The organism is Nonlabens tegetincola, from assembly GCF_002954355.1.
Lineage (GTDB): Bacteria > Bacteroidota > Bacteroidia > Flavobacteriales > Flavobacteriaceae > Nonlabens > Nonlabens tegetincola.
In genome coordinates this window covers 519,043-576,713 of sequence record NZ_MQVV01000010.1, presented here as the reverse complement: position 1 = coordinate 576,713, position 57,671 = coordinate 519,043, and the positions used below count along the sequence as shown (strand labels likewise).

General features: G+C 36.1%; 43 protein-coding genes (2 of these 43 only partly in view). 7 read left to right on the top strand and 36 right to left on the bottom strand.

Annotated elements, in window-relative coordinates:
- The 5 genes in view from BST93_RS03105 to BST93_RS03085 are tightly spaced (at most 58 nt apart) and all read right to left on the bottom strand, a layout consistent with a single transcriptional unit that may run on beyond the window.
- Positions 1-207, bottom strand: the start of a protein-coding gene (locus tag BST93_RS03105; RefSeq protein WP_105018034.1) for a TIGR04282 family arsenosugar biosynthesis glycosyltransferase. The gene continues 417 nt to the left of window position 1, outside the view; 207 of the gene's 624 nt are visible here — the first part of the coding sequence; the start codon lies at positions 205-207; its stop codon lies off the left edge, out of view.
- A 52-nt stretch (positions 208-259) separates the two neighbouring features.
- Positions 260-736, bottom strand: a complete 477-nt coding sequence (locus BST93_RS03100; RefSeq protein ID WP_060523730.1) for a hypothetical protein — start codon at positions 734-736, stop codon at positions 260-262.
- A 58-nt stretch (positions 737-794) separates the two neighbouring features.
- Complete coding sequence (gene mgtE, locus BST93_RS03095) at positions 795-2,144, bottom strand: magnesium transporter (RefSeq protein ID WP_060523728.1); 1,350 nt, start codon at positions 2,142-2,144, stop codon at positions 795-797.
- Between the two features lie 58 nt (positions 2,145-2,202).
- Complete coding sequence (gene rsmA, locus BST93_RS03090) at positions 2,203-3,051, bottom strand: 16S rRNA (adenine(1518)-N(6)/adenine(1519)-N(6))-dimethyltransferase RsmA (RefSeq protein ID WP_105018033.1); 849 nt, start codon at positions 3,049-3,051, stop codon at positions 2,203-2,205.
- A 42-nt stretch (positions 3,052-3,093) separates the two neighbouring features.
- On the bottom strand, positions 3,094-5,334 hold the full coding sequence (locus BST93_RS03085; protein ID WP_146104970.1) for a response regulator: 2,241 nt from the start codon (positions 5,332-5,334) through the stop codon (positions 3,094-3,096).
- A 141-nt stretch (positions 5,335-5,475) separates the two neighbouring features.
- Here BST93_RS03085 and BST93_RS03080 point away from each other — a divergent pair, with 141 nt between their 5' ends.
- The 4 genes from BST93_RS03080 (at position 5,476) to BST93_RS03070 (ending at position 8,165) form a co-directional block, all read left to right on the top strand.
- On the top strand, positions 5,476-6,060 hold the full coding sequence (locus tag BST93_RS03080; RefSeq protein WP_105018031.1) for a HupE/UreJ family protein: 585 nt from the start codon (positions 5,476-5,478) through the stop codon (positions 6,058-6,060).
- Positions 6,061-6,154: 94 nt separating this feature from the next.
- Entirely contained in the window at positions 6,155-6,586 is a 432-nt protein-coding gene (locus BST93_RS03075) for a deoxycytidylate deaminase (RefSeq protein ID WP_042279552.1), read from the top strand.
- On the top strand, positions 6,586-7,074 hold the full coding sequence (locus tag BST93_RS14610) for a S41 family peptidase (RefSeq protein WP_308736851.1): 489 nt from the start codon (positions 6,586-6,588) through the stop codon (positions 7,072-7,074). The genes BST93_RS03075 and BST93_RS14610 overlap by 1 nt, the downstream gene beginning before the upstream one ends.
- 11 nt (positions 7,075-7,085) lie before the next feature.
- On the top strand, positions 7,086-8,165 hold the full coding sequence (locus BST93_RS03070) for a S41 family peptidase (RefSeq protein WP_308736850.1): 1,080 nt from the start codon (positions 7,086-7,088) through the stop codon (positions 8,163-8,165).
- On the opposite strand, the gene BST93_RS03065 is transcribed toward BST93_RS03070, so the two are convergent.
- From BST93_RS03065 to rpe, 4 genes are all read right to left on the bottom strand, one after another.
- Positions 8,162-8,359 carry a hypothetical protein gene (locus tag BST93_RS03065; RefSeq protein WP_060523720.1) on the bottom strand — a complete coding sequence of 66 codons (198 nt, stop codon included), beginning with the start codon at positions 8,357-8,359 and terminating at the stop codon, positions 8,162-8,164. The genes BST93_RS03070 and BST93_RS03065 overlap by 4 nt on opposite strands.
- A 6-nt stretch (positions 8,360-8,365) precedes the next feature.
- Positions 8,366-8,953 (bottom strand): MarC family protein, encoded by a 588-nt coding sequence (locus BST93_RS03060; protein ID WP_042279549.1) that lies wholly within the window; start codon positions 8,951-8,953, stop codon positions 8,366-8,368.
- Positions 8,954-9,085: 132 nt separating this feature from the next.
- Positions 9,086-10,051, bottom strand: coding sequence for a YpdA family putative bacillithiol disulfide reductase (locus tag BST93_RS03055; RefSeq protein WP_105018030.1), 966 nt, complete (start codon positions 10,049-10,051; stop codon positions 9,086-9,088).
- Positions 10,052-10,105: 54 nt separating this feature from the next.
- Positions 10,106-10,765, bottom strand: coding sequence for a ribulose-phosphate 3-epimerase (gene rpe, locus BST93_RS03050; RefSeq protein ID WP_105018029.1), 660 nt, complete (start codon positions 10,763-10,765; stop codon positions 10,106-10,108).
- A 340-nt stretch (positions 10,766-11,105) separates the two neighbouring features.
- Between rpe and BST93_RS03045 the strand changes: the two genes are divergently transcribed.
- Positions 11,106-11,675, top strand: a complete 570-nt coding sequence (locus BST93_RS03045; RefSeq protein ID WP_146104969.1) for a hypothetical protein — start codon at positions 11,106-11,108, stop codon at positions 11,673-11,675.
- A gap of 183 nt (positions 11,676-11,858) precedes the next feature.
- On the opposite strand, the gene BST93_RS03040 is transcribed toward BST93_RS03045, so the two are convergent.
- From BST93_RS03040 to BST93_RS02975, 14 genes are all read right to left on the bottom strand, one after another.
- On the bottom strand, positions 11,859-14,126 hold the full coding sequence (locus tag BST93_RS03040) for a polyribonucleotide nucleotidyltransferase (protein ID WP_105018027.1): 2,268 nt from the start codon (positions 14,124-14,126) through the stop codon (positions 11,859-11,861).
- Positions 14,127-14,294: 168 nt separating this feature from the next.
- Positions 14,295-14,564 (bottom strand): 30S ribosomal protein S15, encoded by a 270-nt coding sequence (gene rpsO / locus BST93_RS03035; protein WP_042279545.1) that lies wholly within the window; start codon positions 14,562-14,564, stop codon positions 14,295-14,297.
- Positions 14,565-14,701: 137 nt separating this feature from the next.
- Positions 14,702-16,804, bottom strand: a complete 2,103-nt coding sequence (gene remB / locus BST93_RS03030; protein WP_219843734.1) for a gliding motility outer membrane protein RemB — start codon at positions 16,802-16,804, stop codon at positions 14,702-14,704.
- A 103-nt stretch (positions 16,805-16,907) separates the two neighbouring features.
- Positions 16,908-17,732, bottom strand: coding sequence for an energy transducer TonB (locus BST93_RS03025; RefSeq protein ID WP_105018026.1), 825 nt, complete (start codon positions 17,730-17,732; stop codon positions 16,908-16,910).
- A 164-nt stretch (positions 17,733-17,896) separates the two neighbouring features.
- The gene (locus BST93_RS03020; RefSeq protein WP_060523704.1) at positions 17,897-18,625 is read right to left on the bottom strand and encodes an energy transducer TonB; all 729 of its coding nucleotides are present in this window, start codon (positions 18,623-18,625) and stop codon (positions 17,897-17,899) included.
- A gap of 60 nt (positions 18,626-18,685) precedes the next feature.
- Positions 18,686-19,108 carry a VanZ family protein gene (locus BST93_RS03015; protein WP_146104968.1) on the bottom strand — a complete coding sequence of 141 codons (423 nt, stop codon included), beginning with the start codon at positions 19,106-19,108 and terminating at the stop codon, positions 18,686-18,688.
- Positions 19,108-19,485, bottom strand: a complete 378-nt coding sequence (gene gcvH, locus BST93_RS03010) for a glycine cleavage system protein GcvH (RefSeq protein WP_105018024.1) — start codon at positions 19,483-19,485, stop codon at positions 19,108-19,110. The genes BST93_RS03015 and gcvH overlap by 1 nt, the downstream gene beginning before the upstream one ends.
- 83 nt (positions 19,486-19,568) lie before the next feature.
- Positions 19,569-26,780 carry a T9SS outer membrane translocon Sov/SprA gene (gene sov / locus BST93_RS03005; RefSeq protein WP_105018023.1) on the bottom strand — a complete coding sequence of 2,404 codons (7,212 nt, stop codon included), beginning with the start codon at positions 26,778-26,780 and terminating at the stop codon, positions 19,569-19,571.
- A gap of 24 nt (positions 26,781-26,804) precedes the next feature.
- Positions 26,805-27,386 (bottom strand): Holliday junction branch migration protein RuvA, encoded by a 582-nt coding sequence (gene ruvA / locus BST93_RS03000; protein ID WP_042279540.1) that lies wholly within the window; start codon positions 27,384-27,386, stop codon positions 26,805-26,807.
- A 36-nt stretch (positions 27,387-27,422) separates the two neighbouring features.
- A complete protein-coding gene (locus BST93_RS02995) occupies positions 27,423-29,735 on the bottom strand; it encodes an NADP-dependent malic enzyme (RefSeq protein ID WP_105018022.1) in 2,313 nt (770 codons plus the stop codon).
- A 242-nt stretch (positions 29,736-29,977) separates the two neighbouring features.
- Positions 29,978-30,913, bottom strand: coding sequence for a carbohydrate kinase family protein (locus tag BST93_RS02990; protein ID WP_105018021.1), 936 nt, complete (start codon positions 30,911-30,913; stop codon positions 29,978-29,980).
- Positions 30,913-32,091 carry a glycoside hydrolase 100 family protein gene (locus BST93_RS02985; RefSeq protein ID WP_105018020.1) on the bottom strand — a complete coding sequence of 393 codons (1,179 nt, stop codon included), beginning with the start codon at positions 32,089-32,091 and terminating at the stop codon, positions 30,913-30,915. The genes BST93_RS02990 and BST93_RS02985 overlap by 1 nt, the downstream gene beginning before the upstream one ends.
- Complete coding sequence (locus BST93_RS02980) at positions 32,084-33,388, bottom strand: MFS transporter (RefSeq protein ID WP_105018019.1); 1,305 nt, start codon at positions 33,386-33,388, stop codon at positions 32,084-32,086. Before BST93_RS02980 ends, BST93_RS02985 begins: the two co-directional genes overlap by 8 nt.
- 221 nt (positions 33,389-33,609) lie before the next feature.
- Positions 33,610-36,225: a TonB-dependent receptor gene (locus tag BST93_RS02975; protein WP_105018018.1), complete on the bottom strand. Its 2,616-nt coding sequence runs from the start codon at positions 36,223-36,225 to the stop codon at positions 33,610-33,612.
- A 172-nt stretch (positions 36,226-36,397) separates the two neighbouring features.
- Between BST93_RS02975 and BST93_RS02970 the strand changes: the two genes are divergently transcribed.
- Entirely contained in the window at positions 36,398-37,426 is a 1,029-nt protein-coding gene (locus BST93_RS02970; RefSeq protein WP_105018017.1) for a LacI family DNA-binding transcriptional regulator, read from the top strand.
- 307 nt (positions 37,427-37,733) lie between these two features.
- On the opposite strand, the gene BST93_RS02965 is transcribed toward BST93_RS02970, so the two are convergent.
- The 10 genes from BST93_RS02965 to BST93_RS02920 all read right to left on the bottom strand — a co-directional run bounded on the left by BST93_RS02965 (position 37,734) and on the right by BST93_RS02920 (position 51,717).
- Positions 37,734-39,068 carry a cytochrome P450 gene (locus BST93_RS02965; protein WP_105018016.1) on the bottom strand — a complete coding sequence of 445 codons (1,335 nt, stop codon included), beginning with the start codon at positions 39,066-39,068 and terminating at the stop codon, positions 37,734-37,736.
- A gap of 3 nt (positions 39,069-39,071) precedes the next feature.
- Positions 39,072-40,100, bottom strand: a complete 1,029-nt coding sequence (gene ruvB / locus BST93_RS02960) for a Holliday junction branch migration DNA helicase RuvB (RefSeq protein WP_105018015.1) — start codon at positions 40,098-40,100, stop codon at positions 39,072-39,074.
- Positions 40,101-40,268: 168 nt separating this feature from the next.
- Positions 40,269-42,092, bottom strand: a complete 1,824-nt coding sequence (locus BST93_RS02955) for a cytochrome c oxidase subunit I (protein WP_060523684.1) — start codon at positions 42,090-42,092, stop codon at positions 40,269-40,271.
- A gap of 4 nt (positions 42,093-42,096) precedes the next feature.
- Entirely contained in the window at positions 42,097-43,176 is a 1,080-nt protein-coding gene (locus tag BST93_RS02950) for a cytochrome c oxidase subunit II (RefSeq protein ID WP_042279518.1), read from the bottom strand.
- A 27-nt stretch (positions 43,177-43,203) separates the two neighbouring features.
- Entirely contained in the window at positions 43,204-44,565 is a 1,362-nt protein-coding gene (locus BST93_RS02945; RefSeq protein WP_105018014.1) for a quinol:cytochrome C oxidoreductase, read from the bottom strand.
- A gap of 18 nt (positions 44,566-44,583) precedes the next feature.
- A complete protein-coding gene (locus BST93_RS02940; protein WP_060523680.1) occupies positions 44,584-45,282 on the bottom strand; it encodes a c-type cytochrome in 699 nt (232 codons plus the stop codon).
- Entirely contained in the window at positions 45,282-45,818 is a 537-nt protein-coding gene (locus tag BST93_RS02935; RefSeq protein WP_042279511.1) for a DUF3341 domain-containing protein, read from the bottom strand. The genes BST93_RS02940 and BST93_RS02935 overlap by 1 nt, the downstream gene beginning before the upstream one ends.
- Before the next feature lie 5 nt (positions 45,819-45,823).
- Complete coding sequence (gene nrfD, locus BST93_RS02930) at positions 45,824-47,260, bottom strand: NrfD/PsrC family molybdoenzyme membrane anchor subunit (RefSeq protein WP_042279509.1); 1,437 nt, start codon at positions 47,258-47,260, stop codon at positions 45,824-45,826.
- Between the two features lie 27 nt (positions 47,261-47,287).
- Positions 47,288-50,359: a TAT-variant-translocated molybdopterin oxidoreductase gene (locus BST93_RS02925; RefSeq protein ID WP_105018013.1), complete on the bottom strand. Its 3,072-nt coding sequence runs from the start codon at positions 50,357-50,359 to the stop codon at positions 47,288-47,290.
- A gap of 20 nt (positions 50,360-50,379) precedes the next feature.
- Positions 50,380-51,717, bottom strand: a complete 1,338-nt coding sequence (locus BST93_RS02920; RefSeq protein ID WP_105018012.1) for a c-type cytochrome — start codon at positions 51,715-51,717, stop codon at positions 50,380-50,382.
- Positions 51,718-51,906: 189 nt separating this feature from the next.
- On the opposite strand from BST93_RS02920, the gene BST93_RS02915 reads away from it, so the two are divergent.
- Entirely contained in the window at positions 51,907-52,272 is a 366-nt protein-coding gene (locus BST93_RS02915) for a translation initiation factor IF-2 (protein ID WP_042277213.1), read from the top strand.
- Between the two features lie 150 nt (positions 52,273-52,422).
- Here the strand turns inward: BST93_RS02915 and BST93_RS02910 are convergent, their stop codons facing one another.
- From BST93_RS02910 to BST93_RS02900, 3 genes are all read right to left on the bottom strand, one after another.
- On the bottom strand, positions 52,423-53,787 hold the full coding sequence (locus BST93_RS02910) for an OmpA family protein (protein WP_060523670.1): 1,365 nt from the start codon (positions 53,785-53,787) through the stop codon (positions 52,423-52,425).
- 117 nt (positions 53,788-53,904) lie between these two features.
- A complete protein-coding gene (gene kbl / locus BST93_RS02905; RefSeq protein ID WP_042277207.1) occupies positions 53,905-55,098 on the bottom strand; it encodes a glycine C-acetyltransferase in 1,194 nt (397 codons plus the stop codon).
- Positions 55,099-55,131: 33 nt separating this feature from the next.
- A protein-coding gene (locus BST93_RS02900; protein WP_105018011.1) for a UvrD-helicase domain-containing protein crosses the window boundary here: on the bottom strand, positions 55,132-57,671 show its 3' portion. 601 nt of this gene lie beyond the right edge of the window; 2,540 of the gene's 3,141 nt are visible here — the last part of the coding sequence; the start codon falls outside the window, past its right edge; it ends in the stop codon at positions 55,132-55,134.

Here is a 57,671-nt window from a genome sequence, read left to right as displayed (position 1 = left end):
CCAAATGTCGTTTTCATGAATTTTTTCAGAATACCAGACTTGTTTGACCACTTTCAATGGTTCTGTAATAGTTTTGGTATGGTTGAGTAAAAACTTATAAACTTCTAGAGTAGCTTGATCTCCAATTGTAGCTGCTAGTCTACGTTTACCTTTACCCAATTCTGGATTACGAGTAAAAATAAGTAATGCTGCATTTTGTTCCTTCATCACTACAAGTATAAAGTAATACCGCAATTAAGTATAAAAAACTTTGCTAAAACTAAAGTTCGATCATATTAAGCTCTTGCTCATAATCGAATTGTAAATCTTCATGAAGTGTAGAAATACGCACCTTAATTAAGGTTATTTGCCTAGCCACTAAATCTCTTATCACTTTTGAATTAAAAACTTTAGGAACATTCTCTCTAAGTGCGTATACAAAATGGATCAGTAATTGAACCTCGGTTTCTTTATTTCCAGAATATCTAATGAATTTTTTTACTTCTTTGAGTAGCTTGCGTATGTTCTTTTTACCGTAATAAAGATTTGACGTGTTTACTTCTAGTACCTTTTCATCAATATACGCTTTAATCCTGTCAACGTATCCCTGCTCGTAGTCTGCTTCAAAAAGAATGTAGGTAAGTAGCTCTTTATTTTCTTTTTTAAATCTGGCAAGGCGTTGAATGACTTGTCTCAAATCATCCTCAGACCTGGATTTGAGCTCATCCCTTATTTCTTTGGCACTTGCTGCTTTCATATTTCTAATTGCTAGATGGTGATTACGCTTTCGCGAAAGCGTAATAATAACACTTCAATTATATCCCGATAATAGCTTTGGCAATCATAAAATAGATTAATATTCCAAAAATATCGTTACTAGTGGTTATAAATGGTCCTGTTGCTATTGCTGGGTCAATTCCTTTTTTGTGTAAGGCTAGCGGTACAAATGTCCCTACTAAACCAGCGACTATTATCACTGAAAATAAAGATACTGAAATTGCGATACAGGTTAAAATACTTTGCTGTGTAGCTATGGTATAAGCTAATAACAAAATAGCCAAAATAAAACCATTAAGCATTGCTAGAAGCACTTCTTTAATCAAACGGTTACCAATACTTCCTTTTAAATCGTCATTTGCGATACCTTGTACGATAATCGCGCTAGATTGAACACCTACATTACCAGCCATGGCGGCTATAAGCGGTGTAAAAAAGTAGAGTACTGCATTATTTTCCAGATCTGCCTCAAAACCTTCCATGATTGCAGCGGCTCCTATTCCACCCATTAGTCCTAGTACTAACCATGGTAATCGTGCTTTGGTCAAATCCCAAATACTATCGTTTGCCTCTACATCTTGTGATATACCACTGGCTAGCTGGTAATCCTTTTCAGCCTCTTCTGTAATAAAGTCTACAATATCGTCAATGGTAATACGACCTACTAAACGGTTAAGTTCATCAACCACCGGTATAGCTTCTAGATCATATTTACGCATTAATCGTGCGACCTCTTCACCTGTTGTGTGTACATTGACAAAATCAACTTTTGGTATATACACATCTTTTATAGGGGCATTATCTGGTGCGGTAATCAAATCTTTAAGAGATAATCTTCCCTTTAATTTATTGGCATTATCGACAACATAAATACTATGAACTCTAGTAACATTCTCACCTTGTGCACGCATTTCACTTAAACAGCCAGTCACGCTCCAGTTTTCATTAACCTTAATGAGCTCCTTTGCCATAAGTCCACCTGCACTATTTTCATCGTAGCGCAGTAACTCTACGATATCCTCAGCATGTTGTTCATCCTCGATCTCATTGATAACCTCTTGTGCTACTTCTTCAGAAAGCTCGCTAAGAATATCTGCAGCGTCATCGGTATCCATTTCTTCAAGCTCACCGGCGATTTCTTTAGGTGAAAGGGCATTGATGATGCGCTCTCGTTGGTCCTCATCGAGTTCCATAAGAGCCTCAGAAGTTTTCTCAGAGTCAAGAAGTTTTATGATAAATACGGCCTCATCTAGATTGAGTTCGTCAATAATCTCTGCCACATCGGCAAAGTGCAACTCACTTAACAGCGCACGCAACTCATCTTTATGGTCTTGTTCGATGAGTGAACGTATCTTATCCAAAAACTCAGTGCTAATTGTAAATTGCATAATAATGAGGCTTATAATGCAAATATACCTTAATGAGATTGAGGATTACAAGACCCTTTTACTTGTTGTTTGACAATTGCTCAATCTTTGTAGCCAGTTCTATGAATTGTTGAACAGAAATTTGCTCTGGTCTAAGACTAAAAATTTCTTGTTCACGAATTTCATCAGGTAATTGCAATGATTTTAATGTATTACGCAATGTTTTACGGCGTTGTTGAAAAGCGAGTTTTACCACTCTTCTTAAGGTGCTATAAGAGCATGGCAAACGATCATAATCATCTTTACGTGTCAAGATTAAAACACCACTTTGAACTTTTGGTGGTGGATTAAATACCTCACTACCTACGGTAAATAAATACTGCGCATGATAATAGGCTTGCGATAATACGGATAAAATACCATATGTTTTAGAGCCGTGTTGAGCACACACACGTTCTGCTACTTCCTTTTGAAACATCCCACCAAATTCTATGACTTGATCTCGATTTTCAATAGCTTTAAAAACAATTTGAGTACTTATGTTGTAAGGAAAATTACCAACGATAGCAAAGGGCTTATTACCATAAATTTCATTCAAATCCTTTTTTAAGAAATCGGCCTCAATTACAGCAAAGTTATCTTCATTGACAACTTTGGGATGTTCTAGTCTAAAACTATGTTTAAGATAAACTACAGACTCACTATCCAATTCTAAGGCTGTTACCTTAATACCCTTTCTTATAACATGTTTGGTAAGTACACCTGTTCCAGGACCAATTTCGAGCACCTCATCATATCCATTGTAGCTCAAGACATCAGCTATTCTTATAGCCACTGTTTCATCTTTAAGAAAGTGTTGTCCTAGATGCTTTTTAGCTGTTACCCCTTTATCGATAGCTTTGTTTTTCTTTGTCTTTTTGTAACCCAATTTTTTTTATTCTTGATAATTTAGAAGGAGAGCAAAGGTCGTCTATTTTGAACTACGATAACTTATTATTGTAGTTGCTATCTTATTTTTCAGCTCCTTTATGTCATATGGCTTTATGATTATATCATTCATCCCAGAGGAATAAATACGCTCACGAGCTTCTTCAATTTCAACAGCTGTCAAAGCTATTATAGGCACGTCACTAATTTTTCTAATATTTTGGGTTGCTGTTATACCATCCATAACAGGCATATTAACATCCATTAAAATTAGGTCTACAGGATTGTTTTTATAAAAATCAATTGCCAAAGCTCCATTTTCAACTACAGAACATTGTACACCAACCTTTTCTAGAATTTTCCTAGTTACCATTTGATTGATTTTATTGTCCTCGGCAACTAGGATATTAAGTCCTTTCAATACATTTTCAAGCACGATAGGTGTTGTGCTTCCTTCATGAATGCTTGAAGTAGCAATTTCAAAATCAAGAGAAAAGTAAAATGTAGACCCTTTTCCTTCAACACTGTTTAATTTGATTTCACTACCTGAAAGATCTAGCAAACGCTTCACTATAGGTAATCCTAAACCAGTACCTTGATAAAGATTACTATGAGCATCACCTTGTTTAAACTCTTCAAAAATTTCTTGTTGCCTTTCTTTTGATATACCTGTACCGCTATCTTTAACTTTAAAAGTTATGTGAGCTACTCCATTATTTCTCATTGATTCTAACTCAACAACAATACTTCCATTTTCAGTAAACTTATTAGCATTTCCCAGTAGGTTCATTAATATTTGGGATAATCGTGTAGGGTTACCTTTTACTCGATGAGGTAGGTTGTCAGGTATGATAGAATTTAGAGTGTTGTTATTTTGTCGTTTTAAGTATTCAAAGGTTTTAATAATCTTCTCTACCAAATCACGGATTGAAAAGACCGTTTCTTCATCTTCAATTTTATTATGGTCTATTCTATTAATTTCTAGAACGTTGTTCACCAAAGCTAGGAGATAATCAGCAGAAAACTTTAAAGACTCTAAATCACTAGAGAGCGATGCATCTTTATTATTTTCAGACAGAATCGAACTTAAACCTATTACTCCGTAAAGCGGTGTACGTAATTCATGACTCACAGTTGAGAAAAAGTTATTTTTAACTTCAGCTAGATCTTCTGCCTTTTTCTTTTCGATTAGATAGGCGTGGTTTTTCTTTCTAAGCTGTTTAATTATTCTTTTACGCTTATAAAAATTACTTGCTAGAATTAAAATTATCAAAAGAGCAACCGCTACAAGACCGAAAAGAACATAGTTAAGTATGGTTCTATTTTTTATTTGTTCTTCCTGCAGTTGTTTTTGTAATCGAGTTTTATCTAGTTCACGCTGGTATTCCTCTACCTTATATTTTTGCGCCAGCTTTGCTGTTTCTTGTTCTATGAAATTAGTCTGATTTGTTTTTAATGTTTCAATATACTGATCTTGAATAATGGCAGCCTGTTGAAGTTTATTATTTTCTAATAAACAAACAGAATAAGATTGAAGGAGCATTTCCTTTTCAGATGAATTGTTTTGCCCTTCTGTTATCTTAATACCTTCCAGAAAGTATTTTTCTGCTTCACTAGTCTTTCCATTTTTACAGTAATGAATACCAATAAAATTTTTAACTAATGCTTTATAGTCATCAGAAACACCTTCAGGGAAAATCTCTTTATCCTCAAATTGCAATACGATCTTGCTAAAATCATCCCATCGTTCAACATCAATCAAGTAATCCGCGTAGTTATACATAGCATATTCCAAGCCATTTATATCACCTATGCGTTCATAAATTTCAATAGCTTGTTTATAATAATCTTCGGCCATTTCTAATGTTTTCATTTGTAGAGAATAAACATTAGCTAGATCCACATAGGAATCGGCAGTAGCACCATCGTTATTTAACTGTTTAGAATATTGAGCCGACTTTTTGAAATTTTCGGTAGCACGCACAGTATCTCTTAATTGCAAGTAATCAAACCCTAGATAATTATAGCTACGGCTTATAGCATCTAGATCTTTTGCATGCAACGCATGTCGTAAGGCATATTGATTGAGTTCAAAAGACTTTTTATATTGACCCGTTTTAAAATAATCGGTAGACTTACTTAAAATAGAATCTAATTGATAAGGGGTATAGGTCGTCTTAACCTCATAAATGCTATCAAGCTCTTGACTATTACAAAGAACACACGATAACACACCGATTAAAAGGCTTAAAATAGCACGAGATATTTTAACTTGTTCTAGCAAAATGGCATGGCTGTTTAAAGTAGTCAAAAGATAAGAAAATAAAATTACACACGAATGATAATTCCTACTTAGAATTTTACAGCAAACTGTCTACTTTTTTATAATTAGATTTTATTTTTGACCAAATCCCCAAAAATAATTATGAACGATTTTATACTATATGTTACAGAAGGTTTTGAACATGTTCTAGATCTACGCGCTTATGATCATATTTTATTCATAACCTTGTTAGCAGTTCCTTATTTATTCAATAGCTGGAAAAAATTACTCTGGTTGGTAACCGCATTTACAATAGGACACACTCTATCTCTATTCCTAGTAGCATATGGCGGCGTGAGTGTAAAATCTGCCTATATAGAATTTCTTATTCCAGTTACCATCGCTATCGCAGCTTTATACAACATCTTTACCACTGGTAAAAGACATAGAGACCAGGCACATTGGGTTACCATAATAATTACTTTATTTTTTGGATTAGTACATGGTTTTGGTTTTGCAGGTGAATACAAAATGCTAGCAGCTGGAGCAGACAATGATTTTCTCATGTTATTAGAGTTTGCTCTAGGAATTGAGCTAGCTCAATTAGTGATAGTGCTTATCGTATTGATTTTAAACTTTATATTTACTGGTTTATTTAGGTTTAGTAAAAAGGATTGGGTGCAAATTATAAGCGCCATTATTTTCGGTATTGTAATCCCGATGCTTATTGAAAGATGGATGTGGTAAGCCGATCATGTTTTTTTTTTGCAATAAGCCTTAACATTTTACCGCTTTCGCGAAAGCGTAAACCTATAAACAAAGCCTGCCTAACCAAGTTTGCATGAATAATACTAACAAACAGCACAAATACGACGTTGCTTATTTGAAAATGGCACAGGAATGGGCCAAATTATCCTATTGCAAAAGACGACAAGTAGGAGCTCTTATAGTGAAAGATCGCATGATCATAAGCGACGGATATAATGGAACGCCTAGTGGTTTTGAGAATTTTTGTGAGGATGAAGAAGGATATACAAAATGGTATGTGTTACATGCAGAGGCTAACGCTATTTTAAAAGTAGCAGCATCAACACAAAGTTGTCAAGGTGCAACACTTTATATTACCATGTCACCTTGTAAAGATTGCAGCAAGCTAATTCATCAAAGTGGTATAAAACGTGTAGTGTTTATAGAAGCTTATAAAGATCAAAGCGGAGTAAAATTTTTGGAGCGTGCTGGCGTTACAGTAGAACGAATCACTGAATTAACTTGATGAAAAAAACGTACTTGTACTTACCCATTTTCCTAGGAGTGTTTTTTGCTGCTGGAATTTTATTAGGGCATTATATTAATGATGTTACTAATGGCAGGTATCTAGCAAGTAACAATTCATCCAGGCAAAAATTAAATCGATTAATTGATTTAATAGAAAATAAGTATGTGGACGATATCGATACAGATAGCATTGTTGATGCTACGGTACTGGGTATCATGCAAAATCTAGATCCACATTCAGTTTATATACCTAGTGACCGTGCAGAGGCTGTACACAACGATATGAGAGGTGATTTTGTAGGGATTGGAATCAAATTTTTTGTGAACAACGACACGATATCTGTAACTCAAGTCTTTAAAGATGGACCTAGTGACGAGGCTGGAATACGTAGCGGTGATAAAATTCTTACCGCCGATGGACGCAAATTATATGGAGAAAATGGTACAGATTCCAGTATTCTTAAGGGAAAGACGGTACAAGGATAACACTAGGAGTATTGCGACCAGGAGATCAGGAATTACTTCAAATTCCAGTGACTAGAGGTAAAGTTGCGCTACGTAGTGTAGATGCCGCTTATATGTTAAGCTCAGATTTAGGCTATATTAAAGTCAACCGTTTTGCTGAAAATACAATAGAGGAATTTGATCAAGCTATCGAAACAGTAAAAAAAGCTGGTGCAACATCCTTAGTTTTAGATTTAAGAGACAATCCTGGAGGAATTCTTACTGCGGCGACTCACATAGCCGATGAGTTTTTACAAGAAGATAAACTCATTTTGTTTCAAAAAGATCGCAATAATAAACGAATTGACAGCTATGCCACTGACGATGGTGATTTTGAAGATAGAGAGGTCTACATCCTTATTAATGAAAATAGCGCTAGCGCAAGTGAAATTGTTGCAGGTGCCTTACAAGATAATGATATTGGTATTATTGTAGGTCGTAGAAGTTTTGGTAAAGGTCTAGTACAACAGGAAATGAAGTTAGGTGACGGCAGTTCTGTACGGTTAACAGTGGCTCGTTATTATACTCCTACTGGACGTAGTATTCAACGACCTTATGATATGGGGAAAGAAGCTTATTTTAATGAATACATTAATAGATACCAAAACGGTGAGTTAATCGATGAATCAAATATTGAAGTGAACGATTCATTGAAAAGAATTACTCCAGGCGGCAAAGTCGTTTATGGTGGTGGCGGTATTGTTCCAGACGTTTTTGTTCCTAGTCCAGACGGATACATTCTTCAAACCTTAGATTATTTTGCTAGAACTGGTTTTGCCGATCGTTTTACAAATATGTACTTACAAGAAGACGGCGCCTATTTGTTCAACCTATCCAAACAAGAGTTTTTGGAAGAGTATGAAGTTCCTGAACCTGTCATGGAGAATTTCATACAGTTTGCTCAACTTTATAATACCAGTATAAAATTACCTGGATATAGGAATGAAATTTCTTTGATCATAAAAAGCTCTATTGCCGAACAGCTTTTTGGAACTCAGCTTAAGGTAAAACTGATTAATCAGGAAGATAATATGATTAAAAAGGTTTTACAATTACACGCAAAGTCAAATTAGGCCTTACTTTTTTCTTTAATTTTAAGAGAAGTAAGCATTATCCACATAAGTACTACTACACATAAAGCTGCGATAATACTTATTACGGCAATTTGACTATCTCCATTAAATGGCTGGTTAAAATCTAGTTTAAACACATTAAATAAAGCGCTTGCACCAGCAATGATCATCATTATTTTACAGAATAGCTTCATGATATTTTAAATAAATAGTTCTTTTATATTGGTCGCAAAAAGCTTCACAGCTATCGCTAATAATATAACTCCAAAAATTTTACGTACTACGTTGATACCTTGTTTTCCTATAACCTTTTCAATTCTTCCAGAATTCTTCAGCACTAGATAAACAAAAGCAATATTCAATACAATTGCTACGATAATATTAATCCCACTGTATTCCGATCTCAAAGACAGAACAGATGTTAAAGTACCAGCACCGGCAATGAGAGGAAAGGCTATAGGAATAATTGCTGCTGTTTCAGGAGCATCATCTTTATACAGCTGTATTCCTAATATCATCTCTAATGCAATAAAGAAAATAATGAAAGCACCTGCAACAGCAAATGAATTTACATCAATTCCAATAAGGTTAAGCATGCTCTCTCCTACAAACATAAAAACGATCATTAAGATACCAGCTACTATACTCGCCTTTTCACTTTGAACATGTCCCACCTTGCGACGCAAATCAACAATAATCGGTATACTACCAATTATATCTATTACAGCAAATAAAATCATTGCTGCAGTAAACGTCTCTTTAAAATCAAAAGCTGTTAAAAATTCCATCTCGATTTATTCAAATTTTTTGCAAAAGTACTGTTATTTAAAAGTTGGGCAACCACAATTCCTGTTTAAATAATTCTTAATAAACAGTAAAGAATTTTGACATATTCCAGTTTAGAAATTCTTTATTAGGATTTAACTTTTTTCCATTATATCAGAAATAATCATTTCTGCATGAACCCTACTATTCTCTATGAACCACTTATGTGTTTCCTTCCCGCCGCAAATAACACCTGCGAGGTATATACCAGCTACATTAGTCTCCATTGTTTTAGGATCGTAGCTAGGTATTAAATATTTTCCTGTTAGATCAACACCCAGGCTTTTTAAGAAACTAAAATTGGGTAGATAACCAGTTAGAGCAACAACAAAATCATTTTCTATACTTTTTATAACTCCGTTTTGTTTGAAAAATACTGAATTCGGTGTGATTTTTTCAACTTCAGAATTGTAAAAAACAGTTATAGCTCCTTCTTTGATCCTATTTTCTATATCAGGTTTAACCCAATACTTTACTCGTTCTCCTATGGAGTCTCCTCGGACTAGCATGGTTACCTTACCTCCTTTTCTATAAATTTCAAGAGCTGCATCAACCGCACTATTACTAGCACCAATAACCACCACATTTTGAAAAGCGTACAAGTGAGGATCATTGTAATAATGGGTTACCTTAGGAAGCTCTTCTCCTGGAACTTTTAATAAATTAGGAATATCAAAAAAGCCAGTTGCAATTATCAATTGTCTTGACAAATAGGTTTTCTTTGAAGTATTTACTTCAAAATCAACTTTCTTTTTAACATCGACGACCTCTTCAAATAAATGAATGTCCAGTTGGTTTGAGGTAGCAATTCTTCTATAATATTCTAATGCTTCTTGCTTACTAGGTTTTGCTTCTTTAGAAATAAACGGGATCTCTTCAATCTCAAGCTTTTCACTAGTTGAAAAAAACTGCATGTTAGCAGGATAATTATACAAAGAGTTTACGAGCGGTCCTTTTTCTAGAACTAAATAAGATAACCCTGCCTTCTTTGCTTTTAAGGCACAAGCAATACCTATGGGTCCTGCCCCAATAATAATTATATCATACAATACCTCTTCCATAGCACAAAGATAACGGCTACTTTCAAGGACTATTTACAGAGTAATCTTAAAAAATTACTTCTCTATAATTTTCTTAAGACCTGCGATAGTTTGAGTAGGATTTTCGCTTTTGAATACATAGCTACCAGCTACTAGCACATCGGCACCAGCATCGATTAATTGCTTTGCGTTTTTATCCGTCACGCCACCATCGATTTCAATCAAGGTTTCAGCACCTTTAGCATCAATAATTTTTTTGAGCTGGGTTACTTTATCATAAGTATTTTCAATAAAGCTTTGTCCTCCAAAACCTGGATTCACACTCATCAAACAAACCATATCAATATCCTGAATGGTATCTGTAAGTAAATGAACACTAGTATGTGGATTAAGTGCTACACCAGCTTTCATACCGTGAGATTTTATAAGTTGAAGTGTTCTGTGTAAGTGTGTACACGCCTCATAATGAACGGTAAGGTAATCACAACCTAAATCGGCAAAGGTTTTCACATAACGGTCTGGATCAACGATCATCAAATGTGTATCTATAGTTTTTGTGGCGTGCTTTACGATATCACGTAGCACGGGCATTCCAAAAGAAATATTAGGAACAAAAACACCATCCATGATGTCTATGTGAAACCAGTCTGCGTCACTAGAATTAATCATTTCAACATCACGTTGAAGGTTTGCAAAATCTGCTGCTAGAATAGATGGGGCGATACGTTTGGACATTACTAAGTTTTAAAGGTTATGCAAAGTTAGGGTATTGATTTCGCTTTCGCGAAAGCACAGCACTATAAAATCATTTTGTAATGACCACTCTAAAATTTTAACATAGCTGTTTTCATGTAGAAACAATCTGTTTAAATTTAAAAAGATAAAATTTTAAACCATTTTAACAAAAGATATACAGCAAGTTAAAATGTTGCAAACATATTATTAAGATGCTGCTAAACACTTGCCTGTAACTATTTTTTTTTTTTTGCTTTGAGAAGATTTGCAAATCAAAATTCCCTTTAAACGAGGAAGCCGAAAAGCGATATGAGTAAGCATAATTAATTATTAATATATAATGAAAAAACATTTTAAATTATTACCACTACTCCTTGTGAGTTTTTGTTTAACCTTTAATTCTTGTAGTGATGACGAGCAAGTATTAGAAACAAATTCAGAAGAGCAAAATTTCTTAGAAAAATCTTCAAGTGCTATAGAAACTATTGAAAGTATTGAAGAAGATTTTGGAATTGAGTTAATTGTTGATGAAACTATAGATCCAGAAAATACAATTCATTTTGAAACAGAAAAAGAAATGAGAAGTTTTATTGAAGAACAATTAAATCAAATTCAAAATCCCAGTCCTGTTCAAACAGAAGGATGTGCTAATGGAATATACACTGGTCAGGCGGCATCATCTGGGTTAGCTTCTTTGAATTTTGATGTTTCTGTTAGTGACGGTTGTATTTCAGGTATTAGTGGATATTGGTCTGGCTTTACATTTGGTTTAGGATATACACAAGGTGAATCGAATATGAATTGTAGTTCAGCTACGGTTTGTGGAACAGTTGACTATTTGCTGTTTTTTCAAGGTATCGGTACAGTATGGAAAGAGAGTGTATGTTATTCAATTAGTTTAAATTGTTAATTATGGATTTAAAACTTTTTTCATGGCAGCTATTTCTAATCGCTGTAATCGTTATTGTAGCTGTCCTTGTTTATAGAGCAGTAAGAAAGAATAGAAAGAATAATAACTTATAATTAATATTCATTTTTATAAAAAATGCCTCTCGATTTCTCAAGAGGCATTTTTACATTATAAACTTGTGAATTAATCTTCAGATTTATTCTCGTTGTTGTCATTATCACGACGTGGTCGGTCATCGCGACGTCTGTCGTTACCACGACGGTCATCACGTCTACCACCGCTACGGCGGTCGTTGTTACGCCTATCGTTATTGTTACTGCGACGTGGACGCTCTTCCCAACCTTCTGGCTTAGGCATTAATGCTTTACGAGATACCTTTTGTTTTTTAGTTCTAGGGTCTATTCCTAAATACTTAACATCTAGAACATCTCCTACACTTAAAACAGTTGATGGATCTTCAATACGTTTGTAATCAAATTCACTTACGTGTAATAAGGTTTCCTTTCCAGGAGCAAATTCTACTACCGCACCAAATTCAAGCATCTTAACCACTTTCACCTCGTAAACCGAGCCTACTTCAGGTTCAAAGATGATGTTTTTGATACGCTCAATAGCAGCATTGATTTTATCGCGGTCTGTACCGGCAATTTCGATAACACCCTTATCATCAACCTCTTCAATATTGATAACCGTATCTGTTTCCTTTTGCATTTCCTGGATAATCTTTCCACCAGGTCCGATAACAGCACCTATGTACTTTCCTTCTATCTCCATAGATTCCATCTTAGGAGCGTGTGGCTTCACATCATCAGCTGGAGTAGCAATCGTATCGGTAAGTTTACCTAAAATATGCATACGACCATCACGTGCTTGCATTAAAGCATTGGTAAGGATCTCGTAAGAAAGACCTTTAATCTTAATATCCATCTGGCAAGCAGTGATACCATCTTCTGTACCTGTTACTTTAAAGTCCATATCCCCTAAGTGATCTTCATCACCTAGAATATCAGATAAAACTGCATAATCATCACCATCACTTATCAATCCCATCGCAATACCAGAAACCGGCTTTTTCATTTCAATACCAGCATCCATAATTGCCATAGTACCAGCACAAACAGTTGCCATGGAAGAAGAACCATTAGATTCTAATACTTCACTTACAACACGCACAGTATATGGACAATCCTCTGGAATCATTCCTTTAAGTGCACGTTGAGCAAGGTTACCGTGTCCTATCTCACGACGAGATGTCCCACGTAGTGGACGAGCCTCACCAGTTGAGAATGGCGGGAAATTGTAGTGTAAATAGAAACGCTCTTCACCTTCTTGAGATGCCATGTCTATCACATTTGCGTCACGAGAAGTACCTAAAGTAACAGTTGCTAATGCTTGAGTTTCACCACGTGTAAAAATCGCACTACCATGTGTAGAAGGTAAGTAGTCTATCTCACACCAAATATCACGAATATCAGTAGTTTTACGACCGTCAAGACGCACACCTTCCTTAAGCAACACATCGCGTACTGCTTTTTTGTGGGTTTTATTGAAATATTTAGAAATTAATTTTCCTTTTTCTTCTACCGTTTCTTCATCAAAAGTTTCAAATAAGGCTTCTTTAATTTCACCAAAGGCAGTTGAACGCTCTCGCTTACCGCTACCTTGTTTGGCAATATCATAAACCTTGTCATAAGTAAACTCAGCTACTTTAGCCTCGATTTCAGCATCTTCATCCTCGCCTTCATACTCACGAGTTTCCTTCTTACCACCTACTTGTTCTACTAGTGCTTTTTGAGCCTCGCATTGTTCCTTGATAGCTTCATGTGCTGCTTTAATAGCTGCGATCATTTCTTCTTCTGAGATTTCATCCATTTCTCCTTCAACCATCATCACACTATCGGCACTCGCACCTATCATCATGTCAAGATCACTTTCCTCGAGTTGTTCAAAACTTGGGTTTATGATAAACTCGCCGTCAATACGTCCTACACGCACTTCAGAAATCGGGCATTCAAAAGGAATGTCAGATAATTGTAATGCAGTACTCGCAGCTAATCCTGCTAGTGCATCAGGCATTACGTTTTTATCGTGTGACATTAATTGAATCATCACTTGCACTTCATTGTGGTAGTCCTTAGGAAATAGTGGACGTAATACACGGTCTACTAATCTCATAGTAAGTACCTCACCGTCATTAGGACGTGCTTCACGTTTAAAGAATCCGCCTGGGTATTTACCTGCCGCAGCAAATTTTTCTCTAAAATCTACAGTAAGAGGTAGGAAATCCATTCCCGTTGAAGAGTAACCAGATACTACAGTACCTAATAACATAGCGTCGCCGCAGCGCACTACAACCGATCCGTGTGCCTGTTTTGCAAGAGCACCGGTCTCAATGGTGATATCTGGCCCATTGGCCATTTTTATCACTTGTTTAAAAACTTGTGGTTTCATAAAATTTTATTTAACGTTTTCTCAAGTTGTGTGTGGTGAGAAAGTGTTTGTCATTTTTCTTTATGAGAAACCAGCTTTTATGTCTCGCGATTATTTATTTATGACGCTTTCGCGAAAGCGTACCTGCAATATACTAATAAAAAAAGGGGACACAAGGTCCCCAATTTTTTACTTTCTTATTCCTAATTCCTTAATAAGCTCACGATATCTTAAGATATCCTTCTTCATAAGGTAATCAAGTAATGAACGACGCTTACCTACCAATTTAACCAAGCTACGCTCTGTATTAAAATCGTGACGGTTTTTCTTAAGGTGTTCTGTTAAGTGATTGATACGGTAAGTGAATAACGCGATTTGCGCATCAGTGTTACCAGTATCGTTTACTGACTTTCCATACTTTGAAAAGATTTCAGCTTTTTTTTCTGCAGTTAAATACATGCCAAAATTATTTGAAATAATGAATATTATGTATGCCAGACTATCTGACGTATCGCTTAAAGCGAGTGCAAAAATAATGTTTTATTATGGTTTACAAGCTTTTAAATCAAAAAAGTTAATCTGATGCTTTTTATCATTTACCTGTCGTAAGACCAGTTCATTATATCGGTGCGCAATCCTATGTTAAACCAGGTTGTGGATTGATCAACCACTCTTACGTTATCTACTTGAGGAGAAATATCACGATAAATAAGCTGTGCATATACTTTTAAGTTTGAGGCTGGATTGATTAAATATCCTGCTTCAATTTGCCCATAAAAATAGCTTGCGGTATTACCTTGAGCTACTTCATTCCCGTTTTCAAATGCGCGATTATCTTCACTGGTGTATATATTTCCTCCATAAGCAAGATTGTCGCTATTTGATAATATATCATAACCACGTTCCCCTAAAATAACTTTACCGATCCCATACCATCGTTTATAGTCATATCGGCCTATAAAAATCATCTCATAGAAGTTTGCACCCCATGGATGAGCAAGCGCTTGGTTACTATTACCATAATTAAGAACGATAGAATTATGACTGTAAGTAAAAGGCCTTACCCGATTATACTCGGCTTGAAGCATTAAACCATTAATAAAAGCATTTTGCCATTTTACACCTAATTGAAAGGCACTTTTATTCTTAAAACTACCACCACCAGCCACGGCATCACTAGAAAACTCGTCAAAAACAAGCTGCCCATATCCCGTAATCCTATTGGTGAATTTATATTTTGCAGTAGCGCCTATTAGAGCATTTCCACCTCGTGAACCTGTTTGTAATTCAATGGCTTGATAAAAAATGATAGGATTAATATAATTAAAATCAAATCCTCTTTGGTTATCATCCTGCCAAAGCACACTTTCAAACAATCCGATATTAAGTCTCTTTGTAGCATTCCAACTTAAATAGTGAAAAGTCATAAACTTAGTACGAAAACTATCATCGGCAGTTACTTCACTGCGCACATCTCTTAGCGAGGTGTAAAGAACAGTGTAGTTGAGCTTCCAAAAATTTGCATTTACTTTAAAGTAAGGGAATGGCATTGAGTTATCACTTAAAATTAAAGATCTGTATCCATCTCCTATAAAATGCTGCCCATGACCTAATTGTAAATCAAAATACTTGCTAGGTTTGTAATTAATATAACCTGTTGCTACTGGGTAATCGTAAATATTCTCACCGCCATCTTCAGCAATACCACGACCAGGCACAATACCTGGATTACCGCCATCGGGTGCTCGCAGCGTGATTTCTCGATTGAAATAATCTGCAAATCGACCTTGAGATTCTTGAATCGTAGCTCCAAATGTTATTTGCTTACCGATACCACCGTTTACCATCGCAAGCCTTGTATTATTAAAAGTATTAATATCGGCGTCAAAATCTTTACCCAACTGTAGGTCTACTCCTGGATCTATTACAAACCAGTAATCATCTCCTGCAACTCTAAAAAAGTGCTCATTCCACCATTTGCGACCTAACCATGTTGTGCGTTCTTCTGTTAAACTAGAGCGCTGTGCTTCTAAATCAAAATAAGCTCCTACTTGATTAAAAGTATAAGGTTTAATACTACTATGAGCATTAGTACCAATTTTGTTCATAGCAGCCTCATATGGTGCATAACGCTGATACGAAAAAGGAATTATTGCGTTTGAGAGTAATTCTTGATTGGTGTATTTATTTGATTTGATAACTTGGTAATCATTGTTCGCTTTCGCGAAAGCGATACTGTCTAAGTCATTGACCACATCATTCTTTGCTGGCGATGCAGTATTTTGCTTTTCATCAAACGTAACAAAGGAACCACCTGACACCAATGGAACCGGTGTGTTTATAACAAATTGCATAAACGTGGAATTTCCGTTGTAGCTAGGTGGCGTAATTTTGGGCAATGAATTAAAAGCTTTTCTCAATTCATTTTTTACATCTTGCTCTTTTGAGTCTAAGGTGATAACAATAAACTCACCGTCTTTATTTACTTCAAACCTAATAGTCGCACTACTAGAGCTAACATCTTTTGGGTGATCATAATTATTTTGAAGCTGCACGTATAATTCCTCATAAAAACAGCCTGACAGTTCACTGGATAAAACTGATTCACAATTACTAAAAATAGGGAATTTCTCTATACTTGTTTGAGCTACACCTGTTATAGAAGACAGTATAAAAATTAAAGAGAGAATTGATCTCATAAATTCAAGTTATAGGCTCAAAGATACACTTTAATAATACCGAATAAAAAATCCCAGACTCATATTAAAAAACAGGTCTGGGATCACAATAAATGGTTGATGTTTATTGCTGAATTGAAAATGTTATTGGTATTGAATAAATCACCCTAACTGGTTTATTATTGATTTTGCCAGGCTGCATTTGCGGTAATTTGGCCATCACTCTATTAGCTTCCTTTACTAATCGATCATTAGGAGCACGTACTTTGATATCAATTGGATTACCGTTTTCATCAATTGTGAACATAGTTGCTATCTTAAATTTATCTCCTTGACCTGATAAATCTTCGGCTAGACTAGTATCAAAATTTCTTTGAATGAATCGTTTCATCTTTTCATTCATGCAGTTATACTTTTCCTCTCTTGACATATCTTCATCACAACCAGGAAAAAGCGGCATTTCTTGAACAGCTATTATAGGACTGCTGGTAGTAGATGTGGTCGGTTTGCTTTTTACTTCTGTCTTACTAGATGTAACTGGCGTAACCGCAGGCTCTGTAACAGGCGTTTCTTCCCTTTTTTTGTCATCATTTTCAGGAACAAGTTCGTTATTATCAACCACCTTTAATTTATTCGGTTCTATAATTTTAGGAGTTTCGATTCTTACAGGTTTTGCAATAGGCTGTTTAATGACAGGATTATCTGGAATTACTCGATAAACATCATGATCCTCTTCCCACACATCTATGATCGTAGTACCAACGATTGCAGGAACAGGCTTAGTTTCTTCGGTAGTGGTTTCAATAACCATCCAAACTAGCAATAACGCTGCTACCAGCCCTATTTGAAAATTAATAATGGGATTGACTTTTGTGTTAATAGATTTCTTCCTCTCGATACGAGAAAGTACCGATGTTGCAGCATCGGCATCTTTTTTAAAGAGACTCATAATTAATGGTTTAAAATGTTATTAGGAACAGAAATCAAGAGTCGTACCAAAAACCGTTAATTCAAAATAAAATCCATAAGCTTTTAATGAAAACATTATTTTATTGATAATAAAAAAGCCCGACTTGTAGAAAGTCGGGCTTTTTTAAAAATTTATTTAATTATCTAGTCTTGTACTTGGAAGATAATTGGTAATGCATAAATAACACCTACCGCTCTACCACGCTGCATACCTGGAGTCATTTTAGGTAATTTATTAATTACGCGAGCAGCTTCTTTCTGTAAATCTGGGTGCTTAGCACGAGATTGAACTCCTACGATATTTCCTTTACTATCGATTTTAAACTGTACCGATATTTTTTGACGACCTTCAAGACCTAAGTCGTTTGCAAGACCTGTGTTAAAGTTACGGTTAACGAACTTGGTGATTTTCTCACTCATACATTTCTTACGGTCGGCATTATTTTTCTTATCCTCACAACCAGGATAAATAGGCACGTTTTCAATAATTGCAAAAGGTACATCGGCAATCACTTCTTCTACACCTACTTCTTCAGAAACCTCTTCTACCTCAACAATCTCTTCTTCTTCATCGGTTTCAGTATCCTGAATTTCCACCTCTTCAATTTCTACATCATCCTCAACAACTTCCAGAATTTCTGGAGCTGGTGGCGGTGGTGGTGGCGGTGGTGGCGTATCAAGCATTTGTGTAATTGGAATTTCTTCTTCAATTACGAATTCTTCGATTTCAACTGGCGGCTCCTCGATTTCGACTGTTTTTGTCTCATACTCCAAACCTTGCCATGCTAGCAAAAGCATAAATGCCAGTCCTGCAAGAGCATACAACGTAATATTCTTACGTAAATCTGCCTTTTCTGATTTTTTAACTTCCATTGCGGTGGTGTTTAGTGGCTAAAAATAAATAATTCAATTTTTTCTTAAAAGCTTTTAACGCTAAGATTTTTTTATCTGTAACATTTTACTGATAACATAAAGTAATAGAGCACCAATAATGATGCCAAATACATTTGCAATAACGTCAAAGATATCCATAGATCTATTTTGTGAGAAATATCCTTGACCTAATTCTATAAGAACACCTATAATAAAAGATAATACCATAGCTCCTATAACAACTGTTCTAGAAAAATCTTCTAGTATGTTTTTTATATTCCATGAATAATCAGGAAACTTTGAAACATAACCTACATAAAAAAAGAAGTACCACACTATCGCCATAATGGAATAGGCAATTGCATGATACACTTTATCTTGAAAACTGAGCTCAAAAGGAATCGGAAAGGGTAAACTTGTTAGTGAAAGATAAGCAATCACTAGAGTGTAAACCGGCGCAACCCCTTTAAGCAAATGCTTCACTATCCTACAAGATCTTTATAAGCATCAGCAGTCATAAGACCATCTACTTGTGAAGCGTCGCTTATTTTTATTTTGATCATCCATCCATCACCATAAGGGTCAGAGTTTACTAACTCTGGCTCGTCTTCTAATTGCTCATTAAATTCAACAATTTCACCTGACAATGGTAAAAACAAATCAGAAACGGTTTTTACCGCTTCTACCGTACCGAAAACTTCCTCTTGATCAAGTGTTTCATCTACGGTTTCAACCTCAACGTATACAATATCACCTAATTCGCTTTGAGCAAAATCAGTGATCCCTACTGTTGCAACATCACCTTCTATTTTTACCCATTCGTGGTCTTTGGTGTACTTAAGTTCTGCTGGAATATTCATTATTTAAATTTTAAAGGGGTAAAGTTAAAACATTAAGCTTTTTAAGCCACAAGTTTACTATTATAATTACGTAAAATCCCTTACTAATTTCCAAACGTATATCTTAATGTAATTCCACTACGAATAGTAGTTTGCGGAAACGCCGTCGAAATTGCAAACTCGCTGAAAGTATGGTCGTAATAGAAGATTCCAGTAAAGGCCTGGCTAAAGGCATATTCTGCGCTGAATTTTAAACCATAGATTGTTTGTCCAGCAGTAGCTTGACTATTATCAAAATCTAAATACCTTACTATGGTAATATTATCTCTGATTGAACCATCCAATCTCATGTTCAAGTCGCTTTTTATCACACGACTGCGTCCACCCCAATTCGTTCTAAATTTGAGATCCTTTAATCTATAACCAACTCCTACGATCCATTCTTTACTGTTTATTTCAGTAAGTAGGTTATTATCAAAACTTAGGGACACAGCTCTATCCCTACGGTGTTCTACAGCAATAGACATTGAATTTTTCATTTCAAAATCAATCTTGAATAATGGCGAAAAACTCTCAGTCAAATTGATGTTGAAATATAGTTGTGGTGACTTGAAATCTCCATTTTGATTTAATGATCCTGGATTAAGCGTAGCATTTTCATCATAATCAAAATTTCTATTACCAGCAACAAAATCTAGATTACGTTGGAATTGATTAATCGTATAACTAGACCTATACCCATGATTCAATGAAAATCTTCTAAAACGTTTTTTGAACCATTTAAGATTCATTAATCCTGTATACTTTAAAGTCCAATTAGGTAATGGAATATCTCTAAAAGCACTGCGATCTTGATCTTCAACATCGCGCCCTTCATAAGCAGCAATAAACGAAGGCAATAAAACTTCCTGACTATTACGTGAAAAACCTACAGGAAACCCATCTGAATCACGGTTAAATGTTGTGGTTCCATAAAATTCCGTTGCCAGTTTATTGGCTACAGCTAGTCTATTATTTCTAAATGTCTCAAAAGTTTTTGAGCCATTGATATCGCTTTTTTGAAAAGCAGTACCAATCATAATGGTAGAAATATCAAAGTTCCCAAATTCATTAGGAGTCAACGATTGATATTGTAAGGATGTTGGGTTTACTCGATAATTTTCTTGATAGGTTTCTTGATAATTACGGTTCCCTACAAGGTCTAGCGTTAGGTCCTTTACTAGATCTACTTTAATGTTATAATCAAACTTGCGTGAAGCTACCTCACTATACTGTTGATTAAAATCCTGAAACAAGGTTAACCAACCTTTTCTTGCGGCTAGTTCTCTAACTTCTGCCTGTGACCCAAACACAAAACCTGTAGTAGGTTTTAAAGTTCCTATAAACCCAATATCATTTGTGTAACCTGGAAGGAACATACCATTGGTTTCCTCATAATTAATTTGTGCTCTTTTTACTGAAGTTACCACACCTATTAAAGTATTAAGAGCTTGATTTGCAAAATTCTTCTTAGGGATCTTCTTTTCCTTTTCTTCCTTAGCCTGATCGGGATTTGGTGTTCCAGCTGGTGTGCGCGTTCTACTGCGGCTGCGTGATCTCTTACGGGCATTACGTGCTTCGTTTCCAAATTTAATCTTCTCTAGACCTACGTATTTATAAAGATTATCTAGATCCAAAGTACCATTGATACGATGCGTATTGGCATTTGAAACAGTGTTACCTATATCCGGTATATCATCTAATTGTGAAAATTGTTGCGATGATCTCTGCCAGTTAAAATCTGCTGTGTAAGTGTAGTTCGCTTTCGCGAAAGCGAGAAAAGGAAACTTATCAAACGGCAATTTATAAGTAAGTTGTAATTGTTGATTGTGTTGATTAGGGATACCTTCATCAAAAAAGTCGGTCCATAAAGTATAGTCTTGATCTACTTCATTGGACTCTGAATCAATGTAACTACGCACCAGTCTATTCTGATTGGCACTTAAGTTGAACTGTAACGATTTTGTCAAATCCCAATTAATAGCATACTGATGGTTGAGTGTAAAATTGCGATTTGTTAATGGAGCGATGCTGATGTTTTGTGCATCTGGAATACCATCACCATCAATATCTACCGGATTAGTATCCAATTGAAGATCTCTAAATTTTTGAAAGTTGTATTGTCTAACAATATTCCCACTCGCAGAAAAATTATTAGGTAATAAATTAAGATTAAAATCACTTAAGAATTTACCGTACTTACCTTCTAAAAAGCTGATGTTTTTGAAAGGCTCAACCTCGGCTTTAGGAAACGCATAATTATAAGTTGCTCCTGCATTAACCGACTGTTCTTTATATTGCTCAATTTCAAAGTTGCGTTGATCTACTTGATTGTAACTTCCAGAGAAAGTAAAGTTTTCAATATCATACGGCATAGGTTTTGAATCACCAGTTCGCTCCTTGCGCACTCCTATAAGATTGACGCTTTGCCTGCGTGTATAATTTTCGGCTTGTTCCCTTATTGCGTCTCTTTCGGCGTCATTGTCTGCATTATCTAATCTAGTGTCCAATTCAATATCCTCAAACTGTGGATCAAATTGCGGTGTTATGGTTTCTTCACCTATACTATAAGTGAACGGTAATTGTACACCCCATTTTTTAGGCAACAATTGACCTAGACTTACATTTGTTGTGATATCATATTGTGTGACATTTTCACGATCTCGCTCGTTAGGCCCTTGCTCAATAGCTCCAAAACCTATTGTGCTGCGTCTACCTGTCGCAGTAACCGATGCAAAATCGGCAACATTTGCATCAAGATTCATAGTTGCCGCATAACCACCTTCGTTTTTAAGACCAGCAAGTCTCATTTCATTAACCCAAACTTCACCACATATTTGATTTGATGTTGGATTGCGTACACCAATCATAAGTGCTCGTATATCTCCAAAATTAGGATTTCCACGGATACCATAACTGTGCTGTGCTGCCTCGTTAGGATCTCCTCCAAGATTAACTTGATCAAAGAAATTAGCTTCGTTGACATTTAATGCTGGATTTCCTAGTACTCTAGCTTTCAATTCCTGCAGTAACTCGAGGTTAATCTTAAAGTTGTTACTATTAGGCCAAACTTCGTTGCGATCAGTAGCTCCAAATGCTGTAATAGAAAGTGGCAACCTTACCTCATAATAATTTTGGGTAAAATCTACACCCATTCTCACAAAGACTTCAATCTCACCATCAGCAAGTGCGAGTTCATTTACTAGAGATTCAGCATGGACAAACATTTCTAAATCTTCATATTGACGCATGTCAATTCGAATATTCTTAAACACAGCTCTCGAATCACCCGATTCTAAATCACAAACTCTTAAAGCTAGCGATTGTTCATTCTGTCTGATGTTTTGATTTTGAGTTCTTAATTCTTCTCTTTCAACTCCTGGTGGTAATACATACCTAATTGGAGTTCTAGATTCGTTATTTTCAATATTAACACCTTCAACTTCAAAAACAGTAGGGTCGTCTGCGGCATTAGGATCTGTTTCATCTAGTGAAGCAGTGTAACGACGATAATCACCGCGCACTAGATCCAACGAACCGAATCTTAAATGCGTATCTACGTTAAAATCTGTCAGGTACATTCTCATGAATCGAATAGCTCTAAAATCTGCTATCTCATTAATCACTTCACGATTAGGATCATTAAGCGGCACTCTAAACTGCACCCATCTTGTATCTATACGAGTTCCGTTAGGCAATTCGGTTTGTACTGTTTTAGTATCGTAGATATAATCGTTGTTATTTACGTCCATTCCAGGAAATACTGGAATATTATATTCGAAATAACTATCGATGGTATTCATGGTGTTATCTCTATTAATATCCTCAACATCTGGCAAAGTGGTTGATCCTCTATTTGTTTGAGATACTTCAGAAGGTGAGTTTCCTTCTGTCCCATTATAATTTCTATAACGATTAACTATATCACCGTTAGCAGCAAGATAAAACTCATAATTATCATTAGCTGGATCTACTGGACCAAAAGCAGGAAAGGAATTAATCTCTTCGGCATCACTGAAACCATCTAAACCTATATCTTGATTTGCTCTCTCTTGTCCTTGTGTGTCAAATGCGTAAACAAGAGATTGACTATTAGGAACTTTTCCATAAGCCGTTGATGTAGTTAATATCGTACCTCCATCATCCGGCAATCCATTTTCAAATTGTTTACGGTTGTCCTTTAGCACATCTTCAGATATACTTCCTAAGTTGATAGAAATTGTTCCTCCTGTATTAGTAGGGTCAAATGCAAAGGTGTCCATCATCCAAAATTGAATGTACTCCACATTATTTTGCTCAAAATTGGTACTTGAGAACTGTCTCATGATACCTGCCCAATTATCCTGTGGATTAGGAAGAATGTTTGAACCAGCTGCAGATGGATTGTAATTATAAGGACCACGCTCGCTTGGATAATAGGCAAGGTCGAGTGTATTTACTACTTGTTGTTGACCTTGTTGTAAATCCACATTAGGAAACAACTCGTCTATAAACACTCTACGAGTTCTCCAATCTGAAACATCGTCATCTGTAATACCTGCTGGTCTTTGCGTTCCATAGAATATTGGATCAATGGAATACCAGGACATTTTGGCCCTGCTATAATTGTACTCTAGTGGATTTGAAGAACTTCCATTGCCTTCAAAATCAACTGGTGTACTCGCTAACGACCAGGCAAATGGACTTAATATGTCAATAGTAGTTTGAGAACCCTCAAAATCATCTACATAAGCAGCTGCTCTATTACCGAAATTATCACCAGCTGGCGAGCCAGGAAATAAATATGCAATCTCACCTCTTAATGATAGATTTGAAGCAACATCAGTATCAATATTTGGTAATTTATTAACCAGTCGGGTTAACACAGGCACTTCTGTATTGTACAGAAAGTTTGCACCTAAAATAGTATTGTTAATAGGCTCAAAACCGTAGGTAGATTTTTGTGTAATGGGACGTTCTTTTAGATTCAAAAAAGTACCACCTACTATAAGATCCTCACTAAATTTATGTTCTACATTTATTCCTGTAAATCTCTTTGTTTGCTGTCTGAATACCGAATTATTCTCTGTAGAAACTTGAATTGGCGTGTTTGAATTAAGTAACGCTTGATCCAGAATAATAACTCGACCAGCTAGATAGTCTACTGTATAATCTATACCTTCTTGTAGGGTTCGTCCACCAGCGGTAACAGTAACCGAACCTCTAGGAACATTAAAGGCACCTATAGGAATACCTTCTTGACCGGTTGATTTGTATTGACCTTTAATTAAATACTTATTCTTATCAGCGTTTTCAAGAGCTTGAGCCTTGGTCGTGCGATACATATTGCGGTATACATACTGCTCTTGATTTGCATTATAAGTAGATGGATTGTTATAATCTTCTGGACCAGCGCCAGGAGTAAGATCTAACTTATTGAATAAAAATTCACCAAAAGGTTCTACACTCGTGAAAATAATACGGCCATTTTCTGGATCGATAGTCAAACCAGGCACATAATCAAAGAAACCATCACCATCAGGTTGCGGATCTCCTTGTTGATTTAATCTATCTAAATCAAATACTCTAATTAATGTGGTTTCTTCAACGTCACTAGGTAAAGCAACTGGTGGATTGGTTAGTGTTCCAGGAGCAGCTGTTATATAATTTAACTCTGGCGGATACTGGTAAAATATATTTAATCTAAAATCCTCTGGTGATAATTGAAATCCACCTAGATTATAAATATTTTTCATCATAAGATCCCAAGATGGCTCCGTAACAGTTACCAAGTTGCTCTTAAGTAGCTTTACTACTAGATTTTGGTTGTTAACAGCTACTTGCCCAGGATTCGTGTTTGCGTCTACATTGGTTGCAACTACACCATCATTAGCAAATTCTCCTACTTGATATACCTTACCACCAGCAGTAAACTGGAAAGCAACTGCAAGTACTTCATCGTTATTCAATCTTTGTCTTAAAGATATATAACCTAATTGCGTGTTTAAGGTATATTCATTTGGTGCTAATTTCCTTGCATTTTCTAAGGAAACGTAATCAAAGCCTTCATTTACTTGTGCACCACCAAAACCTTGCTGGACTGTTCCTATATCTCTAATTTGTTCATTGAGCAATGAACTTGTAGAACCATTTATTCCTCTAGGGTTGAATTGGTTATTTGAATTGTCAGGATAAGCACCTTCTGTAACGTTAACAAAACCAGGAGGAACAACGTCTAGACCAATATTTTCACCGTCAGACTCACCTAAATCTTGAATAGCTACTAAATTACGTACATCTTGAGTACGATTACCACGATTGGTAATCCAAACCTCGGCTCTTGTGATTTGTACATTTGTATTTATAAATGGATAATTTTCTAGGGTGCGATCGTAATTATCCCTAAAATAATGAGCTAGGAAAAAGTGCCTGTTCTCATCATAATCCAGCGAGAAAAAATCAAATTCGTTTATTGATGCTCCACCTTGAGCCTGTACTGTACGAGCCTCACTTTGTTGTTCTGAAAAAACAGCAGTAATTCTCGTTTTTCCAAATTGCAATTCTGTTTTAATACCAAAAAGACTTTGCGCACCACGAATAAGTTGAGAATTAAGCGGCATATTCACATTACCTACCTCAATACTTTGTAATATATCATCTTCTGTAGGTGTGTAATCAAGTTTAATTTGATTTTGAAAATTAAAGGTGCTTTGAGTATCGTAGTTAGCATTAACCTGTAGCCTAGTACCTACCTTACCTACAAGTGATAAATTAATACGCTGGTTAAAATCAAAAGTGGTATTCTGTCTATTTCTAGGGGAAAAACTAGGGTTATCACTACGATTAAAAAGCAGTCCTAGATCTACCTCTACAGATCCTTGTGGAACTACCGATATCTCGGTTCCACCAAAAATACTTTCAAACAAAGCCGAGTTTACATAGAAATTGGGTAAAAGATTCTTTTGCTTCTCCTTATCCTCATCCGTTTTTCCTGCAATTGCCTGTGCTTTTTCAATGAAATAACTTTTCATTTGTTCTTTCATAGCACGCTGTAAATACTGCTCTCTGGTAAGTACAAAGGGATAATCCAATTGATAGCCAGCAAATGTAGTCCTCAAAATATACCTATCCATTACTGGATCATATTCATACATTTTGGTTATGGAAGGTGGATCTGGTAATTCTAATTTACCTAATTCGACTCCATTAGGTATAGAATCGTTCTCTTGTGTTGTGGGTTGTTGCGCTTTCGCGAAAGCGAAACAAAAAAGAGCTATTAAAACAGGTAAAAGCTTCATTTTAAAATACCTATATCCCAAATCCTATAATTGTTTTAATGCTTGTTTAATCAAATCTTCTACTGTGGCATCTGGTTGATTGCTCAAAATTTTATCCACGACTTTTTGAGCCTGCTTGCGAGCATAGCCTAAAGTTTCTAGTGCAGATAACGCTTCATCACGGCCAGTATTGCTTGCAACAATAGAAATTTCTGGATTATCTAATACTTGTAATATTTTATCCTTAAGATCGAGTATAACACGTTGCGCTGTTTTTGCACCTATACCTTTTACACTTTGTATCGTGCGCACATCTTCACTAGCAATGGCTTGTGCAATTTGTGTGGGCGCAACACTGGATAACATGGTACGAGCTGTATTTGCACCAACTCCAGATACGGACAGTAATAGTTTGAAGATTTCTCGTTCACTTTTTTCGGCAAAACCAAACAACCTGTGCGCATCCTCACGTACTTGCATATAAGTATACAACTTGCACTGCTCGTTGTCTGGCAGTTGTGAATATGTGTGCAGTGATATTTCTACTAGATATCCTACTCCATGGCAATCAATTACTACATCGGTCAGGTTTTTTTCTACTAGCCTGCCCTGAAGTTGTGCAATCATAATTGGTTAATTGTAATTCAAATGTAATAAAATAATCTATTGCGGTTGTTGCGACCTTTTTAACTGCAATGAACGGTTATAGGACTCCTTTTGTTGTGCATCTATAACTGCAACGGCAGCCATGTTCACGATCTCGTCCACACTAGCTCCTAATTGAACTACGTGTACGGGTTTTTGCAAACCTAAAAGGATGGGACCTATACTATCAATACCGTTAAGTTCCTTCATCATTTTATAAGTACTATTTGCACTTTCAAGGTTAGGAAACACTAATGTATTCACTTTTTTACCTGCAAGTTTTGAAAAAGGAAACTTGTCCTGAAGTAATTCAGAATTTAAAGCAAAATCGGCTTGTAGTTCTCCATCTACTACTAGATCGGGATAATATTGATGTAAATATTTTACCGCATTACGTACTTTAACAGCATTAGGATGTTCTGAAGACCCAAAGTTCCCGTAGCTTATCATTGCGATATTAGGTGTGATACCAAACAACTGGGCTGTACGGCCTGTCATTTGTGCAATTTTTGCTAGTTCAATAGCATCTGGATCTATGTTTATAGAGGTGTCTGAAATAAACATAGGACCTCGTTGTGTGATCATTAAATTGGTACTGGCTACTTTGTCAACTCCTGGTGCGCGACCTATAATCTCTAACATAGGTGTGATGGCACGAGGATAGGACTGAGCAAATCCAGTGATTAAACCATCGGCATCACCCATTTCTACCATCATCGCCGCAAAATAATTGCGCTGTCTTAAAAATTTACCGGCATCAAATAAAGTAACCCCTTTACGCTTTCTTATTTTCCAAAACTCTTCAGCATATCTATCTCTGCGAGCTTTTTCTTCATCGCTTTTGGGATCAATAATTAAACAAGGTTGATCAAACTCAAGTTCCTCTTTAAGTTCTTCAATTGTTTCCCTGCGTCCCAAAAGTATAGGTGTTCCTATTCCTTCTTCTAAAACAATTTGCGCTGCTTTGAGTACATCTAGTTGATCAGCCTCAGCAAAAACAATTCTTTTTGGATTTGTCCTTGCTCTATTTAAAATAAGCCTGACAAGCTTATTATCTGAGCCCATACGTGTGAGTAATTGCTCCTCGTATTTCTCCCAATCTTGAATTGGTTCTTTGGCAACTCCTGTTTCCATGGCTGCTTTTGCAACAGCTGGCGGAATGGTTGAAATTAATCTAGGATCAAAGGGTTTTGGAATTATATAATCCCTACCAAAGGTAAGTTTGAGCTCGCCATAGGCGATATTAACTTGTTCAGGAACTGGTTCTTTAGCAAGACTAGCAATAGCATGAGTAGCTGCTAGTTTCATTTCTTCATTAATTGTAGTTGCTCTTACATCTAGCGCTCCACGAAAAATAAAAGGAAAACCTAATACGTTATTTACTTGATTAGGGTGATCGCTTCGCCCTGTTGCCATAATGATATCATCACGGGTTGCAATAGCTAGGTTGTAATCAACCTCGGGCACTGGATTTGCCATGGCAAATACAATCGGGTTTTCGTTCATGCTCAATAGCATGTTCTCATCAACAATGTTTCCTACTGAAAGACCTAAAAACACATCGGCATTCTTAAATGCATCGCGCATGGACACGGTATCCATCTCTCTTGCAAATTGCATTTGCATATCACCAAGATCTGTCCTAGATGTTGTAATTAAACCGTCCACATCATACATCATGATGTTTTCCTTCTTTGCTCCTAGCTTTACATAAAGGCTGGTACAAGAAATGGCGGCGCTACCAGCTCCTGATACAACTATTTTTACGTCTTCTATTTTTTTATCAGCAAGTTCAAGCGCGTTGAGTAATGCCGCACTTGAAATTATGGCTGTTCCATGTTGATCGTCATGCATTACTGGGATATCTAACTCCTCTTTTAAACGGCGTTCTATTTCAAAAGCCTCTGGAGCCTTGATATCTTCTAAATTTATCCCACCAAAAGTTGGGGCAATATTTTTCACAGTTTGAATGAACTCTTCAACATTTGTGGTATCAACCTCAATATCAAAACAGTCTAGATCAGCAAATATTTTGAAAAGCAGCCCTTTTCCTTCCATTACAGGTTTAGAGGCTTCTGGGCCAATATCACCAAGACCTAAAACAGCGGTTCCATTAGAAATTACAGCCATAAGGTTACCCTTGGTAGTATATTTATAAACATTTGCCTTATCCTTAGCTATTTCAAGACAAGGCTGTGCAACACCTGGACTGTAGGCAAGAGATAAATCTCGTTGACTACTGTACTTTTTAGTAGGTACAATTTTTATTTTACCAGGTTGTGGTTTTGCGTGATATACTAATGCTTCTCTACGTTTACTTTCTTCACTCATGGGGTTTGAGTTTAATTGCTCAAAAAAAAATGAAAAACAAATGTACTAGATATTGTTAAGATAGGTACTAAGGTTAAGGTAAATATGGAACTCGCTTTCGCGAAAGCGAAATAAATTTTATCTTTTATTGTTTCAAAACAATTAGTATATAAGGATGATAAAAGTAAAAAATCATCCGATCTATACTATATAAAACAAACCAATATAACTACAGGTACAATTACTACAAATTTACAAATCCACTAAACCAATTCGTTGATTACGTTTTTAAGAACTTTTATATCAGGCAATCGCCCAACATTCTGTAGTTTAATAGTCGCTAGTTTTTGAGCAATCGTAGTAGAGTCTAGTAGAGACTTGTTGCTGAGCCTGGAAAATAAAAATCCCGCCCAAAAAGCATCACCTGCACCTGTGACGTCCTTAACATCTTTTACTTGTAATGCAGCTTGATTCAACACACCTTCTTTAAGATCTGAAACAGCAACACCGTCTTTACCTTTGGTAAGACATATCGTAGAAACTCCTTTAGAATGGAAGTAACTAAAAATTTCTTCATCAGATTTGTGATTATCAAAGTACCTATAACAATCGTCTACACTTAATTTTAGTAATGGATTATTAGCCAGATACTGCGCAATCACTTTTTTTGCTTCTTTACGATCAGACCATATTTTCTCGGAGTAATTTAGGTCTATACTTAGTTGCAGACCAAGTTCTCTAGCTCGTTGTGCTCCTTTTAAAATTGTAGCTCTTGCTGGGTTTTTACTCAAAGCAAAACATGTGGTGTGATAAATCTTAGACAAATCCAACAGTTCATCTGTAATTAAATCTTCTGTTATAACAGAGTCTGCCTCTCTATAGGCAGTAAAATCTGGCGTGTCTACAGATCTAGAAATTAAAATAATAGAAGTAGGTAATCCAGATGCTCTATTTATGTGTGAGGTATTTACCTGTTCACTTTTTAATTTATCAACTATAAAATCCCCTAATCCATCTTTTCCGCAAGAGCCGATAATAGCAGATTTCAACCCTAATCTTACGGCGTTAACCGCCACATTAGTAGGAGAACCACCTAAAAAACGGTGGTAATTTTTAGTTTCTGAAATACTTACATTTTTTTCATGACCTATAAAATCAATCAATATTTCCCCTACACACAATATATCAATGGTCTTCATTAGTCAATTAATATTTTAAAATTATTATTTAATGATTTATGCAGGATTACTGCTCCTGCCGCACTCCAGGCACATTTAGGCACACCTAAAGGCTCACCCGTGATAGAATGGAAATTTTCATAAAAGGCAAATTCCTTAAGTGCATTTAATTGATTTATATTCCTCAATAAATCTTGAGCTGCTTGTTCATATCCCATACTGCATAAGGCTAATCCATAAAACCCGTTTACCATAGGCCAGCTACCACCATTATGAAATTCATAAGGATAGTTCCTGAATTCATACTTACAATTATCTTTTAATAAGTTCCAATGCTCATCTTCTTGCATCACTGGTGGCCAAAATGCCGGTAATACTTGGAGTTTGCTTTGAGATAATAAATTTTGACTGTATTCAATTATACTTTCTTTAAGATCTGAAGTACCTAGGTTCAGTATCAAGAATAAACTGTTTGCAAATGCGTCAAATTGCGTTTTATATCCAGATGGTGCAAATGACGCTGGCAAATAACTCTTTTGAGCCATAGCTTCGTAAGCTCTAGGATGAAATTTCTCTGCTTTAGAATCTCCTAAGAAGTTAATTTGCAGCTGCTCTGTAATAGAATCAATTTTATGATCGATTTGTACCTTATTTTCAAAATGATTGTAACACTTTAAGGCCCATAATCTCAATAATTGATCATATAATACATAACCATCAGTAATGTACTCATCTGCCCAGTTACCAGATAACGGTATGTACAGCAAATGCTTGTTGTTAAATTCCCAAGCATTTAAGAGATTTAGACATTTATTGATGTTAGGCTTATATAATTCTACTATTTGAGGATCTTGCTTATAATGTGCTAGCTGGCAAACTCCTATTATAAACCAAGTTACCGCATCGACTCTACCCGCTAGACCACCATAACTAACTTCTACTTTTTTACCCTTAAAAGCAACATTAGACGGAATGGTTCCTATATCATGTTGGTGTGCTGCAAGCGTATGGATGGTTTTCTCAAAAGTCTTGACTAGTTCTTCATCTTCAGAGGCAAGTGCTGCTAGACCACATATGACTCCATCTCTAGACCACACCCTTTTATAATTCGATATATCTAAGGCGCTTGCAAGAAAACCATGCACAGATGAGGCTTTATGAAGCAACTCAATTGATTTATTATATTTAACACTATTCATGTAGAGAAGGTTTTCTTGATTGAATAAACAGTGTCACTATAGTAGCAAGAATTAATAATGCCCCTGCAAAAGTGATTGCATTACGTGGATCGTTACCTAAAAAATTCTTAAGTACAAATCCAAATGTCAACGTTTGAAATATCATAGGTATTACTATCATCATATTTATAATACCCATATAAACTCCATAACGTTCTTTAGGAATATTAGATATTACCATTAAATAAGGAATTCCCATCATACTCGCCCATCCTATACCGAAACCGGTTATCGCAAAGAGTAAGAAACTTTTATCAGATATATGAGGAAATGCTAGAAATCCAGCAGCAGCAAGCAATAAACAAACCGCATGAACTAATTTAGGGCTGTATTTTTTTGCAAACCCTACCAATGCAAATGCCACTAAAAACGTTACTACATTATACCAGCCATTTACTAAACCTGTCCAACTTACTGCCTCATTATAAACTTCCTCATTAGCTGGTGTTACATTCCATACAGAAAGCGCGACGCTCTTTGAAGCGTTTTGCCAGTAACAAAACAGCGCATACCATTGAAAAAAGTATACTAGAGCAAGTTGCCACATCACCTTAGGCATATCCTTAATAGCAGATACAATTTCAATAAGCGGCCCTAGAAATGAGCGTCTTTCTGCGCGCATTAAAGCAAGTTCTTTGTCCGTAGGAGGTATTTCTTCAGTTTTACTATTACTCCATAAAACAGATCCTATTGAAAACGCCGCACCTAAAAAAAACGAAGCATAAACCCATGTAGGTAAAGAACCTGTTTTACCAATTATAAATATAGGGAAAACAACGATCGATAGGTTTGCAAGCACCTGTCCTAGACCGGTAAAGAAACTTTGCATTTGAAAACCTGTAGGTTGCTGTTCTGATATCAATTTATCAGCGATTAAAGCTCTATAGGGTTCCATGGCTGTATTATTTCCAGCATCAAGAATCCATAACAACCCAGCTGCCATCCATAAAGAACTGCTAAAAGGAAAAAGTAATAAGCTGACACTACATAACAATGCACCTATTAAAAAATAAGGTTTTCGACGTCCAAATTTAGGTGACCATGTTTTATCACTCATAGCGCCTATAATAGGCTGTACAAGTAATCCCGTCACAGGACCTGCTAGATGCAAAATAGGTATTTGATCTGGTGTTGCACCAAGAAAATCATAGATAGGCGTCACCGCACTTTGTTGCAGTCCAAAACTATATTGAATACCGAAAAAACCGACGTTCATATGCAAAATTTGCCAAAAATTCAGCTTTACCTTCCCTATCATTTTTTAAATTTTATCAAGATCAACATTCTGTGCTAAAGAGTTTATATTATTTCAATGACAAATGGATTTTGGAAATAAAATTGGCATTAAATAAATAATGCCAATTCTACTACAGATTTCTCTACGACCTAATCCAAAATTGTTTGTGGAACTTTATTTCATTAAGCACAGTGGAATACCCTTCTTATGCCATAACAAAACAACCACTACCATATAATATATTAAAATCTATATTGCAATCCTAACGAAACAGACCTTCCAGGAAGAGCTCTCGCTCTTAAATAATTAGTTTGCCCTTCTACGATGGAGCCTTCTTCAGACTCAGTGATACCTAATGTGTCAAAAATATTATTTGCAGACACGTTTACATTTAAGTTTTTAGTTATACCCATGTTTACAAATCCGTTTACTATTACAAATCCAGGCATAATTAATTCATTAGTGTCTTGCGCATATGCTTTTGTTTGTCCTATAAAGCTTAATCCTATGGAATTTTGCTTTTCAACGCCAAAGTTATAAGAAGGTATCAAATTATAAATGAAATCTGGTTGTCTCCTAGGTTTATTTCCCTCGTTATCTCCTGACTCAAGAGTCGCATTAGTATATGTAATCGCACCTCTAACAGTTAAATCCTTCAACCTATATGAACCTTCTACCTCTACACCGAAGGATTTGTAATCATTATCAATAATTAGATCCGGATTTGTAGCCTCGAACCCTGCTTGTTCTGTAGTTGAAGAATAAAATCCTGTAACATAAATAGCACCATTATCAAATCCTTGCTTGTACCCCACTTCTGCCTGATTAAGGAAATCTAGAGCGTTGATTCTATCAGAATTTTGGTAGTCTAATCCCGAGAACAAAATACGATCTGCCTTTGCAGATGCTCCTCTACTATAACGTGCAAAAACAGCTTGTCTTTCTTGTAGTTTATAATTGACACCTAATGAATAAGAGAAGTAATCATAATTGTAATTTACATTTGTAGGAGCCGCGTTATCTACACTAAAAACCACTTGTTCTGGTGCTGAAATAACACCATCATTATTTATATCTATAGTAGATTCTACACCTCCTGAAAATGCTCCATCTACTTTACCATAATCGAATCTGACACTAGCATCAAAATTTAAACTTTCACTTGCCTCTAATGCAATATTTAAATATGGAGCAGAGACGTTGTATTGTGTATCATAATTTCTTGCAAGGTTACCCCAAAAAGGTGTTCCATAAGCATATAATCCATTTTCACTTAAAGGAGCGCCTGCAGGATCAAAAACGTTGATCAATCTAGCATTCTCCCCTTTTACTTCTTGTAGGTAAGAATTCCAACTCCAGTTCATTGAAACATTTTGAATGGATTTAAAGTAACCTAATGTTATGTCTAGGTTGTTGTATGATTTTGATAATTTAATATCATTCATGAAGTTATTAAAGTTTTCTAACTCAACATCAAACATATGAATACGCGCCACAAGACTATTTGCTCCTACTGGCGAACCATCCGTGAATTGTAACGTAGATCCAGCACCAAAAGAGTCAGCAATTAACGCACTTGTACCTACTTGCGATGGGAAAGGAGATACGAAAGCTCCACTGTTTGCAGAGAATCTACCGTTATTAGAAACTTTATAGCCATTTCCTAGATCAAACTTCGCTGCAATTCCTAAGGATGTAGACACGGGATGCATACCATCTGTAACATCACCTCGTGAAGGCTCACCATCAGGCCCTAATCGTAGGGTTTGCGTTAAATTAGGTGTATGTAGTGATCCGGTAGTAGCATCAAAATTAGGAGCATCTTCCCAAGTAGGGTTTGCATTGGTTCCTGAAACTTGAATAGGAGCTGGTAAATAAGCTATCGCTCTATCATTTAAATACTTACCATAAACCCTTACAGATCCATTTTCAAATTCTTTCATCAAGCTCAATTTAAATTGACCTCCATTATTTGCAGTAAACCCAGCATCTCTTATTCCTTCTCCTACTCTATAAAACCCACCAGCATGAATATATAAATTATCCGCAACCTCAGTTCCGTATGAAAAATCAGTTCTAAAAGAATCATAATTAGCTCCGAATGTAGTTCCTATGATACCACCTTCTGATTTTCCTGTTTTACTTATAATATTTATAATTCCACCAGGAGCATTTGAAGTTTGTGTAGATGCAGATCCACCACGAATAGCTTCAATACGAGCAACGTTAGCATCAAATCTTGTAAAAATATCTGCAGTAGCAAAAGACATGTCTCCATATAATAATACTGGAAGACCGTCTTCCTGAAGTTGAACGTATTTGGAACCACCTGAAGAAATAGGAACACCTCTTACAGATATATTTGAGTTTCCTTCACCTCCTGAAGACTCTGATCGTATACCTGGTATTGTTCTAAAAATCTCTGCAGTAGTTCTAGGTGCGCTTTGAGCAACTGTTTCCGTTTTCAATGTTGTAACAGAAACACTTGACTCAATTTTTGCTTTAGGATTTGTCACACCAGTAACTACTACTGCCTCTAGAGACTCCGCATTTTCCTTCATTACAAAATCAACAACAACATTGGATCCGCTAACACTTACAGTTTTAATAACTTTATCATATCCTAAACTCGTAGCTACAATAGTGTAATCTCCATTTGGGACGTTTGCAATGCTGTATTTACCATCAAAATCAGTCACAGCACCTTTGTTAGTCCCTTGAAGCACTAGATTCACACCAAGAAGTGTTTCGCCTTGGATATCTTTTGCAGTTCCAGAAATTGTCGATTGTGCGGTAGCAGTAACAGCTGCAAACAACAACGTCACTATAATACCCCATGTAGTTTTCTTAATATTCATTTTGAGTAAAATTTAATTATCAGTAAAAGTTGAGTTAATACTTTTTCGAAATTAGAACAAGAACAGAATTATTAATAAAAATTTTAACCGAAAACGTTTTCGGTTTTTTCGAAAACGTTTTCGATATTTACTTTTATTGTATTTTAGCTACTATATTTTTGATAAATTCATCATGAAACCAGTCACATTAAGAGAAATCGCTAATAAATTAAACATCTCCATAACCACTGTTTCAAAAGCTCTTAAAGATTATCCAGATGTAAGTCCTAAAACCAAATTTTTAGTAAAAGAACTTGCAAGCACACTGAATTACAAACCAAATGCGTTTGCTGTTAATTTGAGAACTAGGGAATCAAAAACTATAGGTCTTATTATACCCGTAATTGTACATCACTTTTTCTCTAATGTAATTAAAGGAATAGTTGCTCAAGCTGAAAAAAAAGGTTATTTGGTAATTATACTACAATCCAATGAATCTTATGAATTAGAGAAAAAACAAATTGACCTTTTAATGAATCAAAGAGTAGATGGTATTATCATTTCTCTTGCAAATGGTACTATTGAATACAAGCATTTGACTGATGTCATAAAGGCAAATACACCGCTAGTAATGTTTGATAAAATTGCTAAAATAGTTAATTGCTCAAAAGTAATTATTGATGATAGAAAAGCAGCGTATGATGCAACTCAACATCTTATAGATATAGGCTGTAGGCGAATTGCACATTTTCGAGGATCATTACTTCCTCAAAATTCTATAGATAGATTTCTAGGTTACCGAAAAGCTCTAGACGACAATGGAATCAAATATGATCCCTCATTGGTTTATATATGTGAATGTGATGATAATAGTTTTGAAGAAGGTAAAGAAAATGCAAGACTTCTCATGCAGGAGCACAACGATGTGGATGGTATTTTTATAAACACTGATTTAGTAGCCATAGGAGCTATATCTGAATTCAACGATGCAGGAATTAAAATTCCTGAAGACATTGCGATTGTAGGATTCAGTAATTGGTTCATGTCATCAATTATTTCTCCAACTTTAAGCACAATCGATCAACCTGGTGTAAAAATGGGAAAAGCCGCTTTTAAACAACTTTACAAAGAAATAAAATTGAAAAAAAGAAATAAACCTGTGGAGTATCAACAAATCGTATTAAAAACTAAATTGATTCAGCGAGATTCTACAAAACTTTAGATTTGATGTCAAGCTTTCGCGAAAGCATAATTGAAAATTTTGTGAATGTTTCCCAATACGTTTGTGTCGTTGTGCACACTATCAGTTAGCCTGCGTTTCTCTCGCTATCGCTCGTCGAATGCAAGAAAAACTGTAAGTTCTTTAAACTTCATAGCGTAATCAAGTAGTATTCCTGATTCTACCTAGGGCTTTTATTGAAACCTATTACTAATTGAATTAGTCTAGTCACTGTTGGTTTTGAGCTGGACTAGGATATGATGGAAGGTAGAAGCAAGACTACAGAATTAAAATCAGACTTAGCGTATGACTATCGCTCTTTAAACATAACCATCGCCTTTTTAGGTTTTAGGGTAATTAGTGGATTGTATTCTATCCTTTCTCTGGTAGGGACTAAATGATACTTACTTACTAGTTTGTTCAAAACCATTATCATTTCAAACATCGCAAAGTTGTTTCCTACACACATACGTGGTCCTGCTCCAAATGGAAAGTAGAAATTCCTGTATTCTTTTACTCTATCTGGATTGAAGCGTTCTGGTTTAAAATCATCAGGAGATTCCCATAAGTCTTCTCTACGGTGTAACTCATAAAACGAAATCAACCAATTGGTATTTTTATCAATTTTTATAGAACCGCACTCATCATCTTTAAGAGCTACGCGATCAGTTACATAAGCAGGTGGATACAATCTTAATGTTTCTTCAACACATTGTTTGGTAAATTGAGATCGCATTATCTGCGTCATCAAGTCTAATTCTTTATCAACATCTTGCAACGACTGTAAAACTAAATCTTGTGCATTTTGATGTTGGGCTAATAGTTCAGTAGCAAAGCTTAATGCATTTGCCGTTGTCTCGTGACCAGCAATAAACAAAACTAGTATTTCGTCTATGAGTTGCTCCTTACTCATATAGGAACCATCCTCATAGGTGCTGTGTAAAAGCATGTCTAATAGATCACCGAAATGCTTTTGACTAGTTTTACGATCATCAATTATATCTGAAAGCAATTGTCTAGCTTCATTAATAAGCTCAAGATGATAGGGAATACTTCCAGATCCAGACAACCATTCTCGTTTATAGTACCAAAGTAAAAAAGGCAATCTTAATTCCTTAATCAACATTTTTTGAGCCTTTTCAGTAATTTCCTGAAGCCTGTTGATCTTATCATCAATATCTTCAATATAAAAAAGAGTTTTGGCAACTACTTTAAACGCAAGATTATTGAAAATTTCAAAAACGTCTTGGGTCTCATTTGGTTTGATATTACCCAACTCTTTATCAACCACTTCTTCCATCTTGTTCATAAGAGTAGCGATTGATTTTTTGTAGAAAGCTGGTTGAATTAATTTACGATTGGCTTTCCATTGCTCACCGTTTGCCGTTAGCAATCCGTGACCTATGTACTTCCCTAAGTCTTTTGTTTGTAAAGTAGACTTATGAAAATTTTTTTGATTTTTTTGAAGCATGTACTGCGCAAGATCCTCGTCGCAAGTAAAATGAATGACCAATCCGGACTTCGGTTTTATCTTAAATGTTTTACCGTACTTTTTAAAGTTATAACGATGAAACGGCAAGGGATCCTTATAAATTTGTCTGGATTTGCTAAAAAACTCTATAAAAGGTACTTGTGGTATTTCCATGTTTTAGGTATCAAATAAGCCTCCTAGATTATTATGTCGGGTTTTACCCAAATGCTTATAGGCTAATTCAGTAACCTCTCGACCTCTTGGTGTTCTCATTATGAAACCTTGTTGAATGAGAAAAGGCTCGTATACTTCCTCAATCGTTTCGGCATTTTCAGATACCGCTGTAGCTAAGGTAGTTATTCCTACAGGACCACCTTTAAATTTTTCAATTAATGTTGTTAAAATCTTATTGTCCATTTCATCCAGTCCATGCGCATCAACATTCAGTGCCTTCAAGGAGAATTGTGAAATATTCAAATCAATAGAACCATTGCCTTTTATTTGTGCAAAATCCCTTACTCTACGTAACAATGCATTAGCAATTCTAGGTGTACCACGACTGCGACCAGCGATTTCAATAGCGGCATCTATATCAATTGGTACTTTTAAAATATGAGCGCTACGCGTTACAATCGTAGACAGTAACTCTGTAGTATAATACTGTAACCTAGATTGAATACCAAAGCGAGCTCTCATAGGAGCTGTAAGCAATCCTGACCTAGTAGTAGCACCAATTAATGTAAAGGGAGCAAGATTGATTTGAACAGTACGAGCATTAGGACCTGTTTCAATCATTATATCGATTTTATAATCCTCCATTGCACTGTATAAGTACTCCTCTACAATCGGACTTAATCTATGAATTTCATCAATAAATAAAACGTCACGCTCATCCAGATTAGTTAGTAAACCAGCTAGATCACCTGGCTTATCTAGCACAGGACCACTAGTAACCTTGATACCTACGCCTAATTCATTGGCTAGAATATGTGCCAAGGTCGTTTTTCCTAATCCAGGTGGACCATGAAATAAGGTATGATCTAATGCTTCACCACGAAGATTTGCGGCTTGAACAAATACCTTCAAATTCTCGAGCACTTGATCCTGACCTGCAAAATCATCAAAGGATAACGGTCTCAACGCACGTTCAATATCGTGCTCCTCATTGCTTAAATTTTCACTAGACGCGTCCAAATATTCATTCATATCTCAAAGATAAGTCCTACGATAATAGAAATAATAACAAAAGAAATGTTTGTGATAAATACGCTTTCACGAAAGCGAACATAATTATACACACTAAGAAAGCAGAAGTAGAATATACGACATAAAAAAAGCGCCTATAAGAGGCGCTTAATATTTTTGAAATAAATCCTAGTGATTCATTTCCTCTTCACCATCTTGAAGAGGTATGTGTTGAGGAGCATAATCCTGTCCAGGAATTACATACTCACCGTTTTCATTTACTTTACTGTAATCGTAAGCCCATCTATAAACATGCGGTATAGGACCATCCCAGTTACCATGAATATGCTTATCACCTGTTGTCCACTCTAAAGTGTTAGACTTCCATGGGTTTGCAGGAGCTTTCTTTCCGTAGAAAATAGACTTAACAAAATTGTACACGAAGAATAACTGTGCTAATGCTGTGAAAATAGCGAACCACGTTATCAACTTATTAGTATCAGCTAAATCATCGAAATATGGAAAGTTTGTATTTGTATAATAACGTCTTGGTAAACCAGCCATTCCAATAAAGTGCATTGGGAAGAATACTCCGTAAGCACCAATTGCAGTTAACCAAAAATGTGCATATCCAAGATTTTTATCCATCATGCGGTTGAACATTTTAGGGAACCAGTGGTAAACCCCAGCAAAAAGACCATACAACGCTGATATACCCATTACCAAGTGGAAGTGAGCAACAACAAAATATGTATCATGCACATTAATGTCCAACGTACTATCACCTAAAATAATACCTGTTAATCCACCTGTAATGAATGTAGAAACAAGACCGATGGAGAACAGCATCGCTGGATTCATCTGTAAGTTACCTTTCCATAACGTAGTGATGTAATTAAAGGCTTTTACAGCAGATGGAATCGCGATTAATAAGGTAGTAAAGGTAAATACCGAACCTAAGAAAGGATTCATACCTGATACGAACATGTGGTGACCCCATACAATAGTTGATAGGAAAGCAATTGCAAGTATAGACGCTACCATGGCACGATATCCAAAAATCGGTTTACGTGAATTAGTTGCAATAACCTCAGAAGTGATACCTAATGCAGGCAATAATACGATATATACTTCTGGGTGACCTAAGAACCAAAATAGGTGTTCAAAAAGCACAGGTGAACCACCTTGGTGTGCTAAAACCTCTCCTTTGATATAAATGTCTGATAAGAAAAATGAAGTACCAAAACTTCTATCCATGATTAATAACAAAGCAGCTGATAAAAGAACTGGGAATGATACTACACCAATAATTGCTGTCACGAAGAACGCCCATATAGTAAGAGGTAATCTAGTCATCGACATACCTTTAGTTCTCATGTTAATTACAGTAACAACATAATTCAAAGACCCTAAAAGTGATGAAGCAATGAAAATTGCCATAGAAACTAACCAAAGTGTCATACCAGCACCTGAACCTGGCATAGCTTCTTCTAATGCACTAAGAGGTGGATATATAGTCCATCCAGCAGCAGCTGGTCCTGTTTCAACAAATAATGAAGCAATCATTATTACTGAAGACAAGAAGAACAACCAATAAGAAACCATGTTTAAGAATCCAGATGCCATGTCACGAGCACCAATCTGTAGCGGTATTAAGAAATTCGAGAAAGTACCACTCAAACCTGCTGTAAGTACAAAGAATACCATAATTGTACCATGCAGCGTTACAAGTGCTAGATACATATTAGGATTCATTACACCACCTTCTGCCCATCTTTCACCTAAGAAAAGTGAAAACAAAGCATTAGGCTGCTCTGGATATGCCAATTGTATTCTGAATAGTATAGACATTGCTATACCTATTGCTCCCATAATCAAACCTGTAATAAGATATTGCTTTGCAATCATCTTATGGTCTTGAGAGAAGATATATTTAGTTACAAATGTTTCTTTATGATGGTGGTGTCCATCATCATGTGCATTTTCTGTTGAAACTGAAATAGCCTGTCCCATAATTTTAATTTTCAGCGTTTGCTAAAGTTGTTCCTATTGTTTTTTGTTCTGCAATCCATGCATCGAAGTCTTCCTTCTCTTCAACTACTATTTTCATTTGCATGTTGTAGTGTGAGGCACCACAAATCTTATTACAAAGTAAATAATACTCAAACTCGTATGGATCTAAAGCTACGTCGCCGTTAGCTTCTAATTCCTTACTTCTTTGTCGACGAATTTCATTAATCTTACTAACTTTTTCCGTCATAAACTCTGTACTCTTATATTCTTCAGAAGTTACAGTAGGAGTAAACTTAAATTGAGTAACCATTCCAGGAACCACATTCATCTGTGCTCTAAAATGTGGAAAGTATGCTGAGTGTAGAACATCCTGACTTCTAAACTTGAAAAGCACTGGACGATCCACAGGTAAGTGTAATTCCGTAGTTACTACGTCATCTTGACCATCGGCATCGGTAGGATCAACTCCTAATTGATTAGCACCTTCAATAAATCTAACATTTGCATCACCTAACGTATTGTCAGCACCGCTGTATCTAGCTTTCCAACCAAACTGGTAAGCATAAACCTCTACAACGATTGGATCATCATCCATGTTAGCGTCCATAATGTCATTCCATGAGAATAAACCCCATAAAATTAGTCCAGCAAGAACTACTACCGGAATTGCTGTCCAAATAAACTCTAAACGATCGTTATCGGCATAAAACAAGGCTTTTTGACCTTTTTTACCGTGGTATTTATAAGAAAAATAGTGTAATAAACCTTGGGTAAGCACCTGTACAATCATGATAATAATTGTAGAAGTAAATAAAAGGCTGTCATACTCAGTACCATGTTCAGATGCTGCATCAGGTAAGAAAAAATCATCATACGCAATAAAACATGCGATCATCATGATGTAAATACCGATACCAAAGTATAGCATGAACTGGCCATTACGTTTGTTATCTTCATCGTTAGCTATTTGAGCCTCGGCACCATTGGAACCAGATGAAGCTTTACCTAAACTAACAATCTTTGAAATTTGCCATGCTGAAACGGCAATTAAAGCTGCGATTAATATGATAAGAAATGCTGTCATTTCAATAGTTTTCTTTTGTTAAGTAGATTAATAATGGAAATGCTTACTCTCTTTTAAATAAGGATCTCCTTTGGCCAATAATGGTGCTTTAGAAATGGTGTTAAACACATAGAATAAGAAGATTCCACCAAACATTAGGAATGATCCTATTTCTGGTAAACCTATGAACCATGATGCACCTACTGTAGCAGGCATAACCATAACGTAAATATCTAAATAATGACCAACTAGTATAAATAAACCTGCTGTTACAACAAACCAGTTAATTCTCTTAAAGTCAGAATTCATAAGTATAAGCAATGGAAACAAGAAGTTAATTGCTACCATTCCAAAGAATACTAAGTTATAATCCTCTATACGAGTTACGTAATAAGTTACTTCCTCTGGAATATTAGAATACCAAATAAGCATAAACTGAGAGAACCATAAATATGTCCAGAAAATACTAACACCGAACATGAATTTAGCTAAATCATGTATGTGTGAGTCATTAACAAACTCCAAATATCCTTTTGACTTAAGATAAATTGTTACTAAAGCAATAGTGGTAATTCCAGAAACAAACATACTTGCAAAAACATACCAGCCAAACAATGTTGAGAACCAGTGTGGATCAAAACTCATGATCCAGTCCCATGACATTATTGATTCGGTTACAATGAAGAATACAAGAAATGCTGCACTGTGCTTAAAACCTTTTTTATACCATGCAATATCACCATCTTTTGCCTCATCTTGTTTTAATGAGAACTTACGAATGTTCCAACGATATAAATTCCATCCTATTAAGAATGCTGCAGCTCTTGCAAGGAAAAATGGAATATTTAAAAAGCCGGTTTTACCTTGAATAATCTCATCGTGTGCTACAACATCTTCATCCATCCATATAAAAATGTGGTTTAAATGAAATGCAGATATTAACAATAAAATAAACATGATGATTCCTCCAGGCAGTATATAACTACTGATACCTTCCATAACCCTAAACAACACAGGAGACCAACCAGCCTGAGCAGCTTTTTGAATAGCATAAAAGGCTAAAACACCTAAACCAATCATAAAGAAAAAGAATGCTGCAACATACACAGCAGACCAAGGTCTGTTAGTTAATTGGTGGTAAACATGCTCGGCATGTGACATTTCGTGAGATTCACCATGAGCTTCATCACCGTGTGATTCCTCACCATGAGTGTTATGATGATCATTCGTGGCATCCTCAAAATTTACTGTACTTGCTCCATGATGATCACCATGATGCTCGTTTTCCAGCATTTGTTCTACTTCTGCAAGATCTGCTGGACGGTTTATAAAACCAAACACAGTCATAATAAGACCTACTACAAACAGTATTCCTGCAAAAACTTTTAATTTACTTGATAGCGTATACATAAATATCTATTTACGGCCTTACTCGCCTTCAGTTGTTGTTGAATTGTTATCAGTATCGTTTGAATCAGCTTGCTGAGTTTCATCAGCAGGTGCTTCCATAACAGGAGCCTTACCAGCATCATCTCCATTTACAAATTCTCTTTTTTCCTCACCTTTAAGATCACGAGTAAGTGCATCAACATGATGAGCGATTTGCCATCTTTCCTCAATCGAGGTTTGTGAAGCATAGGATCCCATAGTGTTTATACCATAATACATAACATGGTATATAGAACCTTGAGTTATTTCTCTACTGTCATAACTAGGAACACCTAGGATCTTTTCATTCTTCACTAATATTCCTTTACCATTTCCACTTGTTCCGTGACATACAGCACAGTATATATCGTATAATTCTTTACCCTTTGCTAGGTTAGCCTCGGTATACGGTAATGGGTTATTTAAGTTCGCTTTCGCGGAAGCGTAACCTTCATTATTATTTTCATAATCATAAGGCATCCAACCTCTAGAAATCGTTCCTTCAACAGGTTTTTGGGCCTCTACATTACCAGGAAAAATTTCAGCCTCTTGGTAAGTTTCATACCCAGCTGACCTGTACATGTTTGGGAAATACTGAACAGAACGATCTGTTTTAGTACTTGTTTCGTTATCATTCATACAAGAAACCATAACAAGTCCCAATGCTGCGTAAATGAATGTTTTAAAAATTCTATTCATTAGTGCTCTTCTTTGTCGATTACTTTAATTTCTGTTGCTCCAGTGTCATACATAAAACGAGACATTTCTTCAATATCGCCTTTTACATCAACTTCCATAAGGAAATGATCATCTGTAGTTCTTACGTCTGGGTTTTCAGCCTTTTTAAATGGCCATAATCTACTTCTTAAGTAAAAAGTTATAACCATAAGGTGAGCTGCAAAAAATACCGTAAGTTCAAACATAATAGGTACAAATGCTGGCATATTTTCTAGATATGAAAAACTAGGTTTACCACCGATATTTTGTGGCCAGTCTTCTATCATAATATAGTTCATCATAGTAGTTGCTACCGCTAAACCTACTAATCCGTATAAGAATGCGTTAATCGCTAATCGCGTATCTGCTATTCCCATAGCTTTTTCAAGCCCGTGAACCGGAAAAGGAGTAAACACTTCCTCAATATGATAATGCTTTTCTCTTACTTGCTTAACTGCATTAAGCAAAACATCATCATCGGTATACATTACATGTAATTTCTTATTTGACGCTGCCATAATTATTATGCGTTAGGATGAGCTAAAGTGTCGCCAGAAGCATCACCGTGAGTTGTCGTTTGTTTGTTATCTCTAAGAGCTTTGTATTTACTACCACTTGCTTTAAGGATAGATTTTACCTCGGCTTGAGCTATTACTGGGAATGTTCTTGAGTACAATAAAAACAGTACAAAGAAGAATCCTATAGTACCGATGAAAATACCTGCATCAACAAATGTTGGTGAGAACATAGTCCATGATGAAGGTAAGTAGTCACGGTGTAGAGATGTAACAATAATCACAAAACGCTCAAACCACATCCCTATATTTACTACTATCGAGATAGCAAATGAGAAAAGAATACTAGTTCTTAACTTTTTGAACCACATAAACTGTGGAGAGAATACGTTACAAGTCATCATTGCCCAATAAGCCCATGCATACGGTCCTGTTGCTCTATTTAAGAAAGCATATTGTTCATACTCAACTCCTGAATACCAAGCGACGAATAACTCTGTTATATAAGCCACACCAACTATAGAACCTGTAATCATGATTACGATGTTCATAAGCTCAATGTGCTGTATTGTTATATAGTTTTCAAGATGGCAAACTTTTCTCATTACAATAAGAAGAGTATTTACCATAGCAAATCCAGAAAAGATCGCACCAGCAACAAAGTATGGAGGGAAGATAGTCGTGTGCCATCCTGGAATTACCGATGTAGCAAAGTCAAACGATACAATAGTGTGTACTGAAAGTACCAGCGGAGTCGCTAGACCAGCTAGCACTAACGATACTTCTTCAAATCGTTGCCAGTCCTTTGCTCTACCAGACCAACCAAATGACAGTAAACTGTATATTTTCTTATTGAAAGGAGTTATTGCTCTATCTCTAAGCATTGCAAAGTCAGGAAGTAAACCTGTCCACCAGAAAACTAATGAAACCGATAAATAAGTTGAAATTGCAAATACATCCCAAAGTAATGGAGAGTTAAAGTTAACCCATAAAGAACCAAATTGATTAGGAATAGGTAAAACCCAGTATGCTAACCATGGTCTACCCATGTGAATAATCGGGAATAAACCAGCTTGTATTACCGAGAATATCGTCATTGCCTCCGCAGAACGGTTAATCGCCATTCTCCATTTTTGACGGAATAATAAAAGTACTGCCGAAATCAAGGTACCTGCGTGACCAATACCTACCCACCAAACAAAGTTGGTGATATCCCATGCCCAACCAATAGTTTTATTTAGTCCCCATACACCGATACCTGTAGCAACCGTATATGTGATACAACCTAATCCGTAAAGGAAAGCAATAAGGGAAATGGTAAACACTAACCACCACTGCTTATTTGCGACACCTTCAACTGGTGCTGCAATGTCTCGAGTAACGTCGGTATAGGTTTTATCACCGGTTACTAGAGGTCTTCTTATGGGCGCTTCATAATGAGCCATACTATCTAGAATAAATTTCTTAGTTAATTATACGTTTCTCACTTTAACCTGATACATCACATTAGGTTCAGTTCCTACTTCTTCTAATAAGTGATACATACGGTCTTGTTGCTTTACTTTAAATATCTCAGAATCCTTGTCATTGATATCTCCGAATGTAATGGCTCCATCAGAACAAGCATTTGAACATGCCGTAGCAAATTCACCATCTTTAACTGGTCTACCATCTTTCTTAGCCTCAAGGATTGTCATTTGAGTCATTTGTATACATAGAGAACACTTCTCCATTACACCACGAGATCTAACGGTTACATCTGGATTAATTACCATACGACCTAAATCATTATTCATGTGGTAATCAAATTCATCATTTCCATTATATAAGAACCAGTTAAATCTACGTACCTTATAAGGACAGTTGTTTGCACAGTATCTTGTTCCTACACAACGGTTGTATGCCATATGGTTTTGACCTTGACGACCGTGAGAAGAAGCAGCCACAGGACAAACAGTTTCACAAGGTGCGTGATTACAGTGCTGACACATCACCGGCTGAAATGCTACTTGTGGATTGTCTGCTGGAATTTCTAATTCACCAAATCCTCCTAAAGAACCATTATCTCCAAATAATCCTTCAAACCCGTCTTTTTTAGACTCATCTCCTTCAAAGCTTTCAGTGGAAGAATAATATCTATCAATTCTTAACCAATGCATGTCACGAGATTTTCTAACCTCGGTTTTTCCTACAACTGGCACGTTATTTTCAGCATGACAAGCTATTACACATGCACCACAACCAGTACACGCATTTAAGTCAATAGACATATTAAAATGATGCCCTACTGATCTGTCAAAACTTTCCCATAAATCAACATCAGGAGACGTAACTGGTGTCTCGATATGATTTAACGAAACTTCAGGCATAGGATTGAACTCATCCTTGTTACCCGTTTTATAGGTAGCTAAATCTGTTTCCCTGATGATATCACGACCCATCATCGTGTTTTGTAATTGCGTACAAGCAAATTCATGAATACCATCAGCAAGAGCTACGCTAGCAGACTGCACGTTTAAGCCATCTTTATAAAATGGATAAGCGTTTACACCTGTTTGCATTTCCTCCTGTATAGCCTCTTTCTTACCGTAACCTAGAGCTACACCGATAGTTCCCGGAGCTTGACCTGGCTGGATAAGTGCTGGAAGCTTTTCAGTCTTTCCATTAACCGTTACATTAACATAACTACCATCAAGCGCACCATTTGCTACGTTATAGTTTTCTATACCCAATGATTCAGCATCTTTTTGAGAAATAGTAACGTAGTTATCCCAAGTCGTACGAGTAATAGGATCAGGTAATTCTTGCAACCATGGATTATTTGCCATGGTTCCATCACCTAGACCAGCTTTTGTATATAAAACAAGTTCATAGTCACTAGGTTGTTTAGCCGCGCTTAACTTACTTAAAGCTGAAGCTGCGCTTACTGTAGAAGAAACTGGAGCATCAACTTCTCCTTCTTCTACAACAGGACCAGAATAAGCGTAAAAACCATCATGTAAAGATTGGTTCCAACTAGCTCCATTTGTAGAAGCTGTTTCCTTCACTAAATCACTGTAACTACTCGTTGATCCAGCCCAAACAAGAAGAGAATCTTCCGCTTGTCTAGTATCAAACAATGTATTAATCGTAGGCTGTGTTAAATACACATACCCCTTTTTTATTTCAGTATCACCCCATGCTTCTAAGTAATGAGGAGTTGCTGCTACATAATCACTTTTAACAGCAGTGGCATCAGCACGTGTTGCTAATGATATCTTAGTAGATACTTTTGTTAACGCTTTCGCGAAAGCGTCATTATCATCATAACTATAAACAGGATCAACATCTGCAAATATCACAACACCCACTTGACCTGCATTCATTCTAGAAACCAAACCTTTAACAGCTTTTCTGTTTCCTTGACGCGTCATAATAGGCGCTTTAACATCTGCAATCGAACTTGCTAAAGCCTCATTTATCTCAAGCGTAAGAAGCTGTGCTTCCATACTAGGCAAACCACAAAGAACTACAGCTTTACTACCAGCTCTTTTTAAACTAATTGCAGCTTGCTCAACAGCCTTCGACAGCTTATCAGAAAGCTTTGGACTAGGTCCGCCAACAATCTTACTATACAAAGCAGCAATGATGTGCTTCTGTTCAGTTGGAGTTACAGGGAAACGTCTGTCAGCATTTGCTCCAGAAAGCGACATATTAGACTCAAACTGAATGTGCTGTGACATCTTACCGTTTTTAGGAACACGTGACTGCCCATAGCCTTTATTAAAACCACCACCTTGCCAATCACCAACAAAATCTGCACCAACGGAAACTATAGAAACAGCATCGGTGAAATTATAATCAGTAAGCGCTCTTACGCCGTACTTTGCATTAAATGCATCTAGCGCTGCGTCCTCACTTACCGTATCATAAACGGTAATAGTTGTGGTAGGATAAGCTTCTTTAAACTTCGAAATCACTTTGTTGTACGTAGGACTTGCAAAAGTTCTAGACAAAATCGCAATCTCTTTACCAGCAACACCTGCTAACTTTTCTTTTACTTGACGATCAAGCTGAGACCACTCAACTTGCTCACCATTTGCAGTAGGATACTGCAACCTATTAGTATCATATAAGGAAAGAACAGAAGCATGAGCTCTAGCACTAGCACTACCACGGAAGGCAGCATCTTTATTATTTTCAACTTTAATAGGACGCCCTTCCCTAGTCTTAATTAAAACACTTGCGAAGTCGTAACCGTTTGCTATGGTTGTTGCATAATAATTAGCCATACCAGGAATAATCCTTTCAGGCTGATTAACGTATGGTACCGAATTAACTACAGGACCTTCACATGCAGCAAGTGATGCTGCTGCTGTACTAAAACCAACATACTTTAAAAAGTCACGTCTAGAAGTACTTGAAGACTCCATAGCCTCATCATTACCTAAGAACTCATCTGTAGGTATCGGACTAGCGAATTCGTTTTGCTCTAAGCTTTGGATAATTTCATTATCATCCTGAAGCTGTGCTGTACTTTTCCAATATTTCTTTGTAGTAGCCATATATCTCTATAACTATTTTATTAATAGTGGCATTTACCACATTCAAGTCCACCAAGATCAGCGATAGTCAATTGACGTCCACCTCTTTTCTCAGACAACTCTTTATGAATTTGCTCGTAGTATCCATTTCCTTTAAGATCTACGTTTGTTTCTCTGTGACAGTTAATACACCATCCCATAGTTAATGGAGAATACTGATACATAACTTCCATTTCCTCTACAGGACCGTGACAAGTTTGACATTCTATCTTACCTGCCGTAACGTGTTGCGCGTGATTAAAATAAGCAAGATCTGGAAGATTGTGTATTCTTACCCAACGCACTGGCTCACCTTCACCTGCATACTTCATTTCATCTGGATTCCAACCAGTTGCCTTGTATAGCTTCTGAATTTCTTTATTGTAATCAATACCATACTCATTCATACCTTCTTGATACGTCTCTTCAGAAACCTCGGCAATAGACTTGTGACAATTCATACAAACATTCAAAGAAGGAATACCTGAATGCTTTGACTCTCTTGCACTAGAGTGACAATATTTACAATCAATTTGATTTGTTCCTGCATGGATTCTATGCGAATAATGAATAGGTTGAACTGGCGCATAACCTTGATCAACACCAACACTCATCATTGCTCCATAAACAAAATACAGGCTTGCAAACAATAAGACAATTGATGTAACAAGAACTAAGAATTGATTTTCAACGAAAGCTTTCCATATAGGCTTTCTATCCAATTCTTCCTCATCAATGATTTCTGTCTGGATACCATTAGCTTCAGCAAAACGCTTAAGCGTTTTATTCACCACTACAAGCAACACTACAAGCAACAATAACACTATAGCTAAAGCAGCCAATATAATATTGTTTGTCATGGAGTTATCACCACCTGCCACTGCACCACCTTGCTGAGCACCTGCCACAGCACCAGCAGCTTTCTCTGGCTTTGGAGTATCTGTATAAGCAAGAATATTATCTATATCCTGAGTAGAAAGACCAGGAAAAGCATTCATGTTTTGTTGTCCCCACTCGTTGTAAAGTGCAACCGCTTGCGGATCACCACTAGCTATAAGCGCTGCAGAGTTGTTTATCCATTTATACAACCATTCTCTGTCATACTTTTCAGAAACACCGTTAAGCGCAGGACCTACTGCTTTTTTGTACAGCTTGTGACATGCAGCACAATTAGCATTAAAAAGCTCTTTACCCTTGGCCGCATCTGCTCCACTAGCCTGAGCTGCTGCCGGTTCACCTGCACTTGCGTCATCTTGAGCCATCGCTGTTGTTGAGAACAACACAATTGCGAGGGCTAGGACAAATCGCCATGCAGAAAAATGCAATTTTTTGTTTATCATTTCGTTATTGATTATTACAATAAATTTGGCATAATTATTTCAGTTATTCACTGAATTTAAGCTCCTGCAAAAATAGGTTATAAAAGGTTTATTTTTGCATGAGTGAAATTGACTAAAATAATTTATAATCTGTCTAAATAAAGATATCGATAGAATCTATATCCCTTTATTTACTAAGTACTGGTCGGAATGAAAAAATTAATCTTACCAATTGTTTTTATAGCATTTAGTATAAACTCAATTGCACAAAACAACACACAAGTAGAAGAAACTACTGTGAATGAATTATTTGCAAAAAAGGTAGCCCTAGAAAAGGATGGTAAATTTAAGGACAGGTTTACTATACAACTTATCTACGGAGGTCGAGAAGTAGCTACAAAAACTAAGGCTAAATATGATAACTTAAATCTTTCTTGGCCCAGTGAATTAAAATGGGAATCACCTAATCATAAAGTTTGGATTGGCAAATTCAGAAATCGACTGGAAGCAGATCGTGCACTTTTAGAAATTCGTGAGCACTTCCCAGATGCCTTTATACTTAAACCTCAGAGTTAACATTATTTAATTGAATGTATTAATGCCAGATCTCATTTTATTGATTCTGGCATTTTTTTATGCTTTCGCGAAAGCGTAGATAAAGAAGTCACAATAAAAAAGCCACCTTAATAAGGTGGCTTTTTATTATTAGTATGTAATTATATTACATTACTTTTTCAAGTTGATCTCAACACGACGGTTTTGAGCTCTACCAGCTTTAGTATTGTTTGAAGCAATCGGTTTAGTTTCACCGTAACCCATTGCACTCAATCTAAATTCTTGGATACCGTTTTGAACTAAGTATTCTTTAACAGAAAGCGCTCTGTCATTCGATAACCTTTGATTAAAGCTGTCAGAACCTCTACTATCAGTATGACCATCGATAGAGAATTTTGCATCTGGATATTTCTTTAAGATTGAAATAATGTCTGCTAGCACTTCTTCAGATTGCTTTTTGATAGAAGCTTTAGCCGTATCAAAAAGAATAGTCTTAGCATATTCGTTTAATTGTGCTTGCTCTTGTTGAGTAGGTACCGCAGGCTTAGGACAACCTTGCATTTCCTTAACACCTGGAGTTTTAGGACACTTGTCTTCAGAATCTTTTATACCATCTCCATCAGTATCAGGACATCCGTTGAATGCAGCAAGACCTTTTACATTTGGACAATCATCTGCGCTATCTTTTATACCATCTCCATCAGCATCAGGACAACCCATTAAAGCTACAAGACCTGCAGTTTCAGGACACTGATCGTCTTTATCAAGAACACCATCTCCATCAGTATCAGGACATCCTTGATTTTCAGCTGGTCCAGCATTATTAGGACAAACATCTTCACTGTCTTGGATACCATCACCGTCAGAATCTGGACAACCCATGAACTCTTCTAATCCTGGAGTTTCTGGACACTTATCATTATTATCAGTTATACCATCTCCGTCTGTATCAACAGCACCCCAAATGAATTTCACACCAGCAGAGTGTTGCCAGTGCTTAGGAAGACCATCTTCAAACGAATGCTTATAGATAGTATTAACATTGAATAAAACATTCTCCATCAATTTAATATCAAATCCGGCTGTACCGTTAAATGTTCCAAACCCATCTTCTTCTAACCATTGGTATGAACCACCTACTCCTAAATAAGGATTAAAAACATCAGATCCATTCCATATCTCACGTAAGTTGTAGCGTAAACCACCATCAAGAGCTACATATGATAGCTCTTCAATTTTAGTATCACCTGCTTGATCTATCCTGTTTAAAGAGAAAGCTCCAGTAGCGACAATACCATCACCTACATAGTATCCTAATTCAAAACGACTAGGTGCAGGCATAAGGTTATAATGATCTACATTAAAAAACTGATCAAAATAATCTCCTAGACCTTGATCTTTTTCTCCTACAGGATACAAATCGATAGCATTTACTCCTATAGAGAAAGACCATCTATTTGAGGCATCCTGAGCGTTTACAAACGCCGCAGAAACTAAGGCAGCTCCTACAACAACATATTTTAGTATTTTCTTCATGTTGGGGTTATTATTAAATTATTTATGGACAAAATTAACGGCTTACTCACTTTTTACAAGTTTTTTCCGATATATTTTACACAAATTCAGACTTTTTGTCAAAATTTTAATGTTTAATTATATAATACCTAACTCTTTACCGACTTTTTCAAAGGCTTTAAGAGCTTTATCTAGGTGAATTTGATCATGAGCCGCACTTAATTGTACTCTTATTCGTGCTTTTTCTTTTGGAACTACAGGATAAAAGAACCCTATTACATAGATACCTTCTTTTAATAGTGCATCAGCCATATTTTGTGAAAGTTGTGCATCGTATAACATAACCGGAACAATTGCACTATCTCCATCTATTATATCAAAACCTAAATCTTGAAGACCTTTTTTGAAATAAGCTGTATTGCTTTGCACTTTATCTATTAAAGCAGTACTAGAGTCTATTAACTCCAAAGCTTTAATACTTGCTCCCACAATTGATGGGGCTAATGAATTACTGAATAGATATGGTCTAGATCGTTGTCTAAGGATTTCAATAATTTCCTTTTTGGCACAAGTATATCCACCCATAGCACCACCTAAAGCTTTTCCTAAGGTTCCTGTGATAATATCAACGCGACCTAAAACACCTTTTGCCTCAAGCGTACCTCTTCCTGTATCTCCCAAGAATCCAGCTGCATGACACTCATCAACCATGACAAGAGCATCGTATTTATCAGCTAAATCACATATTTCATCAAGAGGAGCTAGCAATCCATCCATCGAAAAAACACCATCTGTAACAATCACCTTAAAACGAGCCCCATCTTCATTTGCTTGAATCAGTTGTTTTTCAAGATCTGACATATCACCACTGGCGTACCTATACCTACCTGCTTTACACAATCTAACACCATCAATTATTGATGCATGATTTAAAGAATCAGAAATAATTGCATCCTCTTTTGTGAGTAAGGGTTCAAAAACACCACCATTGGCGTCAAAACAAGCCGCATACAATATAGTATCTTCTGCTCCATAAAAATCTGCTAACTTCTGTTCCAGTTCTTTATGAATATCTTGAGTTCCACATATAAATCTTACTGAGCTCATTCCAAACCCATGAGAATCCAATGATTTTTTTGCTGCCTCAACCACTTCGGGATGAGATGACAGTCCCAAATAGTTATTGGCGCAGAAGTTAATCACCTCACTACCGTCATTCAATGTTATTACCGCATCTTGAGGAGAAGTTATTATACGTTCCCTTTTATATAATCCGGCCTCTTTAATTTCGGCGATTTCTTTTTGTAAATGTTCTTTAATTGATCCGTACATAAACTTAATTTTACAACAAAGATAAGACCTAGCTTACCATTTAATAATGGTCATCGTATCTAAATAAACCAAAACCTTGCTGGAAACTAAATATCCCATATTATCGTAAAGAATACCATAATGGTCTACCTGTTCTTTGTGTGAAATATCTGGTTTTCCTGTTTTGTAATCTATAATAGTAACCTCATCCTTATAAATTACCACTCTATCGGGTATAAATTTGAAACCATTTTTATCAATAATCGGCCTTTCTATCAACACCTTGAACTTATTATTAAAATAGTCTTTCATTTCGTCATGAGCTATGAGTTTTTCGCAAGTTGAGCTCAATTCTAGCTTTTCGTCCTTGGAAAGCGTAGTAGACTGATGAATTAATTCTTTAACATTACTTAGGTCTTCTTGAGTTATTAATTTTTCTAGATAATGATGAATCAAGTTTCCTCTTTCGATGGAAATATCTTTACCAGTTGACCATAACTGCCCTTTTCTAGTGCTTATTTGAATACCAGAATGATTGCTATTTGAATGAAATTGATCCAAATACATAGGCATATCAAGTGCATGACTAGTGGAGAGCTTCTCATCCTGACCTAGCGCATAACTAGTAAAGTTTTCAAACTCCTTACTGGATAACAACATTGAATCATTAACATATTGTTCCAAAAATTCAAACATAGTATCCTTTTTACTATAAGGCTTCTGCGTATTAATATACAGTCGTTCTACCGACCTAGTAAAGGCAACATACCAAACATTAATGTTATCAAGCTTTTCTTGTTCTAGACTGCGTTCATATAGTTTTGGAACAGGATCAGGATACTGCTTACATTCTTCTTTCATAGACAACAACAAATATTCAAATCCTTCAAAATCATTTGGGTCGACTTGTAACCACTCACTAGTTCTTTTAAGATCGTTGTATTTGGTATCACAACCAGCCACAATTACAACAGGAAATTCAAGACCTTTAGATTTATGAATTGTCATAACTTGAATAGCTCCAGCTGTATCGCTACCCGATAAGCTCAGCTTATTTTCAATAGTGGCCCAATGTTGCAACAAGCCTATAAGACCAGTTTGATTTTGACTTGAAAACTCAAACACCATTTCCAAAAATTGTGAAAGCCTAGCATCTTGCTTTTGCATGATTGCTGTACACTCTACTATCCATTGAACGAAACTATACAAAGAGCGCCTACTTAATTCATCCCTTAATGAAGGTTGGTCAAACAACTCCTGAAAAATTAATTCTTGTGATTTATTCATTAAAGAATTAATGAAATCATGTCTATTCTCAGTCCCTGAATTTAAACTGTGCGCTAGCAGAAAATTATACTTAAGCTCTGGTTGATCACTAGTTATATAATGTAATAGGGCAACTAAATAAGCAACTTTTGGAGAGTGACTAACCAGCATACTTTCGGCTGATACAACTCGCTCACCATTCAATTCTAAAAATCGAGCTATTTCACTTGCCAAAGAATTATTGCGAACCAGGATACAAATTTCATCATTCAAATATCCCGCTGTCCTAGCATGTTTAATTTGTTCTAGCACATGATAACTACTAGCCTTACTAACTTCTGGAATAAGCTTTTCTGGGTCCAGATAATCCAAATAATCATCCTTAAGAATATCTATTTGAACATAACCACCTGGCTTGTTAGAGGTTTTTTGTTTCAGGTAATTTCTATAAAGTTCATTGTAAACAGGACTTTGAAGTTTATTACCCAAAAACGTAAAGAAATCATTATTGAAATTTACAATCTCATCATAACTACGCCAGTTAAATTCTAAAGGTTCCTTATTAACTCCACTAAAAAATAATTCCTGCGAGCTCATCAATTGCAAAAATTGATTCACGTCACCACCACGCCATCTATAAATGGCTTGCTTTGCATCACCTACTAACATTAATGTACCACCTTGTTCATCTATAGACATACTTTGAACAGCATGAGCAATAAGCGGTTGCATGTTTTGCCATTGCATCACACTAGTATCTTGAAATTCATCAATGAAATAATGACGGTACTTCTCACCTAGCCTCTCATAAATAAAAGGAGCTGGCTCATCCTTAATCTGTTCACGCAATAAGGTATTAAACTCATAAATAGGAAGCAGCCTTTCTTTATCCTTGATTTTTTCTATCTCTCTAGCAATCACACCTAGTAAGGACAATGGCACAAGACTATTGTAAATATTATTTAATAAGAACAATTGTTGCATACTGCTCTTGTAAACCGGTATATAATCATCAATAAGTTTTATGAACGAGTCTGTCAACTCAATTCTTGTTGACTTTGGTAGTAAATTACCTTCATTTGCATTGAGCAGCCTAGAAGATAGTTTCAAATCCCAGTTACCATCACTTAATTTTTGAATTTGCCCAATTGCTCCAGTCGATTTATACGAAAAATCATTAATCGTCCATCCCATTTTTAATCGTTGAGAATCAATTTCAATGGCTCCATCGGTGATTGATTGACGTAAGGAGTGAATTTTCTTTTTTACGCTTTCGCGAAAGCGAACAAAATCACTAATATCTTTGCTTTTTAAGTCCTTCAAATACC

What these genes read in the sequence shown, in the direction of transcription:
- gcvH (WP_105018024.1), bottom strand. Translation starts at nt 19,485, where the DNA reads ATGAATATTCCAGCAGAACTTAAGTACACCAAAGACCACGAATGGGTA.
- ruvA (WP_042279540.1), bottom strand. Translation starts at nt 27,386, where the DNA reads ATGATTGCACAACTTCAGGGCAGGCTAGTAGAAAAAAACCTGACCGAT.
- BST93_RS02955 (WP_060523684.1), bottom strand. Translation starts at nt 42,092, where the DNA reads ATGGGACAGGCTATTTCAGTTTCAACAGAAAATGCACATGATGATGGA.
- BST93_RS03080 (WP_105018031.1), top strand. Translation starts at nt 5,476, where the DNA reads ATGAACGATTTTATACTATATGTTACAGAAGGTTTTGAACATGTTCTA.
- BST93_RS02945 (WP_105018014.1), bottom strand. Translation starts at nt 44,565, where the DNA reads ATGTATACGCTATCAAGTAAATTAAAAGTTTTTGCAGGAATACTGTTT.
- BST93_RS02980 (WP_105018019.1), bottom strand. Translation starts at nt 33,388, where the DNA reads ATGATAGGGAAGGTAAAGCTGAATTTTTGGCAAATTTTGCATATGAAC.
- BST93_RS03100 (WP_060523730.1), bottom strand. Translation starts at nt 736, where the DNA reads ATGAAAGCAGCAAGTGCCAAAGAAATAAGGGATGAGCTCAAATCCAGG.
- BST93_RS03065 (WP_060523720.1), bottom strand. Translation starts at nt 8,359, where the DNA reads ATGAAGCTATTCTGTAAAATAATGATGATCATTGCTGGTGCAAGCGCT.
- mgtE (WP_060523728.1), bottom strand. Translation starts at nt 2,144, where the DNA reads ATGCAATTTACAATTAGCACTGAGTTTTTGGATAAGATACGTTCACTC.
- BST93_RS02910 (WP_060523670.1), bottom strand. Translation starts at nt 53,787, where the DNA reads ATGAAGAAAATACTAAAATATGTTGTTGTAGGAGCTGCCTTAGTTTCT.
- BST93_RS02935 (WP_042279511.1), bottom strand. Translation starts at nt 45,818, where the DNA reads ATGGCAGCGTCAAATAAGAAATTACATGTAATGTATACCGATGATGAT.
- BST93_RS02920 (WP_105018012.1), bottom strand. Translation starts at nt 51,717, where the DNA reads ATGATAAACAAAAAATTGCATTTTTCTGCATGGCGATTTGTCCTAGCC.
- BST93_RS02925 (WP_105018013.1), bottom strand. Translation starts at nt 50,359, where the DNA reads ATGGCTACTACAAAGAAATATTGGAAAAGTACAGCACAGCTTCAGGAT.
- BST93_RS02985 (WP_105018020.1), bottom strand. Translation starts at nt 32,091, where the DNA reads ATGAATAGTGTTAAATATAATAAATCAATTGAGTTGCTTCATAAAGCC.
- BST93_RS02995 (WP_105018022.1), bottom strand. Translation starts at nt 29,735, where the DNA reads ATGAGTGAAGAAAGTAAACGTAGAGAAGCATTAGTATATCACGCAAAA.
- BST93_RS14610 (WP_308736851.1), top strand. Translation starts at nt 6,586, where the DNA reads ATGAAAAAAACGTACTTGTACTTACCCATTTTCCTAGGAGTGTTTTTT.
- BST93_RS02975 (WP_105018018.1), bottom strand. Translation starts at nt 36,225, where the DNA reads ATGAATATTAAGAAAACTACATGGGGTATTATAGTGACGTTGTTGTTT.
- kbl (WP_042277207.1), bottom strand. Translation starts at nt 55,098, where the DNA reads ATGTACGGATCAATTAAAGAACATTTACAAAAAGAAATCGCCGAAATT.
- BST93_RS02950 (WP_042279518.1), bottom strand. Translation starts at nt 43,176, where the DNA reads ATGACAGCATTTCTTATCATATTAATCGCAGCTTTAATTGCCGTTTCA.
- sov (WP_105018023.1), bottom strand. Translation starts at nt 26,780, where the DNA reads ATGAAGCTTTTACCTGTTTTAATAGCTCTTTTTTGTTTCGCTTTCGCG.
- rpe (WP_105018029.1), bottom strand. Translation starts at nt 10,765, where the DNA reads ATGTCCAAACGTATCGCCCCATCTATTCTAGCAGCAGATTTTGCAAAC.
- remB (WP_219843734.1), bottom strand. Translation starts at nt 16,804, where the DNA reads ATGAGATCAATTCTCTCTTTAATTTTTATACTGTCTTCTATAACAGGT.
- BST93_RS03025 (WP_105018026.1), bottom strand. Translation starts at nt 17,732, where the DNA reads ATGAGTCTCTTTAAAAAAGATGCCGATGCTGCAACATCGGTACTTTCT.
- BST93_RS02915 (WP_042277213.1), top strand. Translation starts at nt 51,907, where the DNA reads ATGAAAAAATTAATCTTACCAATTGTTTTTATAGCATTTAGTATAAAC.
- BST93_RS03075 (WP_042279552.1), top strand. Translation starts at nt 6,155, where the DNA reads ATGAATAATACTAACAAACAGCACAAATACGACGTTGCTTATTTGAAA.
- BST93_RS03045 (WP_146104969.1), top strand. Translation starts at nt 11,106, where the DNA reads ATGAAAAAACATTTTAAATTATTACCACTACTCCTTGTGAGTTTTTGT.
- BST93_RS02970 (WP_105018017.1), top strand. Translation starts at nt 36,398, where the DNA reads ATGAAACCAGTCACATTAAGAGAAATCGCTAATAAATTAAACATCTCC.
- BST93_RS03040 (WP_105018027.1), bottom strand. Translation starts at nt 14,126, where the DNA reads ATGAAACCACAAGTTTTTAAACAAGTGATAAAAATGGCCAATGGGCCA.
- BST93_RS02965 (WP_105018016.1), bottom strand. Translation starts at nt 39,068, where the DNA reads ATGGAAATACCACAAGTACCTTTTATAGAGTTTTTTAGCAAATCCAGA.
- nrfD (WP_042279509.1), bottom strand. Translation starts at nt 47,260, where the DNA reads ATGGCTCATTATGAAGCGCCCATAAGAAGACCTCTAGTAACCGGTGAT.
- rpsO (WP_042279545.1), bottom strand. Translation starts at nt 14,564, where the DNA reads ATGTATTTAACTGCAGAAAAAAAAGCTGAAATCTTTTCAAAGTATGGA.
- BST93_RS03055 (WP_105018030.1), bottom strand. Translation starts at nt 10,051, where the DNA reads ATGGAAGAGGTATTGTATGATATAATTATTATTGGGGCAGGACCCATA.
- BST93_RS02940 (WP_060523680.1), bottom strand. Translation starts at nt 45,282, where the DNA reads ATGAATAGAATTTTTAAAACATTCATTTACGCAGCATTGGGACTTGTT.
- BST93_RS02990 (WP_105018021.1), bottom strand. Translation starts at nt 30,913, where the DNA reads ATGAAGACCATTGATATATTGTGTGTAGGGGAAATATTGATTGATTTT.
- ruvB (WP_105018015.1), bottom strand. Translation starts at nt 40,100, where the DNA reads ATGAATGAATATTTGGACGCGTCTAGTGAAAATTTAAGCAATGAGGAG.
- BST93_RS03060 (WP_042279549.1), bottom strand. Translation starts at nt 8,953, where the DNA reads ATGGAATTTTTAACAGCTTTTGATTTTAAAGAGACGTTTACTGCAGCA.
- BST93_RS03020 (WP_060523704.1), bottom strand. Translation starts at nt 18,625, where the DNA reads ATGGAAGTTAAAAAATCAGAAAAGGCAGATTTACGTAAGAATATTACG.